This is a genomic window from Pedobacter sp. KLB.chiD, from assembly GCF_047040275.1.
In the GTDB taxonomy this organism is placed as follows: domain Bacteria; phylum Bacteroidota; class Bacteroidia; order Sphingobacteriales; family Sphingobacteriaceae; genus Pedobacter.
On sequence record NZ_CP178207.1, the window covers coordinates 2,709,342 to 2,767,012 of the forward strand.

Here is a 57,671-nt window from a genome sequence, read left to right on the forward strand (position 1 = left end):
AATTACAGCCCCATACAGACATTTACTTTTTAACAAACGATGTGAAGGATACAGCAGCGCTTAAAGTCATTGAAAAATACATAGCTGATGGAGGAAGTTTGGTTTATGGCTCACCATATCCATATATTTTTAAGCACAGAGATCCCAGTAAATCATATTTAAATGATCTGATAAAAATTAATGCTTTATTAAGTAAGGCCGGAATATTTAATGCCTATACCCTATTAATGACTGAGCATGCCAAAGATAGTTTGACGCTAACAAAAGAACCATTTTATCTTCATTTAAGGAATATTTTAAGTGAGCTGGCAAAACCTTCTCCTAAACAGACCAGCCCCACCGAGTATGCTTATGGAATAGAGCCTACACTAGAGCTAGCTTTTTCGAATAACGCAGATACCAGTAGGTTGATCAGGAAAATAAAATCGACACTTTCCATTAGCGATTCACTTCCCACACCAACACTGAACAAACCACTGGATATTTCAACTGCCGCTAAAAAAGCGGGCTATCAATTTTCAAAATATATTTATGAAAAATCTCACAATAAAGAAAACTCAACCGATTTTATATATCCGGAAAGTAAGTCGTTTCCTGGAGAGGTACCTAAAAACGCCAGGCGTAGAACAGAATTGATTGATATAGCCGTACAGGTAGGTTCGCAAGGCTTAGCTGATCCTTATCCAAATTATTTCAGGTTACACAGTACAGGCGTTTATGTTCCGGCCGGCGAAAAAGTGAGCATTGTGATCGACCCAAAATATAAAAGCCAATATTTAAAGGCACAGATCGGTATCCATAATGATGATTTAAGACATCTGGATCAGCTGGAAAGATCGGGTTTTGACCTAACCAGATCATTTGAACTGGAAAAAGATACCACAACCATTTTTTCACCATATGGCGGATTGTTATACATTAGAATTCCAGACAGTTCTACGCTTAAATCAATCAGTATTACCGCTAATGGTGTGGTAAAAGCGCCTTATTACAAACTGGAAAAAAATAAATTGACCGAGTGGGCAAACATCAAAAATAATCCTGCACCATGGACAGAACTAGCGACAGATAAAATTATACTCACTGTACCCACCTATCGCATTAAAAATTTGGAAAATCCTGATTCCTTACTAAAGTTATGGGACCAAATAATGGATGCAGATGCCGATTTAGCTATCATTAGTCGTATCAGAACACATCCTGAAAGGATTGTCGTCGATAATCAGGTTGCCTATGGTTATATGTTTACGGTTTGGGATAAAATTGTGGTCCCCAACGATGAAAGTTGTGAATTAATGCTTAATGATAAAATGCTGAAAGAAAAAGGAAGCTGGGGCCATTTCCACGAGCTCGGCCATCGCCATCAATTTTGGGGGCTTGATATGGATGAAGTTGGTGAAGTAACCACCAACCTTTATACCATGTATGTATATGATAAAGTACTAAAAAAGGGCCTCTATAATCACGAGGGTATGGAGAGCAAGGATAAAGTAAGGCAGAAAATTAATAGTTATCTCCAAAACCAGCCTACCTTTGAAAAATGGGGAAAGGAACCCTTCACCGCTTTGTGCATGTATATCCAGATTATTGAACATTTCGGATGGGAGTCTATCATCAAAGCCAATAAAATATACCGCGAAACGGATCCCAGAAAATACTACGACCATTCGCTGAGTAACCAACAACGGATTGATCTCTGGTATACTACCATCTGTAAAACGACCAATGCCAATCTATCTTCGTTTTTCGAAATATGGAAAATACCGGTAAGTGAAAAAGCAAAAACAGCAACCAAAGAGTATAAAACATGGATCCCTCCAGAGTTTGCTATATATCTGCCGCACTAGTTTGATCATCGCCAAAATATCACCGTTTAAAAATCAACTAACCCAGCAGTTCATTTTTTTGCTTTTTGTTTCAATAATGATTATTATTGATTACACACAAAAACACAAATAAAATGAAACCTAAATTAGTCATTATGGCGTTGCTATGCGCCGTTAGCTGGCGCAGCTATGCCCAAACCGAAAAAGGCTCCGGCTTTATTGGCGGAAGTCTGAGTTTTGGAACATCCAAACAAAACAGTTCATCACCCAGCTTAAACACCTTTACCTTAACGCCAAGAGGAGGTTATTTTTTAGCCAATAATTTTGCCCTTGGTTTAGAACTCCCCTTAAATCTTTCGAAGCTCAGGGGCGAAAGTTATATCGCATGGAATGATGAATACGGTTATTACGAAGAACAGCGTGGGGTAAAGGAATTTAGTTTTGGCATTTCTCCCTTCTTACGCAAATACATCGACGTTAAAGATCGTTTTAAGTTTTTCATGCAGGCCAACCTGCTTTTACAGATCAATACCTTTAACCGCATTGATGATGAAGGTTACCTGATCCGTACCGATGCCAAAATAAAAGGATGGGGCGCTAGCATCAGCCCTGGTTTTAGCTATTTCATATCGAAACATGCGGCTCTGGAGTTTTCCGTACCTGTTGTCTCTTTCTTCCATCAAAATTATTATGCTGAAGAATCGCTTTACAACTATGATAAAACCAATAATTTGAGGCTCGCCCTACAAAATTTTACACCAACGTTTACCTTCAATTACCATTTTTAACCTGCAATAAAATGAAAAATAGATTTACCTGGCTAAAATTAACTGTTTTAAGCTTAGCCCTGCTTTTAACTTATCCATTTAATGTAAAAGCACAAACCGAAGCAAATACAGAAATAAAATATTACAGAAGCATTTTCCCTGAAGAAAACGGAAAGATCAAATCAATCGGCAACACCAATTTTGAATACTACAAAAGCATCTTTCCCGAAGAAAACGGAAAGATTAAATCCATTGGAGATAAAAAATTTGAATACTACAAAAGTATTTTTCCCGAGGAAAATGGTAAAATTAAATCTGTAGGTGATCAAAAAATTGAATATTTCAGAAGCATCTTTCCGGAAGAAAATGGGAAAGTCAAATCAATCGGAGATACGCCTATCGAATATTATAAAAGCATCTTCCCTGAAGAAGATGGAAAAATAAAATCAATTGGTCATGTTACGATCGAATATTACAGAAGTATTTTCCCCGAAGAAAACGGGAAGATCAAATCAATTGGCGGTGCTCAGATTGAATACTACAGAAGCATTTTTCCAGAAGAAAACGGGAAGCTTAAATCAATTACCGGTAAAATAGGCGGCGATGTCAATTTCTCTCCTACTGAACTTTATTACTTTATCCTGAATGCAAATTTAAAGTAAAATACAATCTATTCATTCTTATTACCAAACACCGATCTAATCATAAGGTCGGTGTTTTTTTTTAACACTGATAATCAAAACATTCCCATTCGATAACTACCGGATCGAGTTGGGAATGGCGATCTTTTGCGGTACTTCGATCGCTAAAACTTCCTGTCATCATATATTTTATTTCTTCTTCGTTTCTATATTCGGCAAAAAGCCAGTCAGAAACCCAATCAAAGGCAGAAACGCACAAACATTAAACACGTATGCGATACTGGTAGCATCTGCCAGTTTACCCAACAAGGCCGATCCGATGCCGCCCATGCCAAAAGCAAAACCAAAAAACAAACCCGCAACCAAACCTACCTTTCCCGGAATCAATTCCTGTGCATAAACCAATATGGCAGAAAAAGCCGAGGCTAAAATCATCCCGATTGGAACAATAAGCACCCCAATCCAAAACAAACTCGCATGTGGAAGCAGTAAAGCAAATGGCGCGGTACCCAGTATAGATACCCAGATGACATACTTCCGCCCGATCTTATCGCCTATCGGGCCTCCCAACAGCGTTCCGGCAGCTACCGAGAGTAGGAACACAAATAAGTAGAGCTGTGAGGTTTGCACCGATACCTTAAATTTATCAATCAGGTAAAAGGTAAAATAGTTCGTTAAACTCGCCATGTAGAAATATTTTGAAAAGATCAATAAAAGTAAAATACATACCGAAAAAATTACCTTTCCTCTTGAGAATTGATTCACAATGGTTTGGATATTGATCTTTTTACTTCTCGAAAGCATAAATCCCCTGTACCAATTGCCCACATAGGTTAAAATAACAATAGCCAAAAGTGCTATTACCGAAAACCAAATGACGCTGATTTGTCCGTAAGGGACGATAATCCAGGCTGCCAATAGCGGACCTAAAGCACTGCCTGCATTACCACCCAGCTGGAAAACGGACTGCGCCAATCCCCTCTTCCCGCCAGATGCCGCATGTGCCATCCTTGAAGCTTCAGGATGAAATACCGATGAACCGATCCCGATAAATGAAACTGAAATTAATATGGTGTAAAAATGACTGGATAGAGAAAGCGAAACTAAACCAAGCAGGGTAAAGCCCATGCCTATGGCCAATGAATAGGGCTGAGGTTTTTTATCGGTGTACAAGCCTACAAATGGCTGTAACAGTGATGCGGCTAATTGAAAGGTCAAGGTGATCAGCCCGATCTGTGAAAAACTTAAATGATAGCTGTTTTTAATAATGGGATAAATTGCAGGAATTAATGATTGTATGGTATCATTTAACAAATGCGAAAAACTCAGGGCAAAAAGTATCGGGAAAACGGTTTTTTCAATAATGGAGCCAGTAGATGTATTTTCAGTCATAACGGGTAGCTTATCTGCCAAAATTAGCGATTATATTTTTTAACAGTACCTGTTTTGCCTTGCAAAACCAAACATTTTGGTAAAGTGCTGGTTTTATAAGCATGGAAAAAAACAGAAAAATTGTTGGCTTATGTGGAAGCTTAAGGAGAGGCTCTTACAATGCGATGTTACTTAAAGTGGCGGGGAGCTTGATTCCGAAAGATATCGAATTCGAAATCGTTGGTTTTGATGACATTCCTGTTTATAATGAAGATCATGATATACCTCAGGTTGAGGAAAGACCAGCAAGTGTGGTGAAATTCAGGAATGCTTTGGCTACTGCAGATGCTTTTGTTATTGTTTCTCCTGAATATAATTATTCCATTCCCGGTGGATTAAAAAATGCGATCGATTGGGCCAGCCGTGGAAAGGATTCGCCATTGATGCACAAACCTGTTGCGATCATGGGTGCAACGCAGGGCATGTGGGGAACAGTTAGAATGCAGCATGCATTTTCACCTGTTTTTACTTTTTTAAATATGAATCCGGTTTTACAACCAGAAGTTCTGATTGCCCAGGCTCAAAATAAATTCGATGCAGATGGAAATTTAAATGATGAAAAAACCATCTCCATTATCCAAAAGAAAATGGATAACCTCATTTCGGCTTGTAAGGTTTAAACAAAAACCTTACAAGTTCATTCAAAACCTGCCATTCTTACCACACAAAAATCTGACATTTCTACAAAAAAAGTCAGATTGTCAATTTGTCATGCCTAAAAAATTAATCGATCGATTGATTTTTCGTCACAGGAAAATAATATTGAATTAACACTGAATTTACATCTGTTTGTCAGCTAACAAGTTAACCAAAAACTGATTTTTTGATGACTTTGAGCAAGCTTTTTGGCACAAGTGTTGACTTTTAGGCGAATATAGTCAGAAATTAAAATAGTAAAATCGACTATATTTTAATCACAAATAAATAACAAAAAAGATGAAAAAATTATTATTATCTTTAGTAGCAGTAGCTGGTTTGGTTTATGGTGCACAGGCACAAACTGAAAAAGGAAATTTTATGTTAGGCGGTAACGTAGGTGTAAATTCTACAAAAGTAGATGGCGCTCCGAAGGCCGATTTCAATTTCAGCATAGTACCTAGTGTTGGCTATTTTGTTGGCAACAACTTTGCAATTGGTACTGGTGTTGGTTACGAGTACAATAAAACAGTAAGTGAAAAAACCCAAAATGGCACATTCAAAGTTGCTCCTTTTGGCCGTTACTATGTAGGTTTATCAGATCAGTTCAAATTCTTCGGACAATTATCAGTGCCTTTGGCTTTTGGTGAATTAAAAGCAACTGATGCTAACGGCGATAACGCAGTTAAATTAGGCACTACCACCAATATCGGTGTAGAACTTGCTCCAGGTTTCGCTTTCTTCCCAACCAAAAAAATCGGTATCGAACTTTCAGTTAGAGGTTTAAGCTACGACAATTATACTGTTAAAGCTGAAGGAACTGGTGCCAAATTAAAAACCAATACTTTTGGTTTAAATGCAGATACTTTTGCGCCAAGATTAGGTGTACAGTTCTACTTTTAATTAATTCTCGTCCAGGAGACAATTAATAGCATGACTTTTTTCAAAGAGCGTCACGGTGTTAAACCGGGGCGCTTTTTGCTTATTATGGCATTCGGCATAAAGATGCGCTACTACAGGCACGCCAAACTGCAATAATCTCTTACCTGCTAAGCAATGGATTAAGCCAGATAGCCCACGAATTGTGGTTGTGCCCTTCTGTTCCTTCAGCCCTGAGCTCGATTTTATTCATATTCCCGATACTGATGTCTACCCTGCTTCGCTGTCCTGCTCTCATTGCCGAAGATTGATAAAGCACTTTGCCATCGCCGATCAGGGTAAATTTTGCCGAGCCCTGCTGGTGAGCATAATCTCTCAAACCGATAATAGCAGAAAAATGTGTCCATTTCTTATTTAACAGGAATGAATAAACTGAGGGCGAATGCGCAAATAACCCTTTTTCATAAAGCTCACCCATATTAGCAAGAAAAAAAACTTCTTCCGACTCCGTGGAAAATAGTTACGGGCTTAGCGTTACACTTCCTGATATTAATATCTAAACTACCATAATGTACAGAAAACTGTCTTTCAATCAGTTATTGCTTAATCAGCTTAAATTTCTTCAGTTGTTGCCCATTTTTATTGATCACGCCCACGTATACCCCTGTTGATAAAGCATTAAGTGCAAATTTATTCGAACTGGTGGCTTTTTCTTCAAAAACTTTCTGCCCTGACATATTAAAAATAGACAAACTGTAATCGTCAAACGATCCGCTCAAAACGGTTAAATAATCAATTACCGGATTCGGAAAGAAAGAAAATTCATCCTCCTTCAGAAACACTACCGATACCGGATCGCTTTGGATCTGACCGCCAGCGGTTTCGAAAGTAACACGATAAAATTGGATTCCGGTTTTTGGTTTTTCATCAAAAATGGTATAATCCAGCTGATTTGAAATGGGTTTGGTTTGCTGTAAAACACTAAAAGTATTTGGGCCTGTCTGTTTTTCCCAGATGATATTCTTTAAATCAAGGGTCGTTCCGATGCTCAGGTCGAGCCTGATCTGATCTTCGTTTACAGATGCCGATAGGTTTTTGATATAACAGGCAACCCCTTGTTGCGTATAATCGATCGTATAACTTTTTAAACCAGTAAAATCAATGCCATTTGCGGCCACAGCGAAATACCTGCTCTTCATCTTGCCGGCATCAAGCTTTACAATAGTATCGGTAAGGTTTAAAACCGGAGAAAGGATGTTATCAACAATATGATACAAGGTATAATCTTTTGCACCAGGTTGTGCGTTCCAGTTAAGCACCACGCCATCTTTACAGGCATAACCCACATTTAGTATCCTGGGACTCGAAATAATAAATGGTTCACTCAATACTACATTTCCCTCCACTTCCATTTTTATCATGGCCTTGGTAAAGAGACCCGGTGGAGTCCAATGGTAAAAACCTTTACTTAAATCAACCCCCGTAGCAATTGATTTCCATGTAGTGCCTTCATCATAGCTAACTGATAGGTTTCCTGTTTTGCCTTCATCAGTATTCTCCCAGCGGATGTAGTTATCTTCATTGGCAAAAAAGTATTCATTTTTTACAGGGCTGATAAATGAAAAAGTGTTTTGGAATAGATAACGGTAAGCTAAAGCGAAAGACTGGTTAGTACCTTGTTTGATCCTGTTACCCTTAACATGAACCGTATAAGTCCCAGCCGATGGATGACCGAGCGTAACCTGCTGAACGTTATTAAGAAGATCGGCCTTACGCACTGCCGGTTTTGAAAGGGAATCTAAATGAGGAAAACTGCTTAATACCCATGGCAGTACGAAATCCCCTGCAGGCGTTTCGAGGCTTAAATCTAATCCATTAACCAGGCTCTGTGCAGCATTCACCACAGCAGGAGGATCATTCCAGGCAATGCTCAGTTTTACCTCAGCCATATTAGCCGGAATAGTCAATGGAATCAGCATATCCTGATTTTTGGCTACTTCGTACAATGAAGCCCTGTTTTCCGCTAACGTTTTTAAGGATTGGGCTACATTGAGTTTGCCATAACCATATACAAAATCAACCTGTGGCGTACCTAAATCATCTGCAGAATTAATTAGGGTTGCCCTGATCAGCGAAGCAGATGCCGCTTTTTTATATTTCTGCAGATAAAACTGTTCCAATAAAGCTATCGATCCACTGGTAATGGCGGCAGCTCCCGATGTTCCATCTTCACCCAGGGCAACCAATTCAGGTTTTACCCGGCCATCATAGGCTGGTCCCTTGCTGCTTAAATTTTCTGCAATATTTGCTCTGTTAATCCCCCCTATCACCAATAGATTTTTTGCCTGCTTAAAATTGCCCGTTAAATTGGCACGGGCCGTCATACCTTGATAAAACCCTACAGTTGGCGTGGTGTTTCCTTTATTTCCGGCAGAAAAAACATGGATCAGCGTATCGGTTTCGAAAATCTGTTTATCGTATGCCGCAGCCTCCATTCCATAATCGTTATCGATATCGGTACCATAAGAATGATTTTGAATTTTAACCTGAAGCCTGCTTAAATCCGTAACCAGGTCGGGCATCAGGTAAGTAAAATCTGAATAAGCCAATCCGGCCTTTGGTGCTGCACCCAATCCACGGATAAAGGAATTACCATTTCCCAAAGCCAAAGTTGCCATAATGGTGGCATGGGTAGTTGGCGTTTTACCAATAGTGGCTCCGGTAACGGTTTTTCCCAATAAATCGAGGTCGGCAGCATCATACATTCCTTCTTTAAAAGAAACATTGATGCCCCTACCATCAATATCAGGATAGAGGTTCCGGGCATTGGAAATCTGGTTCAGTGCCAGGTCGAGACCGTTGATCACTACCTCCTCTTTAGCCACCGGCAAAACATCTGCGTATAAAACATCATCAAGTTCCAGCAGCCACATTAAATCACCCGGAGATAGGTAAACAGTGCAAATCTGATTGATATGATCGGTGGTTTTAATGTTTAAACCTGTAACCGCTTTTGGTAATGCATTTATATTTTTGAAGGCCAGTCTAACCAGGATGGAATCATTTTTTTTATTGCCTTTACTCAGCAATTTCATCAATCTATCGCTAACCTTCCAAAGTCCGTTAGCTTTTTCCTGATAAATGATACTGTTTGAAAAATGAGCAACATTTGATTTTTGTACAATGTAATAATCTCCTGAAAGACTTTTTTGAGGTTTTAACAATTGAATTTCTGCTGCTGTTAGCGAATGGTTGAATCTGACCAGAACAGACTGATCGTTGTTTAACTTTGAAATATTACCCGTTTTTGAAATATATTTTTCATTTTTTTTATCTATTCCACCAGGTTGTACCTGTGCGTTTAAACCAAAAACGGACAGACAAAAACATAAAACTAAAAATACAGTACTGACTTTCAATAATTATTTTATTATAAAATTTTGGTTACATGATATATCTTCACTAAATTAGGATTTATAAGGTAATCCACAAATATTATTAACTAACTTATTCAACCTAAACTAATTTTATTCTAACTAAGATGAAAACAACCAATTTTTTATCGATTGCAACAGCCTGCGTTCTACTCGCAAATTTATATTCTTGTAAAAGTAATAATACAGAAAATGCGGTAGAAAACAAGACTGAAATTTCGGCAAGCAAATTATCACAGATCAAAGCACTGGGTTTCAGTACCGACAATATCCGCAAAATAGATGAAGGTTATCTGGTAGAGGGAGATATTCTTTTAACCGACGACAACTTAGCTGAACCCGCTACCGGCGCAAATTTAAATATCGCCGAAACCGAACAGTACCGAACCACCAATATCGTTAAATCTTTACCACGGGTAATCACAGTATCGGTAACCAACCTGCCTCAGGTATATAGCGATGCGGTAAACACCATGATTTCGAGATACAACTCGTTAGGTTTACGCATCACTTTCCAAAGAGCCAGTGCCGGCACAACCGGAAATATCGATGTTGTAGGGTTTAATGAAGGTCCGAGCGGTGGTTTTATTACCTTAGGCTCTGCCGGTTTCCCAACTTCATCAGGTCAGCCTTTTAACCAGATCAGAATGAACACCAACACTGCTGCCTACGGTTCCAATCCTAACTTATTGTACCTGGCTTCTGTGATCCAGCACGAAGTTGGCCATTGCATCGGTTTCCGACATACCGATTACATGAACCGCGCTTTTAGCTGTGGTTCGAGTGGTGCAGGCAACGAAGGTGCATCAAATGTTGGTGCGATAAGAATACCGGGAACCCCATCAAGTCCAGATGCAGCATCATTTATGTTGGCTTGCTCTAACGGAGGCAATCGTACCTTCAATTCAAATGATGTCATTGCCGTAAATTACCTTTACAAATAAGATCAAAAACCAGGATTATCTTAAAACCTAAAAAAGCCTTCCGATTTGATCAATCGGGAGGCTTTTTTTTATTTAAAATTAAAGATGATCGAAAGTTTACGGACCAGACGCTTCAAAAGTCAGGTTTTGGTAATGTTGGGGTTGGAGCGCGCAGCCAAAAGCAAAACAGTTCGTTTCTTCCCGTTTTACGCTTATATGCTTCGCTGCCTCGTGCCTCGTTGCTGCAGGGGATCGCTTCAACCCCCGCCTGCAACGGGCAGGGGGGCTGGGTGGCCAGGGCAGCATTTCATTTTGGAGGATAGAAAAGCCGCCTAGCCGTGCAGCAGTAATAATGGTTGGTGAAGACACGAACCCTGGCGATGAAATAAAGAATATTTTTTTTGTTATTGAATTTTTTTTTTGGAACACAAAACCCAATGATATAAACCTGATAGCGCCAGATAGCTCCCGATTTAAAGCAAAAATTGTATTTAAGAAAACTCGACCGGGACTATGGGCAATAGCAGGACTGAACTAACCGAAGAAAACCGGAGCCTGCTTTCCCTAAAATAAAAATTGATGCAAATAAAAATGGTTCGTGAGGACACGAACCATGGCGATGAAATAAAGAATAAATTTTTTGTTATTGAATTTTTCTTTTGGAACACAAACCCCAATGATATAAACCTGATAGCGCCAGATAGCTCCCGATTTAAAGTAAAAATTGTATTTAAGAAAACTCAATCGGGACTATGGGCAATAGCAGGACTGAACTAACCGAAGAAAACCGGAGCCTGCTTTCCTGAAAACAAAAATTGTATCTCATAAGTGGTTCGTGAGGACATAAACGATGGCTTTAAGATATAAAAAGTGGCCTGTGTTTCCACAGGCCACTGTAATAACATGCTATAAAAAATTACTTGCCATTCTGCTCAATATCCCTGTCCATTTCTACCAGATCAACATCACTCGGTTCAGAAAAATCTCCTATTAAATATTTGTTAAAATGATCGGCCAGTTTCCAGAAAGCATATTCTGTCATATCTCCAAAACCATGGCGCTGCCCCGGAATGATCAGAAAATCGAAACGTTTGCCTGCTTTCATTAAGGCATTGGCTACACGGATAGAATTTGCCGGATGCACATTGTTATCTACATCACCATGCATCAATAACAAATGCCCTTTCAGGTTCTTCGCCAAATCAGGATTTTTATCAATACTGTATTTAAATGAAGTATCGCCTTTTAAAGAAATGGTTTCCTTTACACCATGGTGTTTTTCGCTCCACCAGCGGTTATAAATACTATTATCATGGTTTCCGGCATTCGAAACTGCCGCTTTGAAGAAATCGGGATACACCAGCATGGCCGCTGTAGACATAAAACCACCACCCGAGTGACCGGTAATTCCGACCTTAGATTCGTCGATGTATGAATATTTGGCGGCCAATTGCTCAACAGCCGTTTTTTTATCTGCCAACCCGTAATCGCGCAGGTTACCATAACCATAAGTATGATACCATTTAGAACGCGACGGATTTCCACCACGGTTGCCTACCGTAATCACGATGTAACCAAATTGAGCTAAACGTTCGGTACGGTCCATGCTTTTGCTGAAAGCCTTGTTTACCGCTTCGGTTTGGGGCCCGGGATAAACGTACTCAATGATTGGATACTTCTTATTCGGGTCGAAATCAAAAGGTTTATACATCACGCCATACAGGTCAGTTATACCGTCATCGGCTTTCACTTTAAAAGGCTCAGGAAATTTGTATCCTGCTGCCATCAGCAATGAAAGGTCTGTTGTTTCCAGATCCATTACTTTTTTGCCAGTGCCATCATAAAGCGTAGCTTTTGGTGCGGTATTTACCCTCGAGTAATTATCAACAAAAAAGGTATTGTTATCATTCATACTGGCCAGGTGGTCAAAATCGCCGGCATTTAACAGTTTCATATTCGAACCATCAAAATTGATGCTGTATAAATGTAAATAGTAAGGATCTTCTTTACTTTCCCGACCATTTGCCGTAAAATAAAGAATGCGTTTTTTCTCATCAATATTTACTATGCTCTCGCAGTGAAAAGCACCTCTGGTAATCTGATTTTTCAGTTTGCCGTTCTCATCAAAAAGGTAGAAGTGCGCCCAGCCATCGCGCTCACTCCAGTGAATCAGCTCTTTACCATCATTTATCAAACCCGGGCGGTTCACTTCAACATAGGTATTAAAACGCTCATCAATTAATGGTGTCACCTTGCCTGTGGCAATATCAACAGTACCGATGTCGATACGTTTTAAATCGCGACTGGTACGCGAAAAATAGAACCTGTTATTGTTACCCAACCAAATAGATGGCCGGAATTCGTTATCACGGTCTTTATTTAAGGCTGGTTTGCTCCAAACTGACACGCTTTGATCTTTAAATGCGGATACGTTTAGTTTTTTATAAGATTTGGCAGCGAAATCGAACAGTAAAATCTCATCCTGAGGGGCTTCTGCCTCTCCTGGCATCTGGTATTTATAGGTTTCTAAAGTCGGCCGGCCAGGCGTAACGCTGTTAATTACCCAAAGATCTTTCACCTTACGCGAATCGGTCCGGTCTAATACAAAATATTTCGAATTCGGCGACCAGAGCACATAGGCGCCACGGCGTTTTTTATTGTTTTTTTCGTTTTCTACGTTGTTTTCGCCATCACCATCACTTCCATAAGAATAAAATTTAACGCCATCTTTGGTCAGCTGATGCTCTACAATGGTACTATCCTCTTCATTATTAACTGCTTTTTTGTAGTTGTCTTTATCCATCCAATACAAATTGTAATTGCGGGAGAAGATAATCGCTGAAGAATCGGGTGCTACAGATCCCCATGACGGTTTAGGCTTGGGTTTACTAAAATTTGGAATCTCGGTTAATTTTGCACTTGCCAGTTCGTATCTGAAAGAAAATATTTTCTTCTGCATAGAGTCTGCAGCTTTTTTATCTTTTCTATCTTTTTTTAGCTCTTCAACCGTACTTTTAACTTCAAAAGAAATACTTTTCTCGTCGGCGGCAAATTTTAAGTTTTCCAATGGCAAATGTTCGGCATCAAATGGATCCCGAACAATCAGCGTAATCGCTGCAGCGAGTTTGGCATTATCAAACATCAACTTTTTGCTTTTGGCTGAAGGATCAACCAAATACCAGAATTTTCCCTTCGGACTTTCGAAAGTATACCAGAAACGGTTACTCAATTTTAACCAGTGTGGATCTACAGCTGTAGAATAGACCATTTTTTTCAACTTATTTGGCGAAAAGCGCGAAGCAAGCTGATAATTTGCTTTAGGCTGTGGCTGAATATTTTCGGTTATGGTAAATGTTTTGGTTTGTGCGGCAACAGTTAAGGATAAAAACTGCGCGCCCAGCAGAAATTTGTAAAGTTTATTCATTAAAATTTGTTTGAGCTGCTAAATTATTTAATTAAAGATTATTAAGCAGGTTTTGATATGTAATAAATGCGATAGTTAGTGTAATTTCTTACAACCGGAATTAATTATTAACACAATTTATTTTGATGGATAAATAATTAAGGGATTTTATAGTTTTGTATCCATATATGCTAACAATGAAATACAGCTTTTTAACCTTACTCACAGCAGGTGCAATCTTATTGGCCAGCTGCCAATCTAAATCACAAACAGAAAGTTCAACAGGAAAAGATTCGACGGGAAAAACAATAGAAACAGGCGAAAATTCCAAAGCCGCCGCTGTTGATGTATCTAAAATAAAAGTGGCTGACGCCAAAACCATCCTGGCCAGAAAACAGGTTCCGATTTTATGTTACCACCAGGTAAGAAACTGGAAACCAACCGATGGGAAAGTAGGTAAGGATTATATTGTAGAAATCCAGAATTTTAAAGATCAGATGAAAATGCTGGCCGATAGTGGTTATCACACCATTTTACCAGATCAGCTTTATGCCTACCTCAATACCGGCGCTGCCCTGCCAAGCAAGCCCATCATGTTAACTTTTGATGATACCGACATGGACCAGTTTACTGTTGTGCGCCCAACCTTAGAAAAACTGGGTTACAAAGCAGTTTATTTTATCATGACCGTTTCGATCGGCAGAAAGGGTAAGTTTGTAGATTATATGACCAAAGAGCAGATTAAACAACTTTCTGACGAGGGAAATGTGATCGGCAGCCACACTTACGATCATAAAAACTTCAAAAAATACGCGGGTAAGGATTGGGAAGAACAGTTAGATAAACCAACCAAAAAACTGGAAGAAATTACGGGCAAAAAAATGACCGAATTTGCTTATCCATTTGGTTTATGGAATGCAGAAGGCATCCCCGAACTTAAAAAACGCGGTTTCCGAATGGCCTTCCAATTATCTACCAAACGTGATGAAAAGGACCCATTGTTTACCATCCGCCGGATTATTGCCAGTGGTTACTGGTCGCCGAAAACATTAAGCAATAGCATTAAGAACAGTTTTTAATAAAAAATCCCGATTTAAAACCGGGATTTTTTTTATCACGAACCGTCAAATCAACATGAAAACATTAGCTTTAATTGTTTTATTATTATCCCAGATTACTAAACTCAATGCTCAAACTCCCCACCTGAGTGGTAAAGTTGAAGTCGTTATGGCTACAGGCCAGATTACCTGCGATTTTGTTTTAAGTAATATACCAAACCTTGGTAAAAACTATCAGATACTATTAAACAAAGGTTTTAACATTAAAGCCATAAAAGATGCTGCCAATCAAACTTTAAAATACAGTGGCTTTTATAATGGAGCTATGCGCGGCGAAGGTTTAATCTACACACCCTTGTACAAAGACAGTACATTGGTAAATCCGGGAAAACTGCACATTACCTATACAGGTGCTTTTCCGGTTTATACCGATACCCTGAACTTTATCGATTTTAAGGGCCTGATTGCCTTTAATGGCAAAACCATGCGGGCTACCGATCAATCCAAATGGTATCCCATTATTTACGACATCAAAAATGACAGGCAAATTGAGCAAATGACCTTTAATATTCAGGTAACCAGTAAAGATGCCAAAATGATCTTTGTAAATGGTGATGAGCCAAAACCAGGGCCTGCTGCCAGTTTTAAATCTGAAGTACCCATTGCACCGATGATCTTTGCCGGAGATTATGGTGTACAAAAAACCAAAGGTGCATTATTTTTAAACAGCCAGATGGATGATAAACAATTGGAAGTTTTTGAAAATAATATAGCAGAAATGAAAGCCTATTATTTTGGTGCGTTAAACATTCCTTACGATACCAAAAATATATTTATCGCGCATTCACCTGTTGAAAAATTTAATAAAGGCAGAAGCTGGGGTTTTGTGTCTTTCCCGACAATTGCATTTGCGGGTATAGCATTGGGCGATATGATCGACGTACAGCAACACAAACTTAAGGATTCAACCGATTATCCATTTATCGCACATGAAATTGGGCATTATTATTTCGGAAATGTGCTACAGCCGAATTCTACTTTGTTTTGGTTTTTTCTGGAATCAACCGCCGAATATCTGTCGGTTAAAGCAGCCGAAAAAAAGTTCGGAAAAACTTTTAGCAGCAGATACTTTGCAGAGAGAGGAAAACAGTTAAAAAACTTTAAAGCCAAACCTTTAAATAAAATTAAAGACGCCAATGAAATATCGGGAACCTACCGTTATGCTTACGGCCCCTTCTTACTTCGTGGTTTAGAGCAGATGATCGGCGAAAAACGGATGTTTAAATTCTTAAATACCTGTCTAGTTTCGAAAAATGAATTGACTGATTACAATTTCTTTAAAAGAAACGCTTTAGAATCGGGTATCACTCCTAAAGAATGGGAAGCTTATGAAAAAGAGTTTATCATTTCTGAAAACGCTGTATCTTTGATTAAATAAATATATAAAAACCTTGAATTTACATTTAAAACCAACGGCCCATAGCCTGATATACGTTCTGTTTTTATTATCATTTGCCTGTTCGGGCAATAAGCAAAAAGAAAAAGCCGGCACAAAAAATACTTCATCCTTCGTCAAAACAGATTCTATTAATACCAAACCTGCCGATAATAAAACCATTTTGGCACGCAGAGAGGTACCGGTTCTGTGTTACCACCAGATCAGGAATAACATGGCCAGCGACAGCAAAAGAGCACACGATGACATCATTGCACCCGATAAATTCAGGGAACACATCAAAATGCTGGCCGATAGTGGTTACCACACTATTCAGCCCGATCAGTTGTATAATTACCTGGTTTACGGCGCTAAGTTACCTGAAAAACCGATTATGATCACATTTGATGATACAGATGAAGATCAATTTACAGTTGGCAATACTACTTTGAAAAAATATGGCTTTAAAGGCGTTTATTTTATCATGACGGTATCCATCGGTAGAAAAGGGCGCATCAACTACATGACCAAAGAGCAGATTAAACAGCTTTCAGACGAAGGAAATACGATTGCCAGCCATACTTACGATCATAAAAATTTTGCACAGTTTACCGATGCAGACTGGACGACCCAGATTGATGAACCTACTAAAAAACTGGAACAAATCACGGGCAAAAAAGTAGCCTATTTTGCCTTTCCCTATGGCGTTTACAAATCGTCTAGCCTGCATAAATTAAAGGAGCATGGATTTAAGGCTGCTTTCATTCTATCTACGGCAAGAGACGAAAACTATCCGCTTTACACCATCAGAAGGATAATTGATCCGGGAAGATATACGGCAAAAAACCTTTATTATAGCATCAACAAGAGTTTTAATAAAACAAAATCTCAGCAAAGGGGTTAATGATTAAAAATCAGGTGTTGAAAACATTAGAAGATGGAAGTTTAAATCCAGCGTTATAACCTTTTAATACTAAATCCCTTAATCATTGCCCCATGAAATATTCTTTTCTTGTTTGTGTCTTCGGATTTGCGATCATATCGGCTTGTAATAATCCTAAAAACGGCAACCGTAATGCTGAAACTACAGATAGTACAGCCACTATTAAAAAAGAGCTTACCGGGAATTTCTATAAGAGATTAGAAGGCACCATTGCAGGCAAAAAGGTGGTAATGCATCTGCAAAGAGTTGATGATGACGATGTGAGCGGTACGTATTATGATGACGGATCATGGCTTAATGTCTCCGCTGATACGCTGATCGGCCAAGATAGTATCATACTTACAGCGTATAGTTTTTATGAATCATACTTTAATCGAAATTCAAAATCACCACTTTTAAAACTAAAATGGAACGGAAACGGTTTCGATGGCGTATGGGAAAGTGGAGATAAAACAAAAAAATATCCGGTAGCTTTAACAGAAAAATATCCGGAAGGCAGTTATCCATTTGTTGCCGGAATGTATAAAGATTCAGTTAAAGCATTTGCTGACCGGGCAAAATCACCTGTGGCCGAAATTAGTTTTGAATACCTGGAAAGCAAAAACAGTGATGAAAATGGCAAATGGCTGGATTCAGAACTTAAAAAAATATTCGGTCTGGCACAGGTCGAGCGCTCAACCGGTTTCAAAAATATTGCAGCTACCTATTTCAGCGACTATAAAACCGATGTTGCTGAACAACAAAAAAATGGTCGGGGCAATGAATTTGAGGCCTGGATGAATTATACCAACAATAGCCAGCAATCGGTTAATTATAACGATAATGGTTATGTAGTGATCGATTTTCTTGCCGATGCTTATACGGGTGGTGCACATGGCAATTACAGCAGCACCATGTTTTGTTTAGATGTGCAGAACAAAAAACAACTGGTGTTAAACGATATCATCAAAATAGATTCAAATACTTTGTCAGGCATTTTAGAACGCAATCTCCGCAAAGAATATAATATTAAAGCCCAGGAAGCATTAACAACGGTTCTCTTTGATGATTTTATTAAACCCAATAAAAACTTTTATTTCAATGCCAATGGTCTTGCTTTCATGTATAACCCATATGAAGTGGCCAGTTATGCCCAGGGCCAGATTGTAATATTTATTCCTTATTCGGATGTAAAGCATTATTTAGTTCCCGCTTTTGCAAAGCGGATGGGGATTAAATAGTCGGCAGTTATGAGTTGACAGTTGCTTAGCAAATGAAGGTTAATCGATGAATTGCTGAAACTGCTTAACTGTGAATTGAAAACTGTTAACGGCCAGGTGCAAACCGCTAACGGCCAACTGAAAACTTCTACAGTATCTCCTTTACGATATAATCTTTCCCATTAAACTTAAAACTTTCGTCAACCGCTTTCCCAATCAAAAACCTGCCAATGGGCGAAACCTGCGAAACCGCAAAGAATTTCTGTCCATCCATATTCAACTCACCGGCACTAATGCTGATATAGAAGTTACCTGCTGAGGTGATTACCAGACTCCCATTTTTAACCAGCAGATCTGGAGTTACATTTTCAATCTGCTGTAAAGCGATTTTTTGCTGGCCCGCTTCGTACAATAATTTACTGTTGCGGTCCATCTCCTGTTGCATCATTTCGCGTGTAGTTTCATATTTGTCGCCAGCACTGCTTTTGGTGTCATCATTCGAGGCCTGCCTGGCCTGTTGCAAAGAATACTCAATATTTTCTATCCTGTTTTGAATAAAAGTCAAACAAAGCTGATAAAGTTTAGATTTTAAAGCGGACATGGTAATGGAAAACGGATGATGGATAATGTATGATGGATAATGTATGATGGATAGTGGATAATGTACGATGTAAAATGGATAATGTATGATGTAAAATGAATGATGGAAACATCGGATAGTCCATGTTATAGTACAATAGCCACTTCTAAATCCTAACCAGAAATCAGATTCAAGACTACCGACTCAAGACTCCGGACTAAAAACTACCGACTAAAGACTCCGGACTAAAAACTACCCTTCCATCCACCTCACCTTTTCTTCCATTGGAGTGCGGTTTGGTGCCCAGGGTTTTTCGTTATGATAACCCATGTAAAATAAGCCGATACATTTTTCGTTTTCGCCAAGACTTAAGAAGTCGCCTAAATGATCGATTAAAGGAGGCGAACTCCAATAGGCGCCAACCTGCAAACTTTCTGCAGTTAAAGCCATATTCTGCACCGCGCAGGAAACCGCGGCCAGCTCTTCCCATTCGGGTATTTTGCCGCTTAATTTCATATTGATGGCAATAATACAATCGGCCTGACCCGTCTTTTCTGCAAAGCTATCGTACTTTTTCTGTAAAAACTGTTGCGGAGAAACCATGGCTTTATATAATTTACCAAGTTCCTCCCCTAACCTGGCCAATCCGGCTTTTCTGACCACCACAAAGCGCCAGGGCTGGGTTAATTTATGTGTGGGAGCATAATTGGCGGTTTCTAAAATCTGATTGATTACTTCAACCGGGATTTCTTTTTTGATATAACTGGCCGGAAAAATACTGCGACGTTCTTTTATAACTTTTGAGATGATATCGTATGTTGTACTCATTTGGTAAAAATAGCTAAAAGCTGAAAGACTAAAGCCGAAAGACAAAAACAAATTCAAAATCAATTAAAGGATTTGACGCTATGTTAACCGAAAATTAGCCATTGGTCATTAGTTCATTGGTCATTAGTCCATTGGTCATTGATTATTGATTATTGATCATTGGTTCATTGGTTCATTGCTCTATTGGGAACTGGAAACTGTCAACTGTCAATTGCGAACTGCTAACTGTTTCCTGATCTGTTTCACCTTTGCAAAAAAGGCAATACTTTCTTTATCTGCCAAAAAATCCATGGTCTGCAAAAGTTCTTCCTTAACCCAGCTGTGTTTAACAGTTAAATTAGCCAAAATATTAAGGCAATGTGATTTTATGGCTACGGGAATCTTATCATCAATCAACCAGGCAAAAACAACTTCCACCAAATAACCGGTATCATAAACGGCAAAAATTTTCCTCATTGCAGTTGAAGCATTTTTCCTGGTCATCAAAGCCAGGATTTTAACATAATGCCGCAGTGCCGATAAATTGCTTTGTTGCGGAAATTTCTCCAAAAAATAAAGTGCATGGGGTAAAAAGCGCTGCTCGTGTTTCGTAAATACGTTTTCCAGAATCCATGCCGCCCTGAATCCGATCTGTTCCTCATGATAAAAACTTAAATCGATCAGGTCTTTTACCGAAAAACTATCCGCTGAAGCGATGGCCGCTAATTTTTCTACTTTACTTTTTTGAAGAGTGGTTTTAATATTTTCGAGCAAGGTTTGATTTAGCATGAGGCTAAAATAAATATTTTAACAAATAAAAAATCTCCTTTTTGGAACTTGGGCCGTTTAAAAAACGTTAACTGCAAACTGTTTTGGGCGTTACCCAAGCTACGCAAGGGGCGGGCTTTTCAGGGCTGCGCTTCGCTTCGGTACCGATGAAGGATCGGTACTAAACCCTTACAATCCCTAACGCAAAACCCACTGCCTAAAATAAATCCAATCAATAAACCTCGCAGCTTGCGAAACCTGCGAGGTTTATTCATTTTAACGTTCCGGAACAAAAGATTTATTTCCAAAAATATCTGTTCTGAAAATCCCAATCTTCTTACCAATAGCATCTTCTACAACAGTATTGCCAAACACATCTTCATTATATTTAGCTAATACATTTCCGCGGTCATCTTCAACAATGGTTTCTCCAAAAGAATTCTTTTTCTGTTTGCCTATTGTTTTGCCATTACCATCTTCTATAATAATGTTGCCTGAGATATCAGTTTTATATACAGTTATCTTTTGTCCATGTTCATCTTCAGTAATGGTGTTCCCAAAAATATCAGTTTTTTGCTTGATCTTAACTTCTGTTATCCCATCTCCAGGTATTAAGCCATTTAAAGGTTTTGGCACCAATCTTTCACCGCTTTCGGTTTCTAAAATGGTATTACCTGAAAAATCTTTCTTTTGTTTAGCTACAGTTTTTCCGGCTTCATTTTCTAAAATCGTATTCCCGAAAAAATCCTGCTTTTGCTTGGCTATCGTTTTACCATCCTTATCCACTACAATGGTATTGCCAAAAAAGTCTTTCTTCTGTTTACCGATGGTATTATCTTTGGAATCGACCAGAATGGTATCACCAAAAAAATCTACTTTATATTTATACTGGGAGCTTTGACCGTAAGCCATAACGGAAATAGTAGACATGATAATGCCTAGTGTTAGTTTTTTCATATTGATTTCATTTTGTGTGTGACATTAAAATATGAAAATTATTGAGAGAAAGACTGAATAGGCATCTATTAATCCTTTTAATTCGAGGTTTTGTGTTTTTATCAAACGTCCAAAAGCTTCTCCCCTATGTTAACTAAACCCGGTAGCAGCGAACACGGAGTGCAACGGAGTAAAGCGAATAACGGGGCTGCCTGAGCCACTAATTACGGAACCTTCCATTTCCAAATCCTTAAAACTTTTCAAACTTACACATTCAATCACTTTTAAACTTTCCAACCGCCAAACCTTTCAACAATAAAACAATCAAACCATTAAAACACTTTCCCACCCTCAACCTTTTTGCGTATCTTTGCGGCTTATTTCAATTATAGCATGATTTCAGTTTCTAATTTATCGTTACGGTACGGCAAACGCACATTATTTGAAGATGTTAACCTCAAATTTACCCAGGGCAACTGCTATGGTGTAATCGGAGCTAACGGCGCAGGTAAATCTACTTTTCTTAAAATTTTATCAGGAGAGGTGAGTCAGACTTCTGGCAGCGTAGCGTTTACCCCGGGCGAAAGGATGGCGGTTTTAAAACAAAATCACTACGAATTTGATGAGTTTTCGGTATTGGAAACCGTAATGATGGGCCATAAAGAACTTTATGCGATCATGAAAGAGAAAGATGCCATTTATATGAAAGAAGATTTTTCTGAGAAAGATGGCGAACGCGCAGGAGAGCTTGAAAATCTTTTTGCAGAAATGGATGGCTGGAACATGGAGAGCAATGCGGCAACCCTGCTGAGCAACCTGGGCATTACCGAAGATAATCATTATAAATTGTTAAAGGAACTGGATAATACGCAAAAAGTACGGGTGTTACTGGCACAAGCCCTTTTTGGTAATCCGGATATTCTGTTACTGGATGAGCCTACCAATGATTTGGACATCGAAACCATTGCCTGGTTAGAGAACTTCCTGGCTGATTATCAAAACATTGTATTGGTGGTATCGCACGACAGGCACTTTTTAGATGCCGTTTGTACCCACATTGTGGATATCGATTTCGCTAAAATGAGCATTTACACGGGTAACTATACTTTCTGGTACGAATCGAGTCAGCTGGCATTAAAACAGCGCAGCGATCAGAACAAAAAAATGGAAGATAAGGTAAAGGAACTTCAGGAGTTTATCCGCAGGTTTAGTGCCAATGCTTCCAAGTCAAAGCAGGCTACTTCACGTAAGAAAGCTTTAGATAAGATAGATATTACCGAAATCAAAGCCTCAAGCAGAAAATATCCGGCTATTATATTCAATAATACCGGTCGTGAGGCCGGCGACCAGATTTTACAGGTAGAAAACCTGGGCAAAAGCGGAAATGATGGCGTATTGTTCGATAAAGTTACCTTTATGGTAAACAAGGGCGATAAAATTGCCGTATTATCACAGAATAGTTTAGCTACTGCCGCCTTTTACGATGTTTTAACAGGAAGAGATACCGATTTTAAAGGTGAATTTAAATGGGGTGTTACCATCAGTACAGCGGATATCCCGAATGATAACTCGGAATATTTTGCAGGCAAGGACGAAAACCTGGTTGACTGGTTGCGTGAATATTCTGGTACTGATGCCGATGAACAATTTGTGCGCAGCTTTTTGGGCCGTATGTTATTCTCGGGCGAGGAAGTATTGAAAAACGTTAAGGTATTATCAGGAGGTGAAAAAATGCGTTGTATGTTTTCACGGATGATGTTACAACAGGCTAATGTACTGATGTTTGATGAGCCGACCAACCACCTGGATTTGGAATCTATTGAGGCACTGAACAATGGTATGAAAGATTTTAAAGGTACCATATTATTTACTTCACGAGATCACCAGTTAACCGAAACGGTAGCCAACAGAATTATCGAAATTACCCCAAAAGGTACTATCGATAAACTGATGACTTATGATGAATACATCAACAACAGCGATGTAGCCAAATTAAGAGAAGAAATGTACGCTTAAGCACTGGCATTAAATTATTAAAAGAGTTTTGAAATTACATCAAAACTCTTTTAATTTATAGACAAAATCTAAAATAATGACAAAATTTACGCTCTTAATTCTTACCCTAACACCACTATTCATTTTTGCGCAAAAAAGCGATTCAACAAGTACCGAATATAAGTTTATAAGAGGTGGTTTCATTGAACACAGCACCGAACTAAAATCCAAACGTTATATTAAAAATGGCTTATCTGAAATTAAGAATGGCCGGAAAAAAGTTGCTACAGGAACTTATAAGGACAATGAACGCATTGGTCGCTGGAAGTTTTATAAATTTGCTGATAGCGCCGTCATAGATCAAATTTATAATTATAGTACAAAAGAACTCGAAGCGAGCAACGCCCCTCTAAATGCATTTTACGAAATAGATAATAGCGAAGGCAGTGATAATATAACTTACCCTTGCAAAATTGGCGGCTTTGATTTCGGGATGTATTTTTTGAAGAAGAATTTTAGAATACCTAATGAATTGAAATCTTTAAAAGGCAGGCATAATTTATTACTTATTTTTACTATAGATAGCTATGGTAAATTAATCAATTACGAACAAAAAATAATTTCACCTTCTTACAATAGTAGTGAAAGCGTGGATCTTACTAAATTTAAGTCCGATGATTTAACTTTTGTAGCGGCTAAAGTAAACGGAAATGCCGTGAGAAGTAAATTGATTCTAAAAGAGAGTATAACAATAAAATAACCTGAAGTAGGTATAGACTGAATATTTTCACAAAAATATTTTTTCGCTGTAGCGTTTTCATTCCCTCAATCGTTTTACAATAAAAAGCGTTAATGGCCATTAACCAGTTTTGTTCAGCAATTGATTTAAACATTAAAATGAAAACGGATTTGAAAAATTTTAGCATTACGACAAAAATTATCCTCTCTCTCCTTGCGATAACTTTAACCATAACGGCCTGTAAAAAAGATTTTAACAACGATCCGATAGAAGCTGCCGGTATTGGTTTTGTCCATGCATCTCCGGGAACGGCTGCGCTTGATTTTATATTGGATAACCAAAAAATAAACAGCTTTACCTATACTAAAGATCTTGGCTATTATGCGGCTTATCCGGGTATCAGACTGGTGGGTGTAGCTAAAAAAGATACCTTAAAATATTTAACTACCGCTCAGGCGACTTTAAAATCGGGTTCATTTTATTCGGTTTTTGTAGTGGACACCTTAAAATCGACCAAACTTTTAATCCTTGAGGATGATTTAAAGGCACCTGAAACTGATAAAGCCAAAGTTCGTTTCGTCAACTTAAGCCCGGGTTCAGCCGCATTTGATCTGGCCATTGCCGGTACAGATGTGCCCTTATTCACCGCAAAAGCATTTAAAGAATTTACCAGCTTCAGCAATATTGCACCAAATGACAGCTACACCTTTCAGTTGAAACAAGGTGGGGCAGTTAAGGTTAGTTTGCCTGCGGTTAAAATTGAAAAAGGTAAAATTTATACCATCTGGGCCAAAGGCCTATCGAGCAAAACCGATAGCACCGGACTTGGCTTATCCGTGATGACGAACAAGTAAAATATTTCTATCTACTTATGGAAACGAAAATTGACACCGCCCGAATTGGGTGGTGTTATTTTTCTTAAATTTACCATCAATTAAACATGATAAACCTTTAAAAAACAGTCCTTTACAGGGTGATAAAAAAAATACTCAGTTTTGAGGAAATTTTAAAAGGCTGTGTAAAAAACGACAATAGCTGTAAAGAAATGATGTATAAATCATTCTATGGCTATTTAATGGGCATCATTTTAAGGTATACCAAAAATACTTCAGATAGTGAAGAACTTGTAAATGACAGTTTTATCAAGATTTTCAAACATGTTGGGGGCTTCAAAGCACCAAAGAACCCGGAAGAATTACAACGATCGTTTAAAGGCTGGATTGCCCAGATTGCTTCGCGGACGGCTATAGATAAGCTTCGCAGTGCTAAAGTTCAGTTTTATGTTGATGATCTGGCAGAAAGCGAACATCCGGCTACCCAGGTTTCGATTGCATCAGAACTACACGTTAACGATATTTTAAATTTACTAAACCACTTGCCAGATACGCAACGACTGGTATTTAACTTATATGAAATTGAGGGTTTTGCCCATGATGAAATTGCGAAGATGTTAAACATTCCTGAAAGTTCCAGCCGTGTTTATCTTACACGTGCTAAAAATAAGTTACGTACCCTTTACTTAAATACCATGGTCAATTCATATGAAAAAAATGGATAAGGAATTAATTGAGCATATTACCGCGCAACTCCAAAACCATGAGGAAGCTTATGCTAATGGTGCATGGGAGCGCTTTCTGCAGAAAGAAAATAAGAAAAGAGGTTTCACATCCTGGCCTTTGTGGGCTGCTGCTGCCCTAATTCTAATTTTCGCCGGTGTATTTTTTGCGCAAAAAAACTTCGATCAGAAAATAAATGTTGCCATAACCAAAGCTAATAATGGTCATCATTCTGCTCACGGACATACCGATAGCCTGATGGCTCCAAAACCTATGGAGTCTTCCTTAAATGATATAAACAGCCATTGGTCTGCTACAAAAAACCCAGCTGATCATCAAACAATAATAGCTCAGGAAAAGTTACCATCTGCAACTGAACAAAGGCAGAAACATGTCGTTTTTGATCCTTCAGTAGAACCAGATCCTTTAAATTACAACCTATTGGATCATCAAATTTCGCAGGTAAACCTGTCTGATCTAAAATCAAAACCGTTTGAAATCTTAACGGAAAAGAAAAAAACTCAACCCATCTCCACACCAACAGATTTTGAGAAGTTGCTGGCTCACGACAGTTATGTAAACCAACAGAAACCTACCGATAAAACGAGCGGAAATTCTAAATGGCAACCCGATGTTTATGTTGCCCCGGCTATGGGTAACGACAATAAGGTAACCATGAATTATGGGTTTTCTTTATCCTATGCCATCGCAAATAAATTGTCGATCAGCTCTGGTGTATCTTACGCTTCAATCAGCACAACAGAATCATTAAACGCTTCTGCGCCACAAACCTTATCGGGTAAAAATTTAGCTTCGGTAGATGCCAAAGTGCGTGGAATCAATGTACCTTTAGAATTAAAATACAACATCAGCGATAAACTTTACACCAATGTTGGTGTTTCTGCACTTGCGGTGTTAAATAACTCGCAGCAAAACAGTTATATTGTCAATCAGGTTCAAAGTTTCGCTGCCCCGGCGGTTAATGGTTTTGCAGATTCTAAAACCATGATTGTACAGGAAAAAAAGGTTGAGCCGCAACCCGAAGCGAGCATAGATCCTGATAAATATATCGGCTTTTACAATTTCTCTTTGGGTTATAAGCAAAAAATTTCTAAAAAGAACAACATCGCTATCGAGCCTTTTTTAAGGTTGCCGATGAAAACCTTTTCAAAAGAAAACCTGAACCTGACCAATGGTGGAATGCGTTTAAAAATCGATTTTTAAACTAAGATATTTAGTATATTTGGTTAAACGCCTGATATATGAAAAATATCAAATCCTATCCCACCGAAGATGAACTTCCTCCTGTTAAAACCCTTAACGAGATCGATTTTTCTGCCACTTACAGTTATGCAGATTATATGCGCTTCGAATTTGAAGAACGTTTAGAAATCATTAAGGGATACATTTTTGAAATGAGTCCTGCCCCTTCCAGGATGCAACAAAAAATATCAGGAAGAATTTTTAACTCTATTTACAATGCCTTACATGGTCATCAATGCGAAGTTTACGCTGCTCCTTTTGATGTACGTTTAGCCAGGAAAAATCAGGATGACAGCGAAGTTTTTACGGTGGTACAGCCCGATATCGTGGTGGTTTGTGATCCAGCTAAATTAGATGAACGTGGTTGTATCGGAGCACCAGATATTGTGGTAGAGATCTTATCACCCGGAAATAATAAAAAGCAACTCATTAATAAATACCAGGTTTATGAAGAAGCCGGGGTAAAAGAATACTGGATTGTAAGCCCTGCGCACCACACATTTTTCAGGTATATTCTGGATGAAAACGGCAAATTTCAGCCGACCAAACTACTTACGGAGGGCGAAGAGGTAACCACATCCCTTATACCCAACCTTAAACTCGTTCTGAAAGAGGTTTTTCAGGATTAAAAACAGGCATTAATAAAAAAAGCCAGGTGCTGAACAGTAATTTACCGTTCAAAACCCGACTTCTTTAAAATCATTTATGTCGGTTACTTAGTGACCTGAATGACCATCAGCACCGTGGGCATGGCCATGCGCCAGTTCATCCTGGGTAGCTTCACGTACATTTAAAATCACACCGCTAAACATTAGGTTTTTACCGGCCATGGGGTGGTTTAAGTCTACTGAAATGGTTTCATCATGCACGGCAGTAACACCAGCCCTGAATTGGTTACCATTGTTATCCTGCAAAGGAATCACATCACCAACATTTGGCAGTTCGCCACCCGCTTCGGTAAACATCGTTTTTGGCAGATCGGCAAAAGCACCCGGATCAACCTCACCATAACCATCTGCTGCAGATAGTTCAAATGAATATTCATCACCGGTTTTTAAACCGGTTAAATGCTCTTCAAATTTAGGCAACATCATGCCAACGCCATATAAAAATACTAAAGGATTTTGTTCGTCAGCTTTTTCTACAAAAACTTGTTGTCCTTCTTCGTTAGTAGTATGCAATTCGTAAGTTAACGCTACTACAGAGTTTGGTGAAATATTCATTTAAATTTATTTATTGTACATACAATAATGCTTCCTCAACAGTGTTAACCGGCAACTGGCATACTTTATTTCGGCAAATATAAACTTTTGTTTCATTGCTTTGCTTACCTTTTAACAGTGGTAAGTTACTTTTTGTTCCGCCCAATGTAATTTTGTTCGGAATATAATGGCCGCTCAATTCCAGTTTCACCACATCGCTCTCCAATCCGGTAATGGCAATTTCATTGATGCCGTAAATTTCGTTCAGCAATTGGATGGCCCAGTTGGAGTAGGCAGAACCGTAACTTTTAATCTTCGGCTGAACCGCAGCAAGCATTGCTGAAGCTTTTTCGGTATACGCCTCTATATCAAAAAGCAAACCCAGGTGCTGCAAATTCTGCGCCATGGCAGAGTTCGAAGCCGGGATCACGTTATCCATCACTTCATGTTTACGGGCAATTAAGTCCTCACTTTCGGCTGATGTATAAAAAAACATCGGCGAATCCGGGTCCGTAAAATTAGCCATCACATAATCGGTCAATGATTTTGCCTCTTCCAGCCATTTTTCGTCAAAATCAGCTTCGTAAAGTGCTGTTAACGCTTCAATAAAAAAAGCATAATCATCCAGAAAACCCGTAATAGAAGCCTTTCCGTTTTTATAGTTCCGGTATAAGCCACCATTTTCTGTTTTTAAGTGATCCAGGATAAAACGGGCTGCAGTTGAAGCCTTTTCGTAATAGCTCTGATGATTGAGCACCGCAGCCGCATCGGCCAAAGCTTTAATCATCATGCCATTCCAGGCGGTTAAACATTTATCATCCAAACCCGGCCTTACTCTTTTATTCCTAACTGCCAATAACTTCCCCTTAGCAGTGCTTACTTTATCATAAAGCACGGCTGCCGTAATATCAAATTTCGCAAAAAAATCGTCGTCACTAATCGTTTTGCGCAGGATATTGGTTTGTTCCTCTTCCCAATTCCCCTCTTCGGTAACATTATAATAAGCGCCTATTAGCTGAGCATCTTCACCCAAAACCTGATCAAATGCTGCTTTGTCCCAAACATAAAATTTACCCTCTACCCCTTCGCTATCCGCATCCAGTGCCGAATAAAACAAGCCATCGGCTGAAGTCATTTCATCAAACACCCAATTAATCGTTTCTACCACGGTCTGTTTAAAAGAATCAAATCTGGTGCACTGGTAAGCCTCGGCATATAAGCTGATCAACTGCGCATTGTCATAAAGCATCTTTTCGAAATGCGGCACATGCCATTTATCATCAACCGAATAACGGGCAAAACCACCTCCAATCTGGTCATAAATCCCGCCCCTGCTCATCTCTTCGAGCGTATGGCAAACCGCTGTAAAAACAGCTTCATCATCTTTTAAAAAACCATAACGCAATAAAAACACCCAGTTATTGGGCAAAGGAAATTTGGGCGCACGGTTATAACCTCCGTAGGTGATGTCGAAATGGCGTTTCCAGGGTTCGATAATTTCAGTCAACTGTTCCTGTGTATAGGCTTCCGCTTCAACTGCGGCAATGATTTTTTCGCTGTCTTTAATGCCCGAAGTTAAGCGTTCGGCATATTGGATGGCCTTATCGGGTTCGTTAGCCCATAGGGCAGCCACATTTTCCAGAATATTGATCCAATCGTTTTTCCTAAAATAAGTTCCGCCATAAATTGGCCGCTGATCGGGCAAACAGATGCAGTTTAAAGGCCAGCCGCCGCTCCCCGTCATCAGTTGGATGGCATACATGTAAATCTGGTCTATATCCGGACGTTCCTCCCGGTCTACTTTTATGCATACAAAATGCCGGTTCATCACTTCGGCAACCTCATGGTTTTCGAAACTTTCGCGCTCCATTACATGGCACCAATGGCAGGCCGAGTAACCAATACTCACCAGAATCAGTTTGTTTTCGGCTTTGGCCTTTTCTAACGCCTCCGTTCCCCACTCATACCAATCAACCGGGTTATGGGCATGTTGAAGTAAATATGGAGAGGAAGCGTGGATTAAATTATTGGTATCTGACATGACGGATGATGTAAAATGTAAGCGGGAAAATGGAATTTTATTTCGAGGCGTAAATCTATTAATAATCTACAAACCTGTTCCGATTTAGTTTTTGTTTTTATACTTTTAGGTTGGTAAATTCATCATATTAATTGTCGGGAATTATGCCGCGAATTTGATCAATCTAATTATGCAGAAAATAAATTGGGGTAAGGCAACTCCAGAAGGCGCAAATGTCAAAGACAATGAATTTTTTTATGTTTATAATCATGATTTGACATCTATTGAAAAAATAGACAGAACTATACGATTTGTACTTGGCAGATTAAAGTACTATGATCAGCACTTACCCGCTAATCCTAAGCACATAATAAAATTTGATTTGAGAGGTCAGAATATAAGTGATGAGACCTGCCATTATATTAAGTGTGCTATATATGAAGCTTATAATAGATACGAATTTTTAGAAATACAATTTATTAAACATGTCATTTAACATTATAGCCGAAACTTCTAAAAAACTAGACTACAATAAAATAAGAAATCATATTTATTCGGAGGACTTATTATTTGATTTAATTCCAATGCCTGAGTTAGGTGTTAAAGGCGGAGACGCCATCGGAATATGTATTCCTTTAAAAAATGTTAGTGAACAAAGTTGGGAGCAACTCAAGCCGATCTTAAAAATATTAAAATCCAAATACAGTTGCAAAATTTATGATTTATATGGAGGTCAGAAACTTGGCTTATTTAACCTAAACATTTTTAAGAAGAATTTATTAGGCACTTAAGTATCAACTACGAAACAAATTTAATCTCATGAAAATCACCCACACCGAAATATACCGCTTTAGCATACCGATGGAGCCCTTTGTTATTGCAACCGGAACCATGCATTTTGCACAGAATGTATTGATCCGCATTTTTACCGATACGGGCATCCATGGCATTGGCGAATGTTCGGCTTTCCCGATGATTGTAGGAGAAACCCAGGAAACCTGTATTGCCATGGCCAAAGATTTTGCCGCGATTTTAAAAGGTAAAGACCCTTTAGAAATTCCCGAACGGATGAACGATTTATTGGGTTATGCCGATCATAACGCCACCATTAAAAGTGCTTTTGATATGGCATTATTTGATATTGCGGCCAAAAATGCCAGTTTACCACTCTATAAATTCCTGGGTGGTACCAAACGCACCATAGAAACCGATATGACCATTGGTATCGATACCCCGGAGGGCATGGCCCATATGGCTTTGAAATATAAAGATCAGGGTTGCCGGATTTTAAAAATCAAACTGGGCAAAAAAGTGCATGATGATATTGAAAGGGTAAAACAGATCCGAGAAGCTGTGGGCGGGGATTTAAGTTTACGCCTGGATGCCAATCAGGGCTGGAGTTTTGATGAGGCCTTATTTGCTTTGGGCGAAATGGAAAAATACAATATCGAGTTTTGCGAACAGCCCATGCGTACCTGGTACGATGATCAATTGCCCGAGTTGAATGTAAATTCACCAATAAAATTAATGGCCGATGAAAGCTGTTATAACCACCATGATGCCCGAAAACTGATCAACAGCCAGTCGACCAGCTACCTGAATATTAAGTTCTCAAAATCCGGCGGTATTTTAGAAGCGCAGAAAATCCATGAAGAAGCCTTAAAACATGGAGTAAAGTGTATGATCGGCAGCATGCTCGAAACCCGGATTGCCTTAAGCGCCAACCTGCATTTTGCTTATGCAAGCCCGAATGTGGAGTTTTTTGATTTAGATACGGCATTGTTAGGCCATCTGGCTGACCCGGTTGTAGGTGGATTAACCTACAATGGCTATTTCCTGGATGTTCCTGATGAAATCGGTATCGGTGCAGAAGCGGATGAGTTTTTTCTGGAAAAATGTGAAAGCTGGACTATTTAGTTCAGTTGTTCATTAGTCAGTGGTTTACTGGTTTTCAAGCCAGTCTATTAGTGTAGTTCATTAGATTCCCATATGATGTAAATGGTCTTTAACAATGTATTTAAACAATGAAAGGATTGTAAAAATCACCTATAATAGGTCCTGAAACAAGTTCAGGATGACGATTGGCGAAGTATATTACTAACGACGTTATTTCACAAATCATTATAAATTAATATTTAACACTTTGCATTTCCATCCAGCTAGGCCATAGCACTATATCCCCGTTCTGCTTAAATCCGGCCTAACAAATTTTTCGGGCTGCACTGCCAAAGCCAACCTACCAGCTTTGAAAGAAAACGGCGTAACCCTCATGAATGCAGCTGAAAAATATAACAACAAATGAATAAATTTTCAGCCGGCATTTTATTAATGGTTTTCTGTTGTTTTCATTTGTATTAATGGGCTCGGCAGAGCCTCGGTTTTGTTTCTTTTTGATGCCAAAAAGAAAGAGCTTTCGGCGGCGGTGGACCTGTACCGATTTTTCATCGGTAGCCCAGGTAAGACCGTGCTGTATGGCAAAAGAAATCAATTATACGTCAAAATATTGATTTTTATAAATAAATTACCCCTACTATTGACAGACTCCAATAGAATGGTCGTCATCTCGACCGAAGCAACGCGAAGTGGAGAGATCTTTATACTAAGGTATTGTAATTAAATTTAAAAGATTTTGCTGCGCAGAGCCTTCGGGTTCTCCACTGCGGTCGAAATGACGATACCTCGAGACCATTCACCTTCTTTATCCATCTGTCAATTTATATTGATTTTTATAAAATTAATTAACCCTCAAGATGACGATTGGCAAAGTATATTACTAATGACTAATGAACTAATGACTAATGAACTAATGACCAATCACTAACGAACCAACAACCGATCCAATGCCAAACTATCCCCATTAAAAGCATTAAAATCAACTACATGGCCAATCCCGTTAATTTTCGCTTTATCAGAGTGTTGCCAGAATTTCCAGCGGCTTTTATCGAGCCTTAATCTGGGTTGATAATAATGCGCAACCCACAAAGGATAGTCGTCAAAGTGATCGGCTAAATAATCTTCATAAAATTTAAGTCCGGTGTAAATAATGGGTCTTACTTGGGTTTTCATTTCAACATAGTTGAGGAAATCAGCCAGTTCAGCCCGCATTTTTAAGGGTGAAACACCATCTAAAGATTCAATATCCACCACGGGCGGCAAATCCCCTTTCTCGATATTCACCACCTGTAAAAAAAATTTAGCCTGCGTTTTACCGTCCTTTTTTGGCCTGAAAAAATGATAGGCCCCGCAAATAATGCCTGCTTTGGGCGCTTCCCGCCAGTTGCGCTGAAAATAAGGATCAACCAGCATCAATCCTTCTGTGGCTTTAATAAAAGCAAAACGGATACTCACCTCATCCTCCTTCATTTCCTTTACCTGTTGCCAGTTTATTTTACCCTGGTAATAAGAAACATCAATACCGTGAACGGTATATTTTTTAGGGATTTTGATGTTAAAACTTTCATAAGTCCGGTAATTCGGATCCTGCCCCCAATCTTTCACCCACCTCCAGGTAGCCACAAAACTTTTTAATACATAGCCATAATAAAATGGCGAGAGTAAAACCAGCAATAAACCGGCAATACCCAACTTCAGCTGAACCGAAATACCACTTTTCTTTTTTCTGCCTGCAGCGGTTTTTCGGGTTACAGGTTTTCTAACGGCAGGTTTTCTGGTGACTGGCTTTTTATGTATCGGGGGTCTTTTCTCTGGCGGCATAGGTATTTAATGCTGCTAAGTTGGGGAAAATGTATGGAAATAAAAAAGCCTCCTGATTTGTGGACAAGAGGCAACCCAAATGTTTTCACAACGGAATAATCCTTATTGTGATTTGCTTTCTGAAACAAATATAGGATATAATTTGAAACGGCAAATACGGGAAGCCGTAGAAATTAAAAATACTTTGTCTCGATCTTTGTATTAAATCAAAGTCGAAAATTTAATATCTTGATTAAATTTTAATTAAAAAAGCAGAGGGAGAATCAAAAATGAAAGCAAATCACATCTAATTGGTTGAACATAATTTTTCGGTGTTTGTTGTTGTAAATATCAGTGGTTCGGCAGCATTCAAGCAAATCACAACAGAGGAATATCAATGATTTTAAGCCATCAGATTACAGCATAATGTTGTTCAATATGCCTTGGTCAAAAAGAATTTAATTTGTAAAATGGACATCAAAGCGTCCATCCGTTATAGAAACGGTTTTTCCGGCCTTTTCATTTCTTGCAGTAAAATAGAAACGTCCGGAAACGATATTATTAGCAACATCGTATTGGGTAATCGTTATTTTGCCTGCAACAGCTTTATAATCGAGATCGGGGCTACTATACCCCATTTCTGACGTAATCGCGTATTCTCCTACCGAGGTCATATTCCTGACCGGGAGCCCGATAGCTTCATTTGTGCTTTTTCTTATCGCCCGCAGATTGAGGATTTGATACTGTAAAGACGCTGTGAGTGCGGGGAGACCAAAAACACCATCAGGCGTATAAATTTTTCCATCAATCAGACAGCCAAAAGTGCCGCCCCCCCTCTGTGTTTCGGCGGGGAGTTCATCTTTTTTTGTAAAATCAAGTTTCTTTTTACAGGATGAAAAAATTAAAGCGAATAACAATAGCACACAAAAGCGGCTTGTGAGATGCCTGGAGGTTTTCATAGATGGCAGATTGGAGCGTGTGGTTTTACATTAGCTAACGTAGATAATTTATGAAACAAAACCAAGATTATTGCTAAATAAAAACCTATCTGGCTATTTTGAAAATTCCCAACCAGCAGAACCTTAAGCAAAACCGGCAAATTAAACACTACTGTTAAAATAATTGGTTGATCTCGATAATGGTAAAAAAAGATGCTTCGCTATGCTTAAGGATGACCTCAACCAATAATGCAATACCAAGCAAAAGAATTGAATTAAAATGATGAAATAACACCGGGCTTTTGGTAATTTTACTGCATCTGTATCACATGTTCAAAGTCATTTTCAATACCTACAAAACCTCATTTAACGGATTAAGCAAACAAACCTGGCTGTTGAGCATTGTGATGATGTTTAACCGTTGTGGCAGTATGGCCGTCCCGTTTATGGGTTTGTACGTTACGCAAAGCCTGCACCGGTCTGAAATGGATGCCGGTTTGATTATCACCTTATTTGGTGTGGGCTCAATTTTAGGTTCGGCAACCGGCGGGAAACTAACCGATATGATCGGTTTCAGGCCGGTACAGATTCTCTCCTCTATTATTGGCGGGCTGTTGTTTATTCTATTTTCCACCATCAGCCATTTTACTGCCCTGTGTGTGCTGGCTGTGGTGATCAGTTTCTTTTCTGAAGCCTTTAGGCCGGCCAATTTCACCGCTGTGGCCCATTATGCAAAAGAGCATACCATTACCCGCTCCTATTCATTAAACCGTTTGGCAGTTAACATCGGTTGGTCGGCCGGGATTAGCCTGGCGGGCATCATTGCCTCCATTAACTACAAACTTTTGTTTATAGTGGAGGGTTCGGTAAGTATCCTGGTTGGACTATCGATTTTGCTTTTATTGCCCAAGGTGCATGGTTTTATCAAAAAAGCAAAGGAAACCCGCAGCACCACGGTGATTTTAAAGCCCTGGCAGGATGGTTTCTATGTCAAATTTATTCTCCTCACTACCCTTTTTATTACCTGTGCTTTTTTGATGTTCAGGGTGGTGCCGGTATTTTTTAAAGAAGAGTGGCATATTGATGAATTTGCCATCGGGATTATTATTGGCTTAAACGGTGCCATTATCGCGCTGTTCGAGATGATTATGATCAATAAGATTGAAAAGAAAAGATCGCCCATATTTTTCATCGTTATCGGCTCTGTTTTTTTTGCGGTATCTTACCTGTTGTTAAGTGTGCCGATTATTTTCCATGTGCTATCGGCCGTGTTAACCATTGTAACCTTTACGGTGGGCGAAATGTTTGTGCTCCCTTTTATCAATACCGTGGTGATTAGCAGGAGCAACGAACACAACCGCGGTTTATATGCAGCAGGTTATACGCTAAGCTGGTCTTGTGCGCAGGTGGTGGGTCCGCTGGCGGGTTTTTATATGGCCAAACACCTGGGCTATAACTGGCTCTGGTTTGGCCTGGCCTGTATTTTATTGCTGTGTGCCTATGGTTTTAGCCTAATGGATAAACGCCAGCAGCAAGCGGCATTAGAAACAATTTAGTTTACAGTTGGCAAATTGCCAACTGTAAACTACAAACTGATAACTGATCATTGGAAATTAAGGCTATTTAAATTTCTGTGCTTTAACGCCTTCTTTGGTAATTTTTACCGGTAAAATCATCCCGTCGGCATCAAATTTCATTTCATCGATGCAGGTTTCGCGATGGTTGCCATCGGTTTCGGTTAGTGGCCTTCGGTGGTAAACAATGTAATATTTATTTTTTTTCTCATTGATGATCAGTGAATGGTGCCCTGCCCCTCTGGCAATGGTAGGATCTTGCTGTAAAATTTTACCTACCCTTTTAAACGGACCAAATGGCGAATCGCTTACGGCGTAGGCTACCGAATAATCAGGCCCGGTCCAGCCGCCCTCGCTCCACATGAAATAGTATTTACCATTTCTGATGAACATATACGGCCCCTCTACATAGTTATCGGGTGTAATTTCTTTAAAAATCTTACCATCATCAAAAGGCAAAAAGCCGGTAAAATCTTTGTTTAGTTTGGCAATATTACAGTGTTTCCATCCTCCGTAAATGAGATAGTATTGCCCGTCTTTATCTTTAAACACAAACTGATCAATCGGTTGTGCACCGTTATGAAATTTACCTACCAAAGGTTTTCCCAAATGGTCTTTAAACGGGCCTTCCGGTTTATCGGCCACTGCAACACCGATTCCGCCAAGCTCGTTATCGCTCTGGATATCGTTAGCGCCGAAAAACAGATAGTATTTTTTATCTTTCTGAACAATAGCCGGTGCCCACATGGCTTTATTGGCCCACTTTACTGCAGCGGTATCTAAAACGTGAGGGTGTTTTTTCCATTTCACCAGGTCGTCAGAAGAAAAAGCATCCAGAAAAACCTGTTCTTTATACCTGGCCGAGTAGGTGGGGTAAACCCAGTATTTATTGTTAAAAACAGCGGCTTCAGGATCTGCATACCACCCCGGGAATATAGGGTTTCCGGATTGCTTAATCGTTTTAGTATCCTGCGCAAAAGAAGTGAGCGCGGATAAAAGTAAAAGAGATGAGAATAAATATTTCATGGGTACAATTTAGAAAAAAATATGTGTTTTTAAAATTTGGTGACCGGTTAACCGCAAAGCGCGCTAAGAAAAACCGCAAAGAACGCAAAGTTGGGCGCCTATTGTTTTAACCACGGAGAAAACTGAGACGAGACACAGAGAAAACTGAGTTTGGCCATAAGGGCGATTTAACCACAAAATTCGGTAAGAAAAGGCGCAAAGAATGCTGAGCTTCCAGTTTATCCTGTTTTAGGAAAGCAATTACAGTGCTTATGGGGTTCGGCAGCCTTGCTCCCGTTCCTGCTCCGGCGAAGAATCAGGAGCATCCCCTCAGATCTGGTTTAAGTAGCAGTGATAGCGATGCCATTAACGTTTTAAAGCAAACGCCAGTAATAGCCTCCGCCTACAGGAACCTTACTTTGTTCAGTAAACCCGACAGCAGCGGGTAGCCCGCAGTGAAGCGCAGCGAAACGAGGACTACAAGCAAATGGCGGGGCGAAAGCACCTATGGAACACAGACCGTTCGTTTCCAAAAAAAAACTTTTTAATAAATAAATTGGGAAAGGATGGTCTTCAACTCCGCTCAGACGGACAGACGACTAAACGGAAACTAACCATAAAAGTTAAAACTGTTTAGTTGTGTTGGAAAGCAAAACCTGTAGCAATTCAGTTAAAGCAGCCCTGCCCTTTGTTCCAAATCCTCAGCCTCATGCTTCGGCCTGCGGGTTTTTCACTTCGGTCAGGTTTAGGTGGCCAGGATGGTGCCACTATTAAAGTTTTTATAGCGAATGCAAGGGACGGGACAGGCTCTGTTTAGAAGAACAAAACTTTGTTAAATAAACCCGACAGCAGCGGGTAGCCCGCAGTGAAGCGCAGCGAAACGAGGACTACAAGCGGATGGCGGGGCGAAAGCACCTATGGAACACAGACCGTTCGTTTCCAAAAAAACTTTTTAATAAATAAATTGGGAAAGGATGGATGGTCTTCAACTCCGCTACCATTGACAGACTCCAATAGAAAAATCGTCATTGCGAGGAGGAACGACGGAGCAATCTATCACGCTTATGATCCTTGCTTTAAAGATTGCTTCGCCGGCTGAAAAAGCCTTCTCGCAATGACGATGACTCTTGGCCTTTCAATTTGCTAAATTAGCTGTCATTGCTATTGATTTTTATCCAAAATTATCCCTAAGACTTACAGTATAGACTTCGATCAGACTGACCATAAAATTAAGTTTACTAAAATCTTTCGGAATCAAATGAAAACGCAGCGGAGTGGAGTGTTCTACTAAGATAGATTTCTCGACTACGCTGCGCTTTGCTCGAAATGACTTTTTTTTATTTGCTCAGCTCTGCAAAATATTTGTGGAACAATGGCAAAGTCTCGATTCCTTTATAATAATTGTAAATATCGTATTTCTCATTAGGCGAATGCAGTGCATCGCTATCTAAACCGAAACCAAAAAGTACCGATTTAATACCCAATACCTCCTCAAACAAGGCTACAATGGGGATACTGCCTCCACCACGGGTTGGGATAGCGGTTTTACCGAAACTATCTTCAATTGCCTTTTCAGCCGCTTGATAAGCTATGCTATCTGTTGGGGTAACCACCGGTTCGCCGCCATGGTGAGGCGTAACTTTAACCTTTACATTTTTAGGGGCAATACTTTCGAAATGTTTGGTAAAAATTTCGGCAATTTCTTCTGAATTCTGATTAGGCACCAAACGCATCGAAATTTTAGCATTGGCTTTACTTGGCAATACGGTTTTGGCACCTTCGCCGATGTAACCGCTCCAGATTCCGTTTACCTCTAAAGTTGGGCGGGTGCCTGTACGCTCCAGGGTTGAGTAACCTTTTTCACCCCAAACTTCTTCGATATCTAAATCCTTTTTATATTCCGCTTCATCATACGGTGCAGCATTTAAGGCTTTTTTCTCCTCGTCTGTTAATTCTACCACTTTATCATAAAATGCAGGGATGGTAATGTGGTTGTTTTCATCATGCAAAGAAGCAATCATTTTACAGAGAATGGTTGCCGGATTGGCCACTGCACCTCCATAAACCCCTGAGTGTAAATCGCGGTTCGGACCCACTACTTCCACTTCCATATAAGCCAAACCACGTAAACCGGTTTCGATTGATGGGTGTTCCATACTGATCATCGAGGTATCAGAAATCAGAACCACATCGGCTTTTAACCGCCCGGCATTTTCATTTACAAAAATACCCAGATTGGCAGAACCTACTTCTTCTTCACCTTCAATCATGAACTTAACATTGCAGGCCAGTGTATTGGTTTGCATCATCAGTTCGAAAGCTTTTACGTGCATGTAGAACTGACCTTTGTCATCGCAGGCACCACGGGCGTAAATTTTGCCATCGCGTACGGTTGGCTCAAAAGGTGGGGTATGCCAAAGTTCCAATGGGTCGGCCGGCTGAACATCATAGTGGCCATATATTAAAACAGTTGGTAAAGCAGCATCGATCATTTTTTCGCCATATACGATAGGATACCCGGCTGTTGGACAGATTTCTACGTGATCAGCTCCTGCATCCTTCAGTTTTTGTGCCACATAATCGGCAGTTTTTAAAACATCAGCTTTGTATTTAGGATCGGCACTAACCGATGGGAAACGCAATAACTCAAACAATTCATCTAAAAAACGTTGTTTGTGCGTTTCTACGTATTTTTTAATCTCTTGCATAACAAAATTAGTTTGGGCAAATATAGCCTTTACCAGATAAAAGGCACAGTAAACCATCAAATTATCGTTAGGTGGGCATAAAACATACCAGGCATCAGGAAGGCTGGCAGAGTTAATCACCTTAGCTCGAAAATTAGGATGTGACGCCCATATTTAAAACCTGCCTGTTCGTACATACAAATCGTTTAACGTTTGTAAAAAAGAATAGTCCGATATTATTTATATTTACTTTTTTGTAAATTGCGCAATTAAAAAAATATCCTTAAATCCCGCACGAAAGAATCTACAATGAAGTTTAGCGCAAAAGTATTTATATATCTGCTGCTGCTACTTATTGTCCGCGTATCTTCTTTCGCACAAACGCCTGCCACTCCCCCCACCCGCGTAAGTTGCCCTGAAGCCGCTCAATACTACGCTAAAGACAGCATCAATATCGTCACATTTGGAGCCAGCACCGTAGAAGGTGTAAAAGGTATTGGTTTTCAAACCATGCTTAAGAACAATTTTATGAATTGTTATCCAAATAAGATTGTGGATATCACCAATCATGGCATTGGTGGGCAGACGACACTTCAGGGATTGCTCCGAATCGACAATGCCATAGCCAGCAGAACAGGTTTTATCGTCATTAATATGGGCATTAATGACGCGGTTGCAATGACTATGGGCAAAGGAAGCGTAGCCGAAACCGTTGCCAATATGCGGGCTTTAATTACGATTAGCCTCAAACAAAAATTAGTTCCTATTTTATGCACGCTACAGTTTGTTGATGACAGAACCATTAAAGGTTATGTTGCTGTAAATACCAACATCAGGAACATCAATGCAGCTTACCGAAAATTAGCGGCAGAATATAAAATATACCTGGCAGATGTAAATGCGGCAATGAGACGCGATTTTTCACTCTATCAGGATCCGTTTCACCCAAATGCACGGGGTTACCGATTGGTAAGCTATGTCATTTTCGACACGATCAATAAAGCAATTTTTGATAAGTTCCTGAAGTTTACCGTTACACAGAATTACCCGAATCCTGCAGCCTCACAAACATTTATTGATCTCGTTTTGCCTGAAACAGATAAAATTAATGTCCAGATTTATGATATGATGGGCCGCTTGATTAAAACAGTGGTAAACGAATACCTTAATATCGGAAAACACACTTTAGAAATCAATACCTCTAATTATGTTCCAGGCATTTATTTCTTTAAAATTTCTTCCGATTCTGGTCAATACAACGCTACCAAAAAGTTTATTGTGGCGAGGTAACAAAAGATTGAAACAGGAGTGTACTTATAGCTGAATATGTTTTATACCTTTAAATATGTGTACAGAGACCACTTTTACCAACGAAGTTATAAATCCCGATCTTCTTCCAAAATATGAAAATATCCGGTTAAGCCGGCCACATCCGGATTATTGGAAAATCATTTGTATCAATCTGTCGATCTGCTTTGGCCTGCTGGGCATAACAATGGGTATTCTTATGTTTTTTGTTGAGGAGGTAAAAGCAAATGCAATAGGGATCATTCCCATTTACGTAGTGCTTTTGGCCAGTTTCTTTTTACTTTTTAGCGTGAGTTTTAAAAAAAGGGGTTATGCGATCCGTACCCATGATATAATTTATAAGAGCGGTATTATTGCAGAATCGACAACCATTGTCCCGCTAAACCGGATTCAACATATTGAGCTAAACGAAGGCCTGTTTTCCAGGATGTACCAACTCGGATCGTTACAGTTATTTACCGCAGGTGGCCAAACCGGTCATATCCATATTTCGGGTATTGCCATTGACGAGGCTAAGCGCGTTAGAGATCTGCTGTTGAACAAATTGGAGCAGCTTGAAAATTCATCAGCAGAGCTAAACACCCATGAATAACGATTTTAGTAAACCGCAGCGCGAATCGGCCCTGGGTATCATCATTATGGGTGCGCATACGATACTCAAAATTGGCAAGGCAACATTTCTCTTTTTAATCATTATTTTCATCAGGCTGTCTGGTACTTCTTTGCTCTACCTCATGCTGGGTATTTCGGCTATAATGGTACTCAGTTTCATCTTTGCTTATTTATGGTACTTAAAATTCACCTTCTTTTTAGACAAAGAAAAGCAGGAATTTGTGGTAAATAAGGGCATATTTAATCGCGATCAGGTCATTATTCAGCTTGATAAAATACAGCAGGTAAATATTAACCAGAATATCTTGCAGAAAATTATCGGCGTGTATGGATTAAAGATTGATACCGCTGGCGCTCATGGAGAAGAAGTAAGTATCAGGGCCATCAACGAAACCTCGGCCTATAACCTTAAAGAACATCTGTTAAACAGACAAAGCAGTCTGCAACCGGAGGTTGAACCGGAAAGCGACAGCATAAAAGAAGCACCATTTTTAAGGATCAGCTCATGGACCTTGCTTAAAGTTGGGTTAACCTCTAACTATGGACAAAGCTTAGCGTTAATGGTTGCTTTTTTTTATACCGTTATTTATGAAGGAAGGCAATTACTCGATGCTTTTAAAATTAATAAGGATGTGGTTCAGAACACGGTAGCCAGCATGTTAACCATTGTTACCGTCTTAATTTTGATAGCGTGCCTTTTGATTGTACTGTTAATGGTTAACCTGGTTAGAACCTTTTACAAGTATTTTGAGCTCGAAATTAGCGAACATTCCCATACACTATTGCTTTCTTCGGGACTGATTGCCAAGAAAAATACATTAGTTAGTCCAAATAAGGTGCAGATTACAAAATACAGCCAGAACTACTTTCAGAAAAAACTGAATATGCTCAATATGAGTTTAAAGCAGGCTCATTTTGGCCAAAGTAAAAAGGGACGTGAAATGCAGGGAAACACTTTGGAAATTCCGGGCTGTAATGCTGCCGAACGCAACGAAATACTGAAAATGATATTGGGCAAAGTACCACCAAAGGGAAAAACCTTTATTCCCGACTGGCGTTTTTTAAATCTGCCCGTTTTCTTCAAACTGATAGTGCCCATTTCAATATTTTTGATCTTCGCGCTCAATAGGCCAGAATTGAAACCTTATATCGGTATTGCAATCGCGTACCTGATTTTAGGTGTGGTAATGATCTACATCAGCTACCGCCGGCACCGGATTTCAGTAAGCCGGGATTTCATTATCAAAACCAGCGGAATCTGGGATATTTCCAAAGAAATTGTGCTGCCGAATAAAATTCAGGCCATTACGACCTTTCAATATCCCTGGCATAAAAGAGTAGATGTTGGCCACCTCATTTTACATACCGCCGCCGGTCAGATCCATTTTAAATATGGCAATTATACCGAGATTAAGCAACTTGTAAATTATTGGCTATACCAGGTGGAAAGCAGAAATGAAAATTGGATGTAAGTTTTAAAAAAAATAATCAGTATGAGTGCCACAGAACAGATCATTTTACATGAAGATAAACTATTAACGGCTATACAGCGTGGAGATGTGGAAAGTTTAGACACGCTTCTGCATGATGATTTACTTTTCATACTGCCTAACGGCGTTACTATAACAAAGGCTATGGATATGGAAACCTATACCTCCGGAAACATGGTTGTCCATTCTATTATCCCTTCTGAACAGCAGATTAATCTGATTGATGATACAGCGATGGTTAGCGTGAAAATTGAGCTGAATGCGGTATATCATTCGCAATCCGTAGAAGGTATTTTCAGATATTTAAGGGTGTGGCAGTTATTTGATCAGGAATGGAAAGTAATTGCAGGAAGTTGTGTAACCCTATAAAATAATAGCTGCCAAGGCTAATCCCGGCAGCTATTATTTTATCAAAAGATTTTTAGCAGATATCCTGAACCCGATATCTTCACCCCACCTACAATATCATGATTCCTTTAATGTTTCCTACCTGCTTATAAACTGCAATTACCTCATCCGCATTTTGTACTGGTTTCTTTACCGTGATGGAAACATATTTCCCTGTTTTTGAAGGCTGCTCCATAAACTCATCGTTAGGTAAAATGGCACGTAACTCCTGTATTTTATCTAAGCCACCCGTGATGATGAATTTAAAATGGTAAACTCCCGGAAACTTTTCTACACTTTCCAGTTTCTCCTTTAAATTTACATAAATATCTTTGCTGGCCCCTTCCGGAATATCGGTAAACTCAATATCCTTATTTGTTCTTTTCTCTTCCATTATAATACCATCTCAAATTCTATACCTAAAAAATCAGTATGAAATTCTGACAGTATATATAGTTATTCGATTGAAGTAAACATCAATTTGGGTTTTGAACCTTTAATAGCAGCACAAACCCACGTAACTAAACCTTGGCAAAGCGGATACCGGCCTGGCGACTAAGGCCTGCAGGCGCCCGCCTGAACAAACGGGCAGGTATGAGCAAAGCAAAGGGCTGCAGAATGCCATGAGATATAGGTTTGCCTTTTCTAAAAACCAAAAGGGCAGATTTACCATAGCTATATCAGCCCCAAATAAAAATAACTATCGTATGGAAACAATTAATTATAATATTTTTCTGCCGCTCTATGCCGCGGTGGCATGGTACTTTGGAGCGCCAAAGTACCCAAAGCGCTTCGTCAATCCAGCAATGAGCCTTTTGCACAATCCCATGCGCATCAAAAAAACAGCGGCACTTCGTTTTGTGTTCAATATTTTTTAAAATTAAATCATCGTTATGAACACAAAACCACTGCGTTTCAGGTTTGTTAGTGCCATTTTTACTGTTGTGCAACTGTTTTTTTGATTTCCCCGACTTCTGGGATTGACAGCGGTCCTTGGTTAAAATCCGTGCTTTATTAAAGTTGGTTAGCAAAATGCCTAAAAATACTTAAAAAAGATGTGTCGACACGGTAGAATAAAAACAAGATCCATTTTACTATATGAGATAGATAAGGACCATATAAGCAAACCGGATAGGTTCTAAAACAAGTTCAGAATGACGACTGATGAAATAAAACTATGGGTTTTGAACCTTTAATAGCAGCACAATCCCATTTAAAATAGGTAATTATACGCAAAGCTAACCTTTGCTGTTCATTTTTATTTATTTCCATTTGTTCTTTTTTTAGTTGGTATTTTGGGCGTCTAAATTAAATCCTATGAATATAGATCAAATTGAAAATGATTTAAACAATCATGAAGTTGACCCCATTTTATTATTAAATCAAATATTAAGTAGCAACATTAAGAATCAAGCTATCAATGAAGTAATATTAGAGATGCAAACACAATTGTTAAAGTCAATAGATCCGAGTATTGACTTTGATACTCTTGCTAAACAACAAGCGGAAAGAATTGAAAAAAGAGTCTCAGAAATTCAAGCAGAATTATCTTCAAGGTTTTAATTCCTTTTCAAGTCGAACATTTGGGGGACTCTATAATACCTATCAAATTTAACCTTAACCCTTTTAGGTTTTACTATGAGCCATATAATAAGTAATTGTAGAGCTATGATAACACATAGCATTATTTCTAATTTTTCCATTTTTGTAAATTTTAAATTGTTAATATATTGATTTGTTCTATTTTTGATGCAATTGTTTAATACTTAATTAAAAATTATAGTTGTCTAAATTTAAACCCTAGTTAAAAAATTGTACTGATTTCGGAGTGCTATCCTTAATTACCACTTTAGCAAGCACGCATCCGAGGTATAAGTACGCCAATATGGCGTGGCTGTATCTTTTTGCGTGTATGGCCGTGGTAAGCCTTGGATAGCGGAAGATTTTCAGTCACGCTATTTTTTATCCGAAAATTACCACAAATCATGAAAAAAATCTTTTTGATAGCATCAATATTATGCTATTTCAGTAACGTTTACTCTCAAGAGTTAAATGAAGTTAAAATGCTAGGCATTGATAAGGAATTAGGTATAAAAATATTGAGTGTTAACACATCTTATTCTCTATTCAAAAAAGATAATAACTCGATAACTTACAAATCAAAATTAAATACTGGCTTGGATAAGTTTTCAGTATTTTCTTTTAATAAGTATGATAAATGTGAAAGGATTGATAATATTTTACCCAATATCTATAAACCTAAATTTATTGATGCGATGAATCAAAATTTATCTTTCAAAAAAGTAGATCAGTCAACATGGATTTGTGAAGCAGAAAACTTACAAGTTACAATAGTTGATGATAAGGATGTTTTAGATATTTGTTATGTGGAGTTGAACTAATCTTTGTTTTTAAACAAGAACTTAATAGCATCATCAAGTTTTTTATTGCCACTTGTTACCTTTTTAACAGTGGCTTTTTTCTTGCCTTTCTTTTTACCTTTTGTAGCTGTTTTCTTAGGGGCGTGTTTAATTAATGTTTTCATGCTACGAGGTCTTTATATTTAAGTCTACACTCCATATTGGAGATTATGATATTCATTTGAGATTGAAAGCCTAAATTACGATAGTTATGCCTAAAAGCAAACTCATAGAAATATTTTTGTAGGTGTTTACGTGTAGGTTTTACATAAATACCATTAATTGATCTTTTACATTGACCCCAAAATCCCTCAATGGCATTTGAAGTATATCCAGCATCATTCATATATTGACCTCTGCCATGATCTACAACCTGGTGATTATAAGTATCACTTAGTCCGTTATATGCGCTCCATTCATCAGATGTAAAGTCACTACCTGCTTTAACATTAGCTCTTACAATAGGCTGAATAGCTTTAGCACCAGTATTGGCGACTACAAAACATTTAACTCTTGAAGGCTTAACAATTATAGGTTTACCATTTTCGTCATAACTATACTCATTTGTCTGCATAAGCCCTAATACTGGTGTTTTATCCTTGAAACTACGTCCTTGCGACTGTTTAACTTTCTTGTCTCTATGACGATTTTTGTTGCGCCCACCGCAAAAGGTCTCATCACTAACTACATTCCCCTCTAATTGCTCATCCTTTTCGTTGCCTAATCCTTCGCGTATTCTTGAAAGCATAAACCAGGCTGTAGCTTGTCTTACACCTAAATCTTTACCTAACTGAACAGAACTAATACCTTTCTTATGTAGAACGAGATAAATAGCCATTATCCATTTTATTGTAGGGAGTTTGCTAGCTTCCATAAATGTTCCGGTTTTAGCCGTATAAATACGTTTACAACAAGTACATTTACGGCGTATACCATCCTTGAATATATATGCATTATCACCATTACAATCTTTATAAGGACATGGCATTTCATCTCCCCAACGTTGATATGCTAAATACTCATGGCAAGCTTTTTCATTGGGAAAAACATTAACTAAATCTAAAATGGTTTTGAATTGAATATCTTTAGGCATCGGAATAATAATTTAGTATCGTAAATATATGTATTTCTTTATTTGGAGGGGATTTTAAGGTTGGTTAAGTTTGCGTATAATTACCTTAAAATAAACCTTGGCGAAGCGGATACCGGCCTGAGCGTAAGGCCTGCAGGCGCCCGCCTGAACAAACGGGCAGGTATGAGCAAAGCAAAGGGCTATACACCCTATGAAATACAGGTTTGGCTTTCCCCTAAATTCCCTAATGCACAATTCATACCCAAATTTAAGCTCACGATCTTTTTATATTATTCGACAATACCGAATAAAGGAAAGATTCTAAGCGTGAAGTAGCTATTAGACCTAAAAAACAATACGAACAGCTAATAAAATAAGTTCAGCATGACGAATGCTTTGCACGAGCCATTGGATTTTAAAACTAATTACCAACACCTTTGGCAAAAAGCGACAGGAATTGTTATTTTTGAACTTTAAAAAAACAGGAGCCGATTTGGATTATTTAGCAGGATTAAACCCACAACAAAGAGCAGCAGTAGAGAACACAAAAGGACCGGTAATGATTGTTGCAGGTGCAGGTTCGGGCAAAACCAGGGTAATTACTTTTCGTGTGGCCCACCTGATCCAAACCGGTACCGACCCATTTAATATCCTGGTTTTAACCTTTACCAATAAAGCCAGTAAAGATATGCGCGAGCGTATCAGTAAAGTGGTTGGTGCAGAAGCCAAAAACATTTGGATGGGTACCTTTCACTCTGTTTTTGCCAAAATCTTACGTGTGGAGGCTGAAAAAATCGGTTACCCAAACAATTTTACCATTTACGATACCGACGATAGCAAAAGTGTAATCCGTGCAATTTTAAAAGAAATGCAGCTGGATGATAAATTATATGCCCCGAATTTTGTTTATGGCCGGATTTCTTCGGCAAAAAACAACCTTATTTCCTGGGGAGAATACCAGGCTAACGACCAGATTCAGGCTGAAGATATCCAGAATAAACGTCCGCTGTTAGGCCAGATCTATGAAACTTATGCCAAACGCTGTTTTAGGGCTGGTGCAATGGATTTCGATGACTTACTGTTCAAAACCAATATCCTGTTAAAAGAACATCCGGATGTATTAAATAAATACCAGCAAAAATTCAGGTACCTGATGGTGGATGAGTACCAGGATACCAACTTTTCACAATATACCATTGTAAAAAAACTGGCTGCTGCTTATCAGAACATTTGTGTGGTGGGTGATGATGCGCAAAGTATTTATGCTTTCCGTGGCGCCAATATCCAGAACATCTTAAATTTCGAACGCGATTACCCTGATTTAAAGGTTTACAAACTGGAACAGAACTACCGCTCTACCCAGAATATTGTGGATGCAGCAAGCAGTATCATTGCCAACAACAAAAACCAATTGGAAAAAAATGTATTTTCCGAAAATGTTGAAGGAGACAGGATCAAAGTTTCCCGTGCTTTTACCGATAATGAAGAAGGTAAACTGGTTGCCGAATCCATTATCCAGGAACGCAGCTTAAAAGGTTATGCCTATCACGATTTTGCCATCCTTTACCGGACCAATGCACAAAGCCGTGCAATGGAGGAAGGTTTGCGCAAACTCAATATTCCATATAAAATTTACGGGGGTACATCTTTCTATCAGCGTAAAGAGATCAAAGATTTAATTGCTTACTTCCGTTTAACCTTTAATCCGAAAGATGAAGAAGCCATTAAACGGGTAATCAATTATCCAAAGCGTGGTATTGGAGATACTTCAATCGATAAAATCATCGTTGCAGCCGATCAGCACAACCTCACCATGTGGGATGTGATTTCGAATGCACAACAGTATGTTGACGGGCGTTTGGCCAATCAGCTCAATGATTTCGCCATGATGGTGCAAAGCTTTCAGGCAGAGGCAAAAAAGCTTGATGCCTACGATTCGGCACTGTTTATTGCCCAGCATGCAGGTATTTTAAAAGAACTATATACGGATGACAGTGTTGAAGGACGTGCCAGATATGAAAATATCCAGGAATTATTAAACGGTATTAAAGAATTTGCAGAGCGTGAAGATATTGAGGAAAAAGGCCTTGATATTTTTATGCAGGATGTTGCGCTTTTAACCAACGATGATAAGGATGGCGATAAAAATAAGGATACGGTTTCTTTGATGACCATCCACTCTGCCAAAGGTTTAGAGTTTAAAAACGTGTTTATTGTGGGATTGGAAGAAAACCTGTTCCCATCGCAAATGTCGTTAACCAACCGCACCGATTTAGAGGAAGAGCGCCGTTTGTTTTATGTGGCCATTACCCGTGCAGAAGTAAAACTGACACTTACCTATGCCACCTCCCGCTATCGCTGGGGTACTTTAACCAACTGCGAACCAAGCCGTTTTATTAACGAGATTAACCCGAGATTTTTAGAACTGGATGTTAAACCGGCCAAATCAACCAGTTTTGAAGGCAGTTTTGACAGTGAACGTAAATCATGGACTTCGCAACCACGTGATTTCTTTAGCAAACCAAAACCGGCGGCCGGTGCAACTACTTCTGCCCCAGCTGCACGTCCGAAAACAACATCACTGTTAGCGAAAGCACATGTGCCGACACCTGGCTTTACGCCATCACAACCGCACGAATTTCAAGGTGGTATGGAAGTGGAACACGAAAAATTCGGCTTTGGAAAAATCATCAGCCTGGAGGGAACGCTGCCAGATGTAAAAGCTACGGTATTTTTTCAGGGTTTAGGGAATAAACAATTGCTTCTTAAGTTTGCCAAATTAATGATTGTAAAATAATTACGGTTTACGTTTAGACACTGAACCCCAGAGACACGGGGAAAATAATGTTGACTGGTCGAGGCTGTAAAAAAAGTAAAATCTTGCAGTTAAATTTCGTTTTCCGTCATTCTCGCGCAAGCGCAAATCTTAAAGCACTCTTCAATAGCATTAAGTTCCCTAATAAATTGGGAATGACGACCTGTCAAAATATAATTTGCTTGGGTAAGCCAGCATAAATCTTTTTGATACAAGCTCCTTTTATGGATAAACATTTAATGAGATGCTGATTCAAATCCGATAACTAACTGTCGGATCAGCAAGACGATCGCTTTCGAAAATTACGCCCAACGCTATGCCCTCTGCACTTTCCTCTATGCGCGCTTTACGGTTAAAAACACTATGGTTTAAAACTTGAAAAACCATAAAATTATCCTTAATATTGGGTTCGGTTCTCCCGATTACAAACCATGCAACTCACCAGGTTAGAAATTAAAGGTTTTAAAAGCTTTGGCGATAAAGTGACCATCAACTTTAATGAGGGGGTTACGGCTATTGTTGGCCCTAACGGTTGTGGAAAATCGAATGTAATTGATGCCATGCGCTGGGTTTTGGGCGAACAGAGCACCAAAGCCTTACGTTCGGAAAAGATGGAGAACATCATTTTCAACGGCACAAAAAACCGTAAACAGGCACAGCTTGCTGAGGTTTCGTTAAGTTTTGATAATACCAGAAATATTTTGCCTACTGCTTATTCGCAGGTTACCGTAACACGTAAACTCTATAGAAATGGCGACAGCGAATATCGTTTGAACGATGTGCAGTGCAGGTTAAAAGATATTACCGACCTTTTTCTGGATACCGGGATCGGCTCTGACAGCTATTCAATTATTGAGCTGAAAATGGTTGATGAAATTATCACCAACAAAGAACATAGCCGCCGTGGTTTATTTGAGGAAGCATCAGGCATTTCCAAGTACAAACTCCGTAAAAGACAAACTTTCAGCAAATTAAAAGATACAGAAGCCGATTTAGAACGGGTAGAAGACCTACTTTTTGAAATTGAAAAAAACCTGAAAACACTCGAAAATCAGGCACGTAAAGCAGAACGCTATTATAAACTAAAAGAACAGTACCGAGAGTTAAGTGTGCAACTGGCTACGCACCGCATCGCCTTTTTCCGCACTGATTTAAGCGCACTCGAAACCCAGGAGCAGCAGCAAATGCTCAACCGTACCGAACTGAGTACCAAAATAGATACCGGTGAGGCCCAACTGCAAAAACTGAAACTCGGCAGCATCAGTCAGGAGAAAAACCTTTCGGTACAACAAAAGGCCACCAACGAGCTGGTTTCCAAAATCCGCGCCTACGAAAGTGAGAAAAAAGTAAAAAACGAGCAGATGCGTTTTTTGCAGGAAAAAGAAACACGTTTATCGGGCGAACTGGAAAAAGATAAAAATCAGGTTAACCACATCAAATACAATATTAAACGTTTAAATGAAGAAGTGGTAACCGAAACGGAGGTATTTAACCGGTTGGAAGCTGACTTAAAACAGCTAAAATCAACGCTTGATACCTTGCGGGAGCAGCAGCAGATTGAAAAAAACCGGATTGACAACCTGATCAAATCGGTTAATGAACTGCAGAATAGGGTTTACCAGTCACAAAAGGAAATTGATATCCTGAATATCCAGAAAGATGCCCTGGTACAGGAAAGCAACCGCAATGTGGATGATACCGAAACCAAAACACTTGAACTAAAAGCTTTTGACCACGCTTTGGCGGAACTTGATATCCAGGTGCGTGAAAAACAGGCCTACATTAAAAACCTTAGCGAAGCAGAAGAGCTATTAAAAACGCAGCTCGCCAATGCCGAAGTTAATCTAAGTTCGAACAAGGAAAAATTAATGGCCGAAAACCGTAAAAAAGATGCCAGGCAAAATGAATATAACCTTACCAAATCGCTGGTTGACAGCCTGGAAGGCTTTCCTGAATCGATCCGGTTTTTAAAGAAAAACAGTGCTTTTGCCAAGAGCGCCCTGCTCCTATCCGATATTTTATTCTGTAATGAAGATTATCGTATAGCCATTGAAAACTATCTCGAACCGGTAATGAACCATTACGTGGTTGATCAGTATACAGATGCTGTTCAGGCCATCAACCTCCTAACTGATGCCAGCCGCGGAAGGGCAAACTTTTTTATTTTAGAAAATGTTCCGGATAAAAATCCTGCTGTCGGCGATTATGAGGGATTGATAACGGCCTTATCAGTGGTAGAGGTCGATAAAAAGTACCAGCATCTGTGTAATTTGCTTTTGCAAAATGTTTATATCGCTGTAAACGAGCAGGAAAACCGTTTTAAAACAACCCCAACCGATAGTTTAACCATTTTAGCCAAAAACGGCAAATATGCACAAACCAAATTTACGCTGGCCGGAGGTTCGGTGGGTTTATTTGAAGGTAAAAGGATTGGCCGCGCCAAGAATCTGGAAAATCTGGCCAAAGAAATCAAAGCCTCAGAATCACTGATCAATAAATACAATGAGGCCATTAAAGCAGAAACCGATCTGATCTTTAATTTAAAAGAAGCTTCAAAAATTAACCAGATCAATGCTTTGCAGCAGGAAATGAACCGCTTAAATAACGAGCATATTTCTGTTCAGACACGTCGTGATCAGTACCAGGAGTTTATCACCACCAGCGAAAACCGAAAAACAGATATTGCACAAAAGATCGTATCCATAGAGAAAGCTTTATCAGAGAAGTTGCCCGCATTGGTTCAATTGCAAAAAGACCAGCAGGAAGCACACATGAACCTGCAGGAGCAACAGCTTAATTACCAGGAAATTGCCGATCAGGTAAACGAAAGCGCGGGAAAATACAATCAGGACAATATCCGTTTCCACCAACAACAAAATAAGTTATCTGGCCTGGAAAAAGATTTAGATTACCGTTTTGTACAGGAAGAAGCTTTAAACAAACGCATCGCCCAAAACGATAAAGAATTGCAGGAAACCCTGGTTCAGATAACGGCAACTTTGCAACACACCGATCTGAATGATGATACCCTTTTAGAGATGTATCAGCAACGGGAAGAAATGGAAAAAGGGCTTGCCGAAGCTGAAAAAGAATATTTCGAAATAAAAGACCGTATTAATCAGGTGGAAACCGATTTAACCAACATCCGTAAAAACCGCGAAGAAGCCGATTTCCTTTTAGCCGAAATCAAGGATAAAAAGAATGCGTTAAAGATCGATCTGAATGCTTTGAAAGAGCGTTTAGCGGTAGAATTCAACATTGATATCAATGATCTTTTAGAAACTGATACTGCTGTTGAAGCGTTGGAAAGTGAATTCGAAATCCGCCAGAAGGTAGAAAAAATGAAACGCCAGCTGGACGAATTTGGCGCCATCAACTCTATGGCCATGGAGGCCTTCAAGGAAATGGAAGAGCGTTATACTTTTATCCAGAACCAGAAAAAAGACCTTAACGCCGCTAAAACCGATCTTTTACAAACCATTAAAGAGATAGACGATACGGCTAAGGATAAATTTATGCAGGCCTTTACCCAGGCCCGTGAACACTTCATTGTAGTTTTTCGCTCGCTGTTTAACGAAGAAGATAGCTGCGACCTCATTTTATCTGATATCAATAACCCTCTGGAAGCAGATATTGATATTGTAGCCCGCCCTAAAGGGAAAAGACCACTATCCATCAATCAGCTTTCCGGTGGTGAAAAAACGTTAACGGCTACTGCGCTGCTGTTTTCACTTTACTTATTAAAACCTGCCCCTTTCTGTATTTTTGATGAGGTTGATGCCCCATTGGATGATACCAACATCGATAAATTCAATAACATCATCCGTAAATTTTCTGATCAGTCGCAGTTTATCATCGTATCACATAATAAACGTACCATCGCCAGTACTGATATTATTTATGGCGTTACCATGGTTGAACAGGGTGTTTCGAGGGTGGTAGCGGTAGATTTAAGAGAAGTAGCGGCTTAGCGCTGTATATCCGACCTTGAGAGTAGGTACGACGACGCAATCTTTTATTCCCATTTTTTAATTAAGAAAACGAAAGCCACAATCATTGGCGGCCTGCAGCCCTGCTGTACGCTGTAATCCCGATTAATGGTCGGGAGCTGCCGTTCCCATCAGTTTAAGAAACACAATACCGCACAAAAAACAGCGTTGGAATAGCGTACTGAAAAATGTATATTTGTTAATAACACCAAAGATATGTTAGCCACAGTTAAAGGATATTACGAAAAAGGAAAAATAACGCTGAAAGAAAAAGCGCCTGTACAGACCAAAACAGAAGTTATAGTGACCTTTTTAACGGAAGATAAGCCACTTTTGGCTAAAAGGGTTCCTGGTGCATTTAAAGGCAAGATATCAATTCCAGATGATTTTAACGATCCTCTAGATGATTTAAAAGAGTACATGTAATGGCATCTAGTTACTATCTTTTAGACACGCATTGCTTACTTTGGTTTCAGGAAAACAGTCCAAAAATCCCAGAAAAAGTATTGGATATCATTCAAAACATAGAAAATATCATTTACTTTAGTCAAATTAGTCTATTCGAAATCTCAATAAAACAATCTCTTGGCAAACTCCCCGAGTTCAGTGTAACTGTTGAGGACATTTATAATCAGGCACTTTTAGATGGTTTTACTTTTTTATCAATTGAAAATTCTTCAATTTTCAATTATAATAACGTCCCATTGTTGAATGAGCACAGAGATCCATTCGATCGATTACTAATTTCTTCAGCGATACAACAAGATGCTACTTTGTTATCTGCCGATGAAAAATTCAAGTTGTATCCGACTATTTTACAATTATTTTGGCAGTAATTTATTATAATCATGAAAATCCTCTATATCATCCCCTTAGCCATGATGCTCAGCTGTTGTTCGTCAGTAAAAAAGCAAACGGATACTACCGGTCAGGGCAAATTAGATACCCAGCTATTAAAAGATATTGAAGTATTATCATCAGATGCTTACCAGGGCCGTAAAACCGGAACAAAGGGTGCTGAAATGGCAAGAGCTTATATTATACAAAGATTTCAAAAATTGGGATTAAAATCCTATCCTCAACATGTAAACTATGCCCAGGAGTTTACTTTTAATGATAGAAAGGGTACAAAGGTAAACGGAACCAATATTATCGGCTATATCCCTGGCAAAAGCACCAATGTAATTGTCGTTTCTGCGCATTACGATCACCTGGGTGTGATAAAAGATGAAGTGTTTAATGGTGCCGATGATAATGCATCAGGAACGGCAGGTTTATTAAAAATCGCGGCCTATTTTTCAAAAAACAAACCCAATAATACCATTATTTTCGCCGCTTTCGATGCCGAAGAAATGGGTTTACAAGGCGCGAAGGCATTTGTGGGCAACCCACCTGTACCCATTAACACCATTGCCATTAATCTGAATATGGATATGATCAGCCATAGTGATAAAGGCGAACTATACGTATGTGGTACTTTCAAATACCCCGATTTGAAGCAATATATTGATACCACACGAACCGGTATCAAAGTCAGTTTAGGCCATGATGATCCTAAACTAGGTCACGATGACTGGACCAACCAGAGCGATCAGGGTGCTTTTAATGCTAAAAATATTCCATTCTTATACTTCGGTGTAGAAGACCATAAAGATTACCACCAGGCAACAGACGAATACAGCACCATTACACCGGCATTTTTTAGCAAAGCAGCAGAAGTTGTGTTGGATGTAGTAAAACGTATAGATGATCAAACCGGTTTGCAACGACTGTTAAAGGATAAAATGATTATGAAGGACCATTCGCAAAAACAGCAAAAGTTCTAGAAATTTTATCAAGGATAAATATTTAATTCGTGAAAAACAGCTTAAAACACTGCGTTGTATTATTGTTGAGTTTCATTTCCATGCAGTCATTTGGGGACAGCTACGAAATTAATGGAACTTTAAAGGGGGCTAAAAACGGTTCCTGGTTATTTCTCAGAATTAAAGAGTCAAATCAAATTATTGATTCAACACAGATTATAAATGAAAAATTCATATTAAAGGGAAAAATAAATGACTCTCCTGTTGAAGTTATTTTACATGATAAATCTTTTAGCAATTATATCTTTTTATGGCTGGAAAATGTTCCTATTTTACTTAAAGGTATGAATAAAAATTTTTGTGAAGCCAATGTAAATGGTGGACCAATTTTGAATGAGTCTTCTCAATTGTTTAAGTCAATATATGCAATTGAAGCAGAGCAAAAAGTTTGGGACAAAAAATTAAAAGCTTTGAATTTAAAGGGAAAACCTGACAGGAATGATATCATGCGGCAAATATTTAAATCAAGGGAGAAGGAGAAAAATGCATATATCAAACATATTGAAACGCACCCAAATTCAATAGTCTCAGCGGCTGTACTGGCTGCTTATGCCACAGCTTATGGAAAAACAGAATCTACCCGGCTGTACAAATTGCTTAGCAAAGCTATTCAGGAAACGCGATATGGGCAGCAAATTCTTCAAACGATAACCCTTAACGGGGAAATAGTTGTCGGTAAAAAATTCATAGATTTTGAACAGCCTACAACGACAGGAGAATTAGTCAAGCTTTCTTCAATAAAAGCCAGATACCTTTTACTTGAGTTTTGGGCTGCCTGGTGTTCACCATGCAGAAGAGAAAACCCTGAATTGATAAACTCTTATAATGAATTCAAAGATAAGGGCTTTGATATCTTCGCCGTTTCCTTAGACAGGAAAAAAGAAGATTGGCTTTATGCGATAGCCGAGGATAAACTGCCCTGGAGAAATGTCAGCGACCTTAAAGTTGCTCAAAATAGCGCAGCCTTGATTTATGGTGTATCAGCTGTCCCGAGAAATTTTCTGATCGACGAAAATGGAATAGTTGTCGCCATAGGATTAAGGGGCGAAAAATTAAACAACAAATTAAAAGAGCTTTTAAATTAATTTATAACCTTCATTTATGAGCGACCTACCCTATCGGTAGGTTTTTTTTATGCTTTCTAAAAATAACATAAAAAATATTTATCTGATTATCAGATGTTTAAATAATAAACTATAAAAACAGTTTGAAAACTATTTTTATAGTAGTAACTTCAATTAACCAAACTACAAAAATAGTTGATATGATAAAAGAACTCACAAAAGCAGAAGAACAGGTTATGCTCATCCTTTGGGAAATGGGTGAAGCCCTGGTAAAAGATGTGATCGATAAAATGAACGAACCCAAGCCCGCC

Annotated in this window: 51 protein-coding genes (2 of these 51 cut by a window edge); 34 read left to right on the plus strand and 17 right to left on the minus strand. The window is 39.0% G+C overall.

The genetic code is table 11. From position 1 onward, the window contains the following. The 3 genes from ACK1I8_RS11120 to ACK1I8_RS11130 all read left to right on the plus strand — a co-directional run. Positions 1–1,847, plus strand: partial view of a M60 family metallopeptidase gene (locus ACK1I8_RS11120; protein ID WP_412465460.1) — the 3' portion only. 448 nt of this gene lie to the left of the window's left edge; only the last 1,847 of its 2,295 coding nucleotides appear in the window; the start codon falls outside the window, past its left edge; its stop codon occupies positions 1,845–1,847. 113 nt (positions 1,848–1,960) lie between these two features. Next, the gene (locus tag ACK1I8_RS11125; RefSeq protein WP_412465461.1) at positions 1,961–2,614 is read left to right on the plus strand and encodes an outer membrane beta-barrel protein; all 654 of its coding nucleotides are present in this window, start codon (positions 1,961–1,963) and stop codon (positions 2,612–2,614) included. Positions 2,615–2,625: 11 nt separating this feature from the next. Further along, positions 2,626–3,255, plus strand: a complete 630-nt coding sequence (locus ACK1I8_RS11130) for a hypothetical protein (RefSeq protein ID WP_412465462.1) — start codon at positions 2,626–2,628, stop codon at positions 3,253–3,255. Between the two features lie 168 nt (positions 3,256–3,423). Here ACK1I8_RS11130 and ACK1I8_RS11135 read toward each other — a convergent pair whose 3' ends face one another. Further along, entirely contained in the window at positions 3,424–4,626 is a 1,203-nt protein-coding gene (locus ACK1I8_RS11135; RefSeq protein ID WP_412465463.1) for an MFS transporter, read from the minus strand. A 101-nt stretch (positions 4,627–4,727) separates the two neighbouring features. Here ACK1I8_RS11135 and ACK1I8_RS11140 point away from each other — a divergent pair, with 101 nt between their 5' ends. Both ACK1I8_RS11140 and ACK1I8_RS11145 read left to right on the plus strand, forming a co-directional pair. Beyond that, positions 4,728–5,285 carry an NADPH-dependent FMN reductase gene (locus ACK1I8_RS11140; RefSeq protein WP_412465464.1) on the plus strand — a complete coding sequence of 186 codons (558 nt, stop codon included), beginning with the start codon at positions 4,728–4,730 and terminating at the stop codon, positions 5,283–5,285. 316 nt (positions 5,286–5,601) lie between these two features. Next, positions 5,602–6,204, plus strand: coding sequence for an outer membrane beta-barrel protein (locus tag ACK1I8_RS11145; RefSeq protein WP_412465465.1), 603 nt, complete (start codon positions 5,602–5,604; stop codon positions 6,202–6,204). A 139-nt stretch (positions 6,205–6,343) separates the two neighbouring features. Here the strand turns inward: ACK1I8_RS11145 and ACK1I8_RS11150 are convergent, their stop codons facing one another. Together ACK1I8_RS11150 and ACK1I8_RS11155 are read right to left on the minus strand one after the other, a co-directional pair. Continuing rightward, positions 6,344–6,658: an NPCBM/NEW2 domain-containing protein gene (locus tag ACK1I8_RS11150; RefSeq protein WP_412465466.1), complete on the minus strand. Its 315-nt coding sequence runs from the start codon at positions 6,656–6,658 to the stop codon at positions 6,344–6,346. Between the two features lie 118 nt (positions 6,659–6,776). Beyond that, a complete protein-coding gene (locus ACK1I8_RS11155; RefSeq protein ID WP_412465467.1) occupies positions 6,777–9,599 on the minus strand; it encodes a S8 family peptidase in 2,823 nt (940 codons plus the stop codon). Positions 9,600–9,721: 122 nt separating this feature from the next. Between ACK1I8_RS11155 and ACK1I8_RS11160 the strand changes: the two genes are divergently transcribed. Beyond that, positions 9,722–10,558 (plus strand): M57 family metalloprotease, encoded by an 837-nt coding sequence (locus tag ACK1I8_RS11160; protein ID WP_412465468.1) that lies wholly within the window; start codon positions 9,722–9,724, stop codon positions 10,556–10,558. 895 nt (positions 10,559–11,453) lie between these two features. On the opposite strand, the gene ACK1I8_RS11165 is transcribed toward ACK1I8_RS11160, so the two are convergent. Further along, complete coding sequence (locus ACK1I8_RS11165; protein ID WP_412465469.1) at positions 11,454–13,961, minus strand: DPP IV N-terminal domain-containing protein; 2,508 nt, start codon at positions 13,959–13,961, stop codon at positions 11,454–11,456. 176 nt (positions 13,962–14,137) lie between these two features. Between ACK1I8_RS11165 and ACK1I8_RS11170 the strand changes: the two genes are divergently transcribed. From ACK1I8_RS11170 to ACK1I8_RS11185, 4 genes are all read left to right on the plus strand, one after another. After that, positions 14,138–15,019, plus strand: coding sequence for a polysaccharide deacetylase family protein (locus tag ACK1I8_RS11170; protein WP_412465470.1), 882 nt, complete (start codon positions 14,138–14,140; stop codon positions 15,017–15,019). Positions 15,020–15,074: 55 nt separating this feature from the next. Further along, complete coding sequence (locus tag ACK1I8_RS11175; RefSeq protein WP_412465471.1) at positions 15,075–16,436, plus strand: M1 family aminopeptidase; 1,362 nt, start codon at positions 15,075–15,077, stop codon at positions 16,434–16,436. 13 nt (positions 16,437–16,449) lie between these two features. Further along, positions 16,450–17,337, plus strand: a complete 888-nt coding sequence (locus ACK1I8_RS11180) for a polysaccharide deacetylase family protein (protein WP_412465472.1) — start codon at positions 16,450–16,452, stop codon at positions 17,335–17,337. Positions 17,338–17,429: 92 nt separating this feature from the next. Then, positions 17,430–18,596: an RsiV family protein gene (locus tag ACK1I8_RS11185; RefSeq protein ID WP_412465473.1), complete on the plus strand. Its 1,167-nt coding sequence runs from the start codon at positions 17,430–17,432 to the stop codon at positions 18,594–18,596. Between the two features lie 127 nt (positions 18,597–18,723). Here the strand turns inward: ACK1I8_RS11185 and ACK1I8_RS11190 are convergent, their stop codons facing one another. The 4 genes from ACK1I8_RS11190 to ACK1I8_RS11205 all read right to left on the minus strand — a co-directional run bounded on the left by ACK1I8_RS11190 (position 18,724) and on the right by ACK1I8_RS11205 (position 21,687). Next, positions 18,724–19,140, minus strand: coding sequence for a 3-oxoacyl-ACP synthase (locus ACK1I8_RS11190; RefSeq protein ID WP_412465474.1), 417 nt, complete (start codon positions 19,138–19,140; stop codon positions 18,724–18,726). Positions 19,141–19,407: 267 nt separating this feature from the next. Then, positions 19,408–19,983, minus strand: a complete 576-nt coding sequence (locus tag ACK1I8_RS11195) for a nitroreductase (protein WP_412465475.1) — start codon at positions 19,981–19,983, stop codon at positions 19,408–19,410. Positions 19,984–20,190: 207 nt separating this feature from the next. Beyond that, positions 20,191–20,751 (minus strand): hypothetical protein, encoded by a 561-nt coding sequence (locus ACK1I8_RS11200; protein ID WP_412465476.1) that lies wholly within the window; start codon positions 20,749–20,751, stop codon positions 20,191–20,193. A 255-nt stretch (positions 20,752–21,006) separates the two neighbouring features. Continuing rightward, positions 21,007–21,687 (minus strand): hypothetical protein, encoded by a 681-nt coding sequence (locus ACK1I8_RS11205; protein WP_412465477.1) that lies wholly within the window; start codon positions 21,685–21,687, stop codon positions 21,007–21,009. A gap of 372 nt (positions 21,688–22,059) precedes the next feature. Here ACK1I8_RS11205 and ACK1I8_RS11210 point away from each other — a divergent pair, with 372 nt between their 5' ends. From ACK1I8_RS11210 to ACK1I8_RS11235, 6 genes are all read left to right on the plus strand, one after another. Further along, positions 22,060–23,682: an ABC-F family ATP-binding cassette domain-containing protein gene (locus ACK1I8_RS11210; RefSeq protein ID WP_412465478.1), complete on the plus strand. Its 1,623-nt coding sequence runs from the start codon at positions 22,060–22,062 to the stop codon at positions 23,680–23,682. A 76-nt stretch (positions 23,683–23,758) separates the two neighbouring features. Next, positions 23,759–24,421: a hypothetical protein gene (locus ACK1I8_RS11215; protein ID WP_412465479.1), complete on the plus strand. Its 663-nt coding sequence runs from the start codon at positions 23,759–23,761 to the stop codon at positions 24,419–24,421. Between the two features lie 137 nt (positions 24,422–24,558). Next, complete coding sequence (locus ACK1I8_RS11220) at positions 24,559–25,254, plus strand: DUF4397 domain-containing protein (protein ID WP_412465480.1); 696 nt, start codon at positions 24,559–24,561, stop codon at positions 25,252–25,254. Between the two features lie 119 nt (positions 25,255–25,373). Further along, positions 25,374–25,958: an RNA polymerase sigma factor gene (locus ACK1I8_RS11225; protein ID WP_412465481.1), complete on the plus strand. Its 585-nt coding sequence runs from the start codon at positions 25,374–25,376 to the stop codon at positions 25,956–25,958. Further along, on the plus strand, positions 25,951–27,180 hold the full coding sequence (locus ACK1I8_RS11230; RefSeq protein WP_412465482.1) for a hypothetical protein: 1,230 nt from the start codon (positions 25,951–25,953) through the stop codon (positions 27,178–27,180). The genes ACK1I8_RS11225 and ACK1I8_RS11230 overlap by 8 nt, the downstream gene beginning before the upstream one ends. 38 nt (positions 27,181–27,218) lie before the next feature. Continuing rightward, on the plus strand, positions 27,219–27,848 hold the full coding sequence (locus ACK1I8_RS11235) for a Uma2 family endonuclease (protein ID WP_412465483.1): 630 nt from the start codon (positions 27,219–27,221) through the stop codon (positions 27,846–27,848). An 87-nt stretch (positions 27,849–27,935) separates the two neighbouring features. Here ACK1I8_RS11235 and ACK1I8_RS11240 read toward each other — a convergent pair whose 3' ends face one another. After that, positions 27,936–28,442 carry an FKBP-type peptidyl-prolyl cis-trans isomerase gene (locus tag ACK1I8_RS11240; protein WP_293789909.1) on the minus strand — a complete coding sequence of 169 codons (507 nt, stop codon included), beginning with the start codon at positions 28,440–28,442 and terminating at the stop codon, positions 27,936–27,938. 10 nt (positions 28,443–28,452) lie between these two features. Continuing rightward, positions 28,453–30,462 carry a thioredoxin domain-containing protein gene (locus tag ACK1I8_RS11245; protein ID WP_412465484.1) on the minus strand — a complete coding sequence of 670 codons (2,010 nt, stop codon included), beginning with the start codon at positions 30,460–30,462 and terminating at the stop codon, positions 28,453–28,455. 169 nt (positions 30,463–30,631) lie between these two features. Here ACK1I8_RS11245 and ACK1I8_RS11250 point away from each other — a divergent pair, with 169 nt between their 5' ends. From ACK1I8_RS11250 to ACK1I8_RS11260, 3 genes are read left to right on the plus strand one after another with little or no spacing between them, the layout of a single operon-like run. After that, positions 30,632–30,937 (plus strand): hypothetical protein, encoded by a 306-nt coding sequence (locus ACK1I8_RS11250; protein WP_412465485.1) that lies wholly within the window; start codon positions 30,632–30,634, stop codon positions 30,935–30,937. Next, positions 30,927–31,232 (plus strand): hypothetical protein, encoded by a 306-nt coding sequence (locus ACK1I8_RS11255; protein WP_412465486.1) that lies wholly within the window; start codon positions 30,927–30,929, stop codon positions 31,230–31,232. Before ACK1I8_RS11250 ends, ACK1I8_RS11255 begins: the two co-directional genes overlap by 11 nt. A 28-nt stretch (positions 31,233–31,260) precedes the next feature. Then, positions 31,261–32,358, plus strand: a complete 1,098-nt coding sequence (locus tag ACK1I8_RS11260) for a mandelate racemase/muconate lactonizing enzyme family protein (RefSeq protein WP_412465487.1) — start codon at positions 31,261–31,263, stop codon at positions 32,356–32,358. 900 nt (positions 32,359–33,258) lie between these two features. On the opposite strand, the gene ACK1I8_RS11265 is transcribed toward ACK1I8_RS11260, so the two are convergent. Both ACK1I8_RS11265 and ACK1I8_RS11270 read right to left on the minus strand, forming a co-directional pair. After that, positions 33,259–34,155: a glycoside hydrolase family 25 protein gene (locus ACK1I8_RS11265; RefSeq protein WP_412465488.1), complete on the minus strand. Its 897-nt coding sequence runs from the start codon at positions 34,153–34,155 to the stop codon at positions 33,259–33,261. Between the two features lie 437 nt (positions 34,156–34,592). Next, positions 34,593–35,093 (minus strand): DUF6252 family protein, encoded by a 501-nt coding sequence (locus ACK1I8_RS11270; protein ID WP_412465489.1) that lies wholly within the window; start codon positions 35,091–35,093, stop codon positions 34,593–34,595. A gap of 308 nt (positions 35,094–35,401) precedes the next feature. On the opposite strand from ACK1I8_RS11270, the gene ACK1I8_RS11275 reads away from it, so the two are divergent. After that, positions 35,402–36,628, plus strand: a complete 1,227-nt coding sequence (locus ACK1I8_RS11275; protein WP_412465490.1) for an MFS transporter — start codon at positions 35,402–35,404, stop codon at positions 36,626–36,628. 63 nt (positions 36,629–36,691) lie between these two features. Here the strand turns inward: ACK1I8_RS11275 and ACK1I8_RS11280 are convergent, their stop codons facing one another. Together ACK1I8_RS11280 and ACK1I8_RS11285 are read right to left on the minus strand one after the other, a co-directional pair. Beyond that, positions 36,692–37,672, minus strand: a complete 981-nt coding sequence (locus ACK1I8_RS11280; protein WP_412465491.1) for a glycoside hydrolase family 43 protein — start codon at positions 37,670–37,672, stop codon at positions 36,692–36,694. Between the two features lie 1,316 nt (positions 37,673–38,988). Further along, positions 38,989–40,359, minus strand: a complete 1,371-nt coding sequence (locus ACK1I8_RS11285; RefSeq protein WP_412465492.1) for a dipeptidase — start codon at positions 40,357–40,359, stop codon at positions 38,989–38,991. Between the two features lie 288 nt (positions 40,360–40,647). Between ACK1I8_RS11285 and ACK1I8_RS11290 the strand changes: the two genes are divergently transcribed. Genes ACK1I8_RS11290 through ACK1I8_RS11305 form a run of 4 tightly spaced genes read left to right on the plus strand, consistent with a single transcriptional unit; the run spans position 40,648 to position 44,117 of the window. After that, the gene (locus ACK1I8_RS11290; protein ID WP_412465493.1) at positions 40,648–41,628 is read left to right on the plus strand and encodes a GDSL-type esterase/lipase family protein; all 981 of its coding nucleotides are present in this window, start codon (positions 40,648–40,650) and stop codon (positions 41,626–41,628) included. Between the two features lie 55 nt (positions 41,629–41,683). After that, positions 41,684–42,238, plus strand: a complete 555-nt coding sequence (locus ACK1I8_RS11295) for a PH domain-containing protein (protein WP_412465494.1) — start codon at positions 41,684–41,686, stop codon at positions 42,236–42,238. Then, positions 42,231–43,730, plus strand: a complete 1,500-nt coding sequence (locus tag ACK1I8_RS11300) for a PH domain-containing protein (RefSeq protein ID WP_412465495.1) — start codon at positions 42,231–42,233, stop codon at positions 43,728–43,730. Before ACK1I8_RS11295 ends, ACK1I8_RS11300 begins: the two co-directional genes overlap by 8 nt. 21 nt (positions 43,731–43,751) lie before the next feature. Next, the gene (locus tag ACK1I8_RS11305) at positions 43,752–44,117 is read left to right on the plus strand and encodes a nuclear transport factor 2 family protein (RefSeq protein ID WP_412465496.1); all 366 of its coding nucleotides are present in this window, start codon (positions 43,752–43,754) and stop codon (positions 44,115–44,117) included. A gap of 88 nt (positions 44,118–44,205) precedes the next feature. Here the strand turns inward: ACK1I8_RS11305 and ACK1I8_RS11310 are convergent, their stop codons facing one another. Next, on the minus strand, positions 44,206–44,529 hold the full coding sequence (locus ACK1I8_RS11310) for a DUF493 family protein (protein WP_412465497.1): 324 nt from the start codon (positions 44,527–44,529) through the stop codon (positions 44,206–44,208). A gap of 313 nt (positions 44,530–44,842) precedes the next feature. Between ACK1I8_RS11310 and ACK1I8_RS11315 the strand changes: the two genes are divergently transcribed. From ACK1I8_RS11315 to ACK1I8_RS11325, 3 genes are all read left to right on the plus strand, one after another. Then, positions 44,843–45,013, plus strand: a complete 171-nt coding sequence (locus ACK1I8_RS11315) for a hypothetical protein (protein ID WP_412465498.1) — start codon at positions 44,843–44,845, stop codon at positions 45,011–45,013. A gap of 439 nt (positions 45,014–45,452) precedes the next feature. Next, a complete protein-coding gene (locus tag ACK1I8_RS11320; RefSeq protein ID WP_412465499.1) occupies positions 45,453–45,698 on the plus strand; it encodes a hypothetical protein in 246 nt (81 codons plus the stop codon). Between the two features lie 422 nt (positions 45,699–46,120). After that, complete coding sequence (locus ACK1I8_RS11325) at positions 46,121–46,537, plus strand: hypothetical protein (protein WP_412465500.1); 417 nt, start codon at positions 46,121–46,123, stop codon at positions 46,535–46,537. Here the strand turns inward: ACK1I8_RS11325 and ACK1I8_RS11330 are convergent. Together ACK1I8_RS11330 and ACK1I8_RS11335 are read right to left on the minus strand one after the other, a co-directional pair. Then, positions 46,534–46,680: a hypothetical protein gene (locus tag ACK1I8_RS11330; protein ID WP_412465501.1), complete on the minus strand. Its 147-nt coding sequence runs from the start codon at positions 46,678–46,680 to the stop codon at positions 46,534–46,536. The two genes, ACK1I8_RS11325 and ACK1I8_RS11330, sit on opposite strands and share 4 nt — an antisense overlap. Beyond that, the gene (locus ACK1I8_RS11335; RefSeq protein WP_412465502.1) at positions 46,677–47,648 is read right to left on the minus strand and encodes an IS1595 family transposase; all 972 of its coding nucleotides are present in this window, start codon (positions 47,646–47,648) and stop codon (positions 46,677–46,679) included. Before ACK1I8_RS11335 ends, ACK1I8_RS11330 begins: the two co-directional genes overlap by 4 nt. 472 nt (positions 47,649–48,120) lie before the next feature. On the opposite strand from ACK1I8_RS11335, the gene ACK1I8_RS11340 reads away from it, so the two are divergent. From ACK1I8_RS11340 to ACK1I8_RS11370, 7 genes are all read left to right on the plus strand, one after another. Continuing rightward, positions 48,121–50,424, plus strand: coding sequence for an ATP-dependent helicase (locus ACK1I8_RS11340; protein ID WP_412465503.1), 2,304 nt, complete (start codon positions 48,121–48,123; stop codon positions 50,422–50,424). A gap of 449 nt (positions 50,425–50,873) precedes the next feature. Beyond that, positions 50,874–54,413: a chromosome segregation protein SMC gene (gene smc / locus ACK1I8_RS11345; protein ID WP_412465504.1), complete on the plus strand. Its 3,540-nt coding sequence runs from the start codon at positions 50,874–50,876 to the stop codon at positions 54,411–54,413. A 234-nt stretch (positions 54,414–54,647) separates the two neighbouring features. Further along, positions 54,648–54,857 carry a hypothetical protein gene (locus ACK1I8_RS11350; protein WP_335321384.1) on the plus strand — a complete coding sequence of 70 codons (210 nt, stop codon included), beginning with the start codon at positions 54,648–54,650 and terminating at the stop codon, positions 54,855–54,857. Further along, positions 54,857–55,267 (plus strand): type II toxin-antitoxin system VapC family toxin, encoded by a 411-nt coding sequence (locus tag ACK1I8_RS11355; RefSeq protein ID WP_412465505.1) that lies wholly within the window; start codon positions 54,857–54,859, stop codon positions 55,265–55,267. Before ACK1I8_RS11350 ends, ACK1I8_RS11355 begins: the two co-directional genes overlap by 1 nt. Positions 55,268–55,279: 12 nt before the next feature. After that, positions 55,280–56,257 carry a M28 family peptidase gene (locus ACK1I8_RS11360; RefSeq protein WP_412465506.1) on the plus strand — a complete coding sequence of 326 codons (978 nt, stop codon included), beginning with the start codon at positions 55,280–55,282 and terminating at the stop codon, positions 56,255–56,257. 29 nt (positions 56,258–56,286) lie between these two features. Next, a complete protein-coding gene (locus ACK1I8_RS11365; protein ID WP_412465507.1) occupies positions 56,287–57,381 on the plus strand; it encodes a redoxin domain-containing protein in 1,095 nt (364 codons plus the stop codon). Between the two features lie 179 nt (positions 57,382–57,560). After that, positions 57,561–57,671, plus strand: the 5' portion of a protein-coding gene (locus ACK1I8_RS11370) for a BlaI/MecI/CopY family transcriptional regulator (protein WP_412465508.1). 261 nt of this gene lie beyond the right edge of the window; the window shows 111 of its 372 coding nt (coding positions 1–111); it begins with the start codon at positions 57,561–57,563; its stop codon lies off the right edge, out of view.

Coding starts and splice junctions, on each gene's coding strand:
- ACK1I8_RS11125 (WP_412465461.1), top strand. CDS start 1,961: ATGAAACCTAAATTAGTCATTATGGCGTTGCTATGCGCCGTTAGCTGG.
- ACK1I8_RS11130 (WP_412465462.1), top strand. CDS start 2,626: ATGAAAAATAGATTTACCTGGCTAAAATTAACTGTTTTAAGCTTAGCC.
- ACK1I8_RS11135 (WP_412465463.1), bottom strand. CDS start 4,626: ATGACTGAAAATACATCTACTGGCTCCATTATTGAAAAAACCGTTTTC.
- ACK1I8_RS11140 (WP_412465464.1), top strand. CDS start 4,728: ATGGAAAAAAACAGAAAAATTGTTGGCTTATGTGGAAGCTTAAGGAGA.
- ACK1I8_RS11145 (WP_412465465.1), top strand. CDS start 5,602: ATGAAAAAATTATTATTATCTTTAGTAGCAGTAGCTGGTTTGGTTTAT.
- ACK1I8_RS11150 (WP_412465466.1), bottom strand. CDS start 6,658: ATGGGTGAGCTTTATGAAAAAGGGTTATTTGCGCATTCGCCCTCAGTT.
- ACK1I8_RS11160 (WP_412465468.1), top strand. CDS start 9,722: ATGAAAACAACCAATTTTTTATCGATTGCAACAGCCTGCGTTCTACTC.
- ACK1I8_RS11165 (WP_412465469.1), bottom strand. CDS start 13,961: ATGAATAAACTTTACAAATTTCTGCTGGGCGCGCAGTTTTTATCCTTA.
- ACK1I8_RS11170 (WP_412465470.1), top strand. CDS start 14,138: ATGAAATACAGCTTTTTAACCTTACTCACAGCAGGTGCAATCTTATTG.
- ACK1I8_RS11175 (WP_412465471.1), top strand. CDS start 15,075: ATGAAAACATTAGCTTTAATTGTTTTATTATTATCCCAGATTACTAAA.
- ACK1I8_RS11185 (WP_412465473.1), top strand. CDS start 17,430: ATGAAATATTCTTTTCTTGTTTGTGTCTTCGGATTTGCGATCATATCG.
- ACK1I8_RS11195 (WP_412465475.1), bottom strand. CDS start 19,983: ATGAGTACAACATACGATATCATCTCAAAAGTTATAAAAGAACGTCGC.
- ACK1I8_RS11200 (WP_412465476.1), bottom strand. CDS start 20,751: ATGCTAAATCAAACCTTGCTCGAAAATATTAAAACCACTCTTCAAAAA.
- ACK1I8_RS11205 (WP_412465477.1), bottom strand. CDS start 21,687: ATGAAAAAACTAACACTAGGCATTATCATGTCTACTATTTCCGTTATG.
- ACK1I8_RS11210 (WP_412465478.1), top strand. CDS start 22,060: ATGATTTCAGTTTCTAATTTATCGTTACGGTACGGCAAACGCACATTA.
- ACK1I8_RS11215 (WP_412465479.1), top strand. CDS start 23,759: ATGACAAAATTTACGCTCTTAATTCTTACCCTAACACCACTATTCATT.
- ACK1I8_RS11220 (WP_412465480.1), top strand. CDS start 24,559: ATGAAAACGGATTTGAAAAATTTTAGCATTACGACAAAAATTATCCTC.
- ACK1I8_RS11230 (WP_412465482.1), top strand. CDS start 25,951: ATGGATAAGGAATTAATTGAGCATATTACCGCGCAACTCCAAAACCAT.
- ACK1I8_RS11235 (WP_412465483.1), top strand. CDS start 27,219: ATGAAAAATATCAAATCCTATCCCACCGAAGATGAACTTCCTCCTGTT.
- ACK1I8_RS11240 (WP_293789909.1), bottom strand. CDS start 28,442: ATGAATATTTCACCAAACTCTGTAGTAGCGTTAACTTACGAATTGCAT.
- ACK1I8_RS11245 (WP_412465484.1), bottom strand. CDS start 30,462: ATGTCAGATACCAATAATTTAATCCACGCTTCCTCTCCATATTTACTT.
- ACK1I8_RS11250 (WP_412465485.1), top strand. CDS start 30,632: ATGCAGAAAATAAATTGGGGTAAGGCAACTCCAGAAGGCGCAAATGTC.
- ACK1I8_RS11255 (WP_412465486.1), top strand. CDS start 30,927: ATGTCATTTAACATTATAGCCGAAACTTCTAAAAAACTAGACTACAAT.
- ACK1I8_RS11260 (WP_412465487.1), top strand. CDS start 31,261: ATGAAAATCACCCACACCGAAATATACCGCTTTAGCATACCGATGGAG.
- ACK1I8_RS11265 (WP_412465488.1), bottom strand. CDS start 34,155: ATGCCGCCAGAGAAAAGACCCCCGATACATAAAAAGCCAGTCACCAGA.
- ACK1I8_RS11270 (WP_412465489.1), bottom strand. CDS start 35,093: ATGAAAACCTCCAGGCATCTCACAAGCCGCTTTTGTGTGCTATTGTTA.
- ACK1I8_RS11275 (WP_412465490.1), top strand. CDS start 35,402: ATGTTCAAAGTCATTTTCAATACCTACAAAACCTCATTTAACGGATTA.
- ACK1I8_RS11280 (WP_412465491.1), bottom strand. CDS start 37,672: ATGAAATATTTATTCTCATCTCTTTTACTTTTATCCGCGCTCACTTCT.
- ACK1I8_RS11285 (WP_412465492.1), bottom strand. CDS start 40,359: ATGCAAGAGATTAAAAAATACGTAGAAACGCACAAACAACGTTTTTTA.
- ACK1I8_RS11290 (WP_412465493.1), top strand. CDS start 40,648: ATGAAGTTTAGCGCAAAAGTATTTATATATCTGCTGCTGCTACTTATT.
- ACK1I8_RS11295 (WP_412465494.1), top strand. CDS start 41,684: ATGTGTACAGAGACCACTTTTACCAACGAAGTTATAAATCCCGATCTT.
- ACK1I8_RS11300 (WP_412465495.1), top strand. CDS start 42,231: ATGAATAACGATTTTAGTAAACCGCAGCGCGAATCGGCCCTGGGTATC.
- ACK1I8_RS11305 (WP_412465496.1), top strand. CDS start 43,752: ATGAGTGCCACAGAACAGATCATTTTACATGAAGATAAACTATTAACG.
- ACK1I8_RS11310 (WP_412465497.1), bottom strand. CDS start 44,529: ATGGAAGAGAAAAGAACAAATAAGGATATTGAGTTTACCGATATTCCG.
- ACK1I8_RS11315 (WP_412465498.1), top strand. CDS start 44,843: ATGGAAACAATTAATTATAATATTTTTCTGCCGCTCTATGCCGCGGTG.
- ACK1I8_RS11320 (WP_412465499.1), top strand. CDS start 45,453: ATGAATATAGATCAAATTGAAAATGATTTAAACAATCATGAAGTTGAC.
- ACK1I8_RS11325 (WP_412465500.1), top strand. CDS start 46,121: ATGAAAAAAATCTTTTTGATAGCATCAATATTATGCTATTTCAGTAAC.
- ACK1I8_RS11330 (WP_412465501.1), bottom strand. CDS start 46,680: ATGAAAACATTAATTAAACACGCCCCTAAGAAAACAGCTACAAAAGGT.
- ACK1I8_RS11335 (WP_412465502.1), bottom strand. CDS start 47,648: ATGCCTAAAGATATTCAATTCAAAACCATTTTAGATTTAGTTAATGTT.
- smc (WP_412465504.1), top strand. CDS start 50,874: ATGCAACTCACCAGGTTAGAAATTAAAGGTTTTAAAAGCTTTGGCGAT.
- ACK1I8_RS11350 (WP_335321384.1), top strand. CDS start 54,648: ATGTTAGCCACAGTTAAAGGATATTACGAAAAAGGAAAAATAACGCTG.
- ACK1I8_RS11355 (WP_412465505.1), top strand. CDS start 54,857: ATGGCATCTAGTTACTATCTTTTAGACACGCATTGCTTACTTTGGTTT.
- ACK1I8_RS11360 (WP_412465506.1), top strand. CDS start 55,280: ATGAAAATCCTCTATATCATCCCCTTAGCCATGATGCTCAGCTGTTGT.